The sequence below is a fragment of the Staphylococcus sp. EG-SA-15 genome, assembly GCF_017151895.1.
GTDB lineage: Bacteria > Bacillota > Bacilli > Staphylococcales > Staphylococcaceae > Staphylococcus > Staphylococcus aureus.
This window is the reverse complement of record NZ_JACVZN010000021.1, coordinates 1-49,879: the sequence shown is the minus strand read 5'-3', so window position 1 is coordinate 49,879 and position 49,879 is coordinate 1. Positions and strand designations below refer to the sequence as shown.

Annotated in this window: 44 protein-coding genes; 3 read left to right on the top strand and 41 right to left on the bottom strand. The window is 32.6% G+C overall.

What is annotated here, in order from left to right; genetic code table 11:
- The 13 genes from codY to ylqF all read right to left on the bottom strand — a co-directional run.
- The coding region (gene codY / locus IDG64_RS09725) for a GTP-sensing pleiotropic transcriptional regulator CodY (RefSeq protein WP_206171314.1) at positions 1-657 on the bottom strand (657 nt) is incomplete at its 3' end.
- Positions 658-681: 24 nt separating this feature from the next.
- Positions 682-2,085, bottom strand: coding sequence for an ATP-dependent protease ATPase subunit HslU (gene hslU, locus IDG64_RS09720; protein ID WP_000379054.1), 1,404 nt, complete (start codon positions 2,083-2,085; stop codon positions 682-684).
- 65 nt (positions 2,086-2,150) lie between these two features.
- Entirely contained in the window at positions 2,151-2,696 is a 546-nt protein-coding gene (hslV, locus tag IDG64_RS09715; protein WP_000072681.1) for an ATP-dependent protease subunit HslV, read from the bottom strand.
- A complete protein-coding gene (xerC, locus tag IDG64_RS09710) occupies positions 2,693-3,589 on the bottom strand; it encodes a tyrosine recombinase XerC (RefSeq protein WP_001015602.1) in 897 nt (298 codons plus the stop codon). Before xerC ends, hslV begins: the two co-directional genes overlap by 4 nt.
- Positions 3,590-4,005: 416 nt before the next feature.
- Entirely contained in the window at positions 4,006-5,313 is a 1,308-nt protein-coding gene (gene trmFO / locus IDG64_RS09705) for a methylenetetrahydrofolate--tRNA-(uracil(54)-C(5))-methyltransferase (FADH(2)-oxidizing) TrmFO (protein WP_000195254.1), read from the bottom strand.
- Positions 5,314-5,468: 155 nt separating this feature from the next.
- Positions 5,469-7,544, bottom strand: a complete 2,076-nt coding sequence (gene topA / locus IDG64_RS09700) for a type I DNA topoisomerase (protein WP_001557331.1) — start codon at positions 7,542-7,544, stop codon at positions 5,469-5,471.
- Positions 7,545-7,717: 173 nt separating this feature from the next.
- Positions 7,718-8,590, bottom strand: a complete 873-nt coding sequence (gene dprA / locus IDG64_RS09695; protein ID WP_000593192.1) for a DNA-processing protein DprA — start codon at positions 8,588-8,590, stop codon at positions 7,718-7,720.
- Between the two features lie 172 nt (positions 8,591-8,762).
- Positions 8,763-10,007 (bottom strand): FemA/FemB family glycyltransferase FmhC, encoded by a 1,245-nt coding sequence (gene fmhC, locus IDG64_RS09690; protein WP_000672867.1) that lies wholly within the window; start codon positions 10,005-10,007, stop codon positions 8,763-8,765.
- Positions 10,008-10,034: 27 nt separating this feature from the next.
- The gene (locus IDG64_RS09685; protein WP_001041668.1) at positions 10,035-11,153 is read right to left on the bottom strand and encodes a LysM peptidoglycan-binding domain-containing protein; all 1,119 of its coding nucleotides are present in this window, start codon (positions 11,151-11,153) and stop codon (positions 10,035-10,037) included.
- A 226-nt stretch (positions 11,154-11,379) separates the two neighbouring features.
- Positions 11,380-12,288 carry a succinate--CoA ligase subunit alpha gene (gene sucD / locus IDG64_RS09680; RefSeq protein ID WP_000110253.1) on the bottom strand — a complete coding sequence of 303 codons (909 nt, stop codon included), beginning with the start codon at positions 12,286-12,288 and terminating at the stop codon, positions 11,380-11,382.
- Between the two features lie 21 nt (positions 12,289-12,309).
- Positions 12,310-13,476, bottom strand: a complete 1,167-nt coding sequence (gene sucC / locus IDG64_RS09675) for an ADP-forming succinate--CoA ligase subunit beta (protein ID WP_001020803.1) — start codon at positions 13,474-13,476, stop codon at positions 12,310-12,312.
- Between the two features lie 108 nt (positions 13,477-13,584).
- Positions 13,585-14,352 carry a ribonuclease HII gene (locus tag IDG64_RS09670; RefSeq protein ID WP_000176405.1) on the bottom strand — a complete coding sequence of 256 codons (768 nt, stop codon included), beginning with the start codon at positions 14,350-14,352 and terminating at the stop codon, positions 13,585-13,587.
- Positions 14,336-15,220 carry a ribosome biogenesis GTPase YlqF gene (ylqF, locus tag IDG64_RS09665; protein ID WP_000236712.1) on the bottom strand — a complete coding sequence of 295 codons (885 nt, stop codon included), beginning with the start codon at positions 15,218-15,220 and terminating at the stop codon, positions 14,336-14,338. Before ylqF ends, IDG64_RS09670 begins: the two co-directional genes overlap by 17 nt.
- 400 nt (positions 15,221-15,620) lie before the next feature.
- On the opposite strand from ylqF, the gene yfhO reads away from it, so the two are divergent.
- The gene (gene yfhO / locus IDG64_RS09660; RefSeq protein WP_000915242.1) at positions 15,621-18,227 is read left to right on the top strand and encodes a lipoteichoic acid-specific glycosyltransferase YfhO; all 2,607 of its coding nucleotides are present in this window, start codon (positions 15,621-15,623) and stop codon (positions 18,225-18,227) included.
- Between the two features lie 454 nt (positions 18,228-18,681).
- Here yfhO and rplS read toward each other — a convergent pair whose 3' ends face one another.
- The 17 genes from rplS to IDG64_RS09575 all read right to left on the bottom strand — a co-directional run bounded on the left by rplS (position 18,682) and on the right by IDG64_RS09575 (position 37,159).
- Positions 18,682-19,032 (bottom strand): 50S ribosomal protein L19, encoded by a 351-nt coding sequence (gene rplS / locus IDG64_RS09655; RefSeq protein WP_000181404.1) that lies wholly within the window; start codon positions 19,030-19,032, stop codon positions 18,682-18,684.
- A 102-nt stretch (positions 19,033-19,134) separates the two neighbouring features.
- Entirely contained in the window at positions 19,135-19,872 is a 738-nt protein-coding gene (trmD, locus tag IDG64_RS09650; protein ID WP_000687328.1) for a tRNA (guanosine(37)-N1)-methyltransferase TrmD, read from the bottom strand.
- Positions 19,872-20,375 (bottom strand): ribosome maturation factor RimM, encoded by a 504-nt coding sequence (rimM, locus tag IDG64_RS09645; protein WP_001261987.1) that lies wholly within the window; start codon positions 20,373-20,375, stop codon positions 19,872-19,874. Before rimM ends, trmD begins: the two co-directional genes overlap by 1 nt.
- 187 nt (positions 20,376-20,562) lie before the next feature.
- Positions 20,563-20,838, bottom strand: coding sequence for a 30S ribosomal protein S16 (gene rpsP, locus IDG64_RS09640; RefSeq protein ID WP_000268754.1), 276 nt, complete (start codon positions 20,836-20,838; stop codon positions 20,563-20,565).
- A gap of 434 nt (positions 20,839-21,272) precedes the next feature.
- Positions 21,273-22,640 carry a signal recognition particle protein gene (gene ffh / locus IDG64_RS09635; protein WP_000863479.1) on the bottom strand — a complete coding sequence of 456 codons (1,368 nt, stop codon included), beginning with the start codon at positions 22,638-22,640 and terminating at the stop codon, positions 21,273-21,275.
- Positions 22,641-22,665: 25 nt separating this feature from the next.
- On the bottom strand, positions 22,666-22,998 hold the full coding sequence (locus IDG64_RS09630; protein WP_000531320.1) for a putative DNA-binding protein: 333 nt from the start codon (positions 22,996-22,998) through the stop codon (positions 22,666-22,668).
- Positions 22,985-24,235 (bottom strand): signal recognition particle-docking protein FtsY, encoded by a 1,251-nt coding sequence (ftsY, locus tag IDG64_RS09625; protein ID WP_000007687.1) that lies wholly within the window; start codon positions 24,233-24,235, stop codon positions 22,985-22,987. The genes IDG64_RS09630 and ftsY overlap by 14 nt, the downstream gene beginning before the upstream one ends.
- Positions 24,235-27,801: a chromosome segregation protein SMC gene (gene smc, locus IDG64_RS09620; RefSeq protein WP_000262700.1), complete on the bottom strand. Its 3,567-nt coding sequence runs from the start codon at positions 27,799-27,801 to the stop codon at positions 24,235-24,237. Before smc ends, ftsY begins: the two co-directional genes overlap by 1 nt.
- 146 nt (positions 27,802-27,947) lie before the next feature.
- Positions 27,948-28,679 carry a ribonuclease III gene (gene rnc, locus IDG64_RS09615; RefSeq protein WP_000043237.1) on the bottom strand — a complete coding sequence of 244 codons (732 nt, stop codon included), beginning with the start codon at positions 28,677-28,679 and terminating at the stop codon, positions 27,948-27,950.
- Between the two features lie 115 nt (positions 28,680-28,794).
- On the bottom strand, positions 28,795-29,028 hold the full coding sequence (locus IDG64_RS09610) for an acyl carrier protein (protein ID WP_000426914.1): 234 nt from the start codon (positions 29,026-29,028) through the stop codon (positions 28,795-28,797).
- Positions 29,029-29,461: 433 nt separating this feature from the next.
- On the bottom strand, positions 29,462-30,196 hold the full coding sequence (gene fabG / locus IDG64_RS09605) for a 3-oxoacyl-[acyl-carrier-protein] reductase (RefSeq protein ID WP_000167269.1): 735 nt from the start codon (positions 30,194-30,196) through the stop codon (positions 29,462-29,464).
- On the bottom strand, positions 30,189-31,115 hold the full coding sequence (gene fabD / locus IDG64_RS09600) for an ACP S-malonyltransferase (protein ID WP_000047343.1): 927 nt from the start codon (positions 31,113-31,115) through the stop codon (positions 30,189-30,191). Before fabD ends, fabG begins: the two co-directional genes overlap by 8 nt.
- Positions 31,108-32,094: a phosphate acyltransferase PlsX gene (gene plsX / locus IDG64_RS09595; RefSeq protein WP_206171313.1), complete on the bottom strand. Its 987-nt coding sequence runs from the start codon at positions 32,092-32,094 to the stop codon at positions 31,108-31,110. Before plsX ends, fabD begins: the two co-directional genes overlap by 8 nt.
- 4 nt (positions 32,095-32,098) lie before the next feature.
- The gene (gene fapR / locus IDG64_RS09590) at positions 32,099-32,671 is read right to left on the bottom strand and encodes a transcription factor FapR (protein WP_001548538.1); all 573 of its coding nucleotides are present in this window, start codon (positions 32,669-32,671) and stop codon (positions 32,099-32,101) included.
- 202 nt (positions 32,672-32,873) lie between these two features.
- Positions 32,874-34,934, bottom strand: a complete 2,061-nt coding sequence (gene recG / locus IDG64_RS09585) for an ATP-dependent DNA helicase RecG (RefSeq protein WP_001151497.1) — start codon at positions 34,932-34,934, stop codon at positions 32,874-32,876.
- A 189-nt stretch (positions 34,935-35,123) separates the two neighbouring features.
- Positions 35,124-36,770 (bottom strand): fatty acid kinase catalytic subunit FakA, encoded by a 1,647-nt coding sequence (gene fakA, locus IDG64_RS09580; protein WP_000623903.1) that lies wholly within the window; start codon positions 36,768-36,770, stop codon positions 35,124-35,126.
- A 14-nt stretch (positions 36,771-36,784) separates the two neighbouring features.
- Positions 36,785-37,159, bottom strand: coding sequence for an Asp23/Gls24 family envelope stress response protein (locus tag IDG64_RS09575; protein WP_000171418.1), 375 nt, complete (start codon positions 37,157-37,159; stop codon positions 36,785-36,787).
- Between the two features lie 442 nt (positions 37,160-37,601).
- Here IDG64_RS09575 and rpmB point away from each other — a divergent pair, with 442 nt between their 5' ends.
- Complete coding sequence (gene rpmB, locus IDG64_RS09570) at positions 37,602-37,790, top strand: 50S ribosomal protein L28 (RefSeq protein WP_000517908.1); 189 nt, start codon at positions 37,602-37,604, stop codon at positions 37,788-37,790.
- 380 nt (positions 37,791-38,170) lie between these two features.
- On the opposite strand, the gene IDG64_RS09565 is transcribed toward rpmB, so the two are convergent.
- The 9 genes from IDG64_RS09565 to IDG64_RS09525 all read right to left on the bottom strand — a co-directional run bounded on the left by IDG64_RS09565 (position 38,171) and on the right by IDG64_RS09525 (position 47,125).
- Complete coding sequence (locus tag IDG64_RS09565) at positions 38,171-38,812, bottom strand: thiamine diphosphokinase (RefSeq protein ID WP_000547905.1); 642 nt, start codon at positions 38,810-38,812, stop codon at positions 38,171-38,173.
- Between the two features lie 6 nt (positions 38,813-38,818).
- Entirely contained in the window at positions 38,819-39,463 is a 645-nt protein-coding gene (gene rpe, locus IDG64_RS09560; RefSeq protein WP_000164332.1) for a ribulose-phosphate 3-epimerase, read from the bottom strand.
- Positions 39,464-40,339 (bottom strand): ribosome small subunit-dependent GTPase A, encoded by an 876-nt coding sequence (rsgA, locus tag IDG64_RS09555; RefSeq protein ID WP_000847936.1) that lies wholly within the window; start codon positions 40,337-40,339, stop codon positions 39,464-39,466.
- A 227-nt stretch (positions 40,340-40,566) separates the two neighbouring features.
- Positions 40,567-42,561 carry a serine/threonine protein kinase Stk1 gene (pknB, locus tag IDG64_RS09550; RefSeq protein WP_000579556.1) on the bottom strand — a complete coding sequence of 665 codons (1,995 nt, stop codon included), beginning with the start codon at positions 42,559-42,561 and terminating at the stop codon, positions 40,567-40,569.
- The gene (locus IDG64_RS09545) at positions 42,558-43,301 is read right to left on the bottom strand and encodes a protein-serine/threonine phosphatase Stp1 (protein ID WP_000888493.1); all 744 of its coding nucleotides are present in this window, start codon (positions 43,299-43,301) and stop codon (positions 42,558-42,560) included. The genes pknB and IDG64_RS09545 overlap by 4 nt, the downstream gene beginning before the upstream one ends.
- Before the next feature lie 6 nt (positions 43,302-43,307).
- Positions 43,308-44,402: a dual-specificity RNA methyltransferase RlmN gene (gene rlmN, locus IDG64_RS09540; protein ID WP_000626897.1), complete on the bottom strand. Its 1,095-nt coding sequence runs from the start codon at positions 44,400-44,402 to the stop codon at positions 43,308-43,310.
- A gap of 2 nt (positions 44,403-44,404) precedes the next feature.
- A complete protein-coding gene (gene rsmB / locus IDG64_RS09535; RefSeq protein ID WP_000572241.1) occupies positions 44,405-45,712 on the bottom strand; it encodes a 16S rRNA (cytosine(967)-C(5))-methyltransferase RsmB in 1,308 nt (435 codons plus the stop codon).
- Complete coding sequence (gene fmt, locus IDG64_RS09530; RefSeq protein ID WP_000161291.1) at positions 45,709-46,644, bottom strand: methionyl-tRNA formyltransferase; 936 nt, start codon at positions 46,642-46,644, stop codon at positions 45,709-45,711. Before fmt ends, rsmB begins: the two co-directional genes overlap by 4 nt.
- Positions 46,637-47,125 carry a peptide deformylase gene (locus IDG64_RS09525; protein WP_000985287.1) on the bottom strand — a complete coding sequence of 163 codons (489 nt, stop codon included), beginning with the start codon at positions 47,123-47,125 and terminating at the stop codon, positions 46,637-46,639. Before IDG64_RS09525 ends, fmt begins: the two co-directional genes overlap by 8 nt.
- Before the next feature lie 298 nt (positions 47,126-47,423).
- Between IDG64_RS09525 and IDG64_RS09520 the strand changes: the two genes are divergently transcribed.
- Positions 47,424-47,627 carry a TM2 domain-containing protein gene (locus IDG64_RS09520; RefSeq protein ID WP_001198024.1) on the top strand — a complete coding sequence of 68 codons (204 nt, stop codon included), beginning with the start codon at positions 47,424-47,426 and terminating at the stop codon, positions 47,625-47,627.
- A gap of 162 nt (positions 47,628-47,789) precedes the next feature.
- On the opposite strand, the gene IDG64_RS09515 is transcribed toward IDG64_RS09520, so the two are convergent.
- A complete protein-coding gene (locus tag IDG64_RS09515; protein ID WP_000751704.1) occupies positions 47,790-48,743 on the bottom strand; it encodes a hypothetical protein in 954 nt (317 codons plus the stop codon).
- Between the two features lie 505 nt (positions 48,744-49,248).
- A partial coding sequence (gene priA / locus IDG64_RS09510) for a replication restart helicase PriA (protein ID WP_206171312.1) occupies positions 49,249-49,879 on the bottom strand: 631 nt, incomplete at its 5' end.

The following is a 49,879-nucleotide window of genomic DNA, read 5'->3' as shown; positions in this document are numbered from 1 at the left end:
ATTTACAATTACAGATCTAGTAATACCAACTCTATCTGCAACTTTTGATGCGATTAATAGGCCTTCCGTACCGCCAAGTTCTTCAAAGATATGTTCAATCGCTTCTTTTTCAGAATAAGATAATGAATTAATTGCCATTGTAATAGCAGCTTTATCGCGCGCTTCTTTTTCTACTTCACTATGCTTCTCACGTAAGATTTCCATACCAATAACTGTAGCAGCATATTCACCTAGTACCAAATCATTTTCATTAAAATCATCATGTACTCGACCAAGTACTAATGTACCTAATCTTTCTCCTCCACCTAAAATTGGGAAGATAGTTGTACGACTATCTATGAATAATTCTCTGTTTTCAGGTGGGAATACTGTTAATACATTGTCGATATCAATATTTGATTCTGTTTGTTTAACTTCCATTAATCGTTCTGTATATTCACTTGGAATATGTCTTTCTTCCAACATTTGAATAATTCTTTGACTTTTTAATAATTCATTTAGACTCGACCCTAAAATTTTACCTCGACGCGATACAATAAATACATTTGTTACAGTTACGCTACTAATCGTTTGTGCTACATCTTTAAAATCAACCGCAATACCTTTGTGTTTTTGAAGTAACGTGTTTAACTCTCTCGTTTTAGATAATAAGCTCATGAATTTTTCTCCTTTTGTATATTTTTATAGAATAAATGCACTTAAATCTTTATTTGTTGAAATTGATTTTAATTTATCATCAACATATTGTGGGGTAATATCTACAACTGCATTCGGCATACTTGGTGCTTCGAATGATAAATCTTCTAGCATCTTTTCTAAAATTGTATGAAGTCGACGTGCACCAATGTTGTCTGTATCTTGATTTACTTGATAAGCAATCTCAGCTAAGCGAGTAATTGCTTCATCGGTAAAGTTTACAGTAACTTCTTCTGTTTGAAGCAATGCTTCATATTGTTTAATTAATGACAATTTTGGTTCTGTCAAAATTCTTACAAAATCTTCTACCGATAAACTATCAAGTTCAACTCTAATCGGAAAACGACCTTGCAATTCTGGTATCAAGTCACTCGGCTTAGATACATGGAAAGCTCCAGCACCTATAAACAGCATATGTTCAGTATTCACAGTACCATATTTGGTTTGAATAACGCTACCTTCAAGTATAGGTAAAATATCTCTTTGAACACCTTGTCTTGAGACATCTTGACCACTATTATGATTATTCGTCGCAACTTTGTCGATTTCATCTATAAAGATGATACCCATTTGTTCTGCTAATTCAAGCGCTTCTTGGTTAGCGCTTTCTTGATCAATTAGTTCATCCGCATAACTATCAGCTAAGATTTTCCTTGCCGTCTCAACAGCAACTTCTCGCTCAACTTTCTTTTTAGGCATTAATTGATTCATCATCTCTTGCATTTGCTGATTTTGATTTGTACCTAGCATACCTAAAGCACCAGGATCTTGTTCGACTTTAATTCTTACCTTTTCTTTTTCAAGTTTGCCTTCTTCTAGCTGTCTCTTAATTTCAGAACGTTTTGTTTTAATTTCCTCAGTAGGTGGTTCTTCTTCATCTTCGTTATTTTGTCCGAAATTTGGAATTGCACCTCCGAAAAGTGACTCTAAAGGATTATTCGTTTGAGACGCTTTCTTTTTCATACTTGGAACTAATAACTTAACAAGTTTTTCATTGGCCTTAGCTGTTGCTTCATCTTGTACCAATGATTTTTTCTGCGCCTTGACTAATCTTACTGAAACATCAACAAGATCTCTAACCATACTTTCAACATCTCGTCCTACATAACCTACCTCAGTAAATTTAGTAGCTTCTACTTTTATAAATGGCGCGCCAACAACTTTGGCCATTCTTCTTGCAATTTCAGTTTTACCAACGCCGGTTGGTCCAATCATCAAAATATTTTTAGGTGAAATTTCTTGCTTTGATTCCTCATCTAATAAACTTCTTCTGTATCGATTACGTAGGGCAATTGCCACTTTACGTTTAGCATCATTTTGTCCAACGATATATTCATTTAATTTAGATACGATTTCTTTTGGAGTTAATCTTATTCCAGCTGTATCCATTAATTTCATTCCTCCGTCTTTTAACTAAAATTAATTGGTCGTAATTATTTATCGTGCTCTGATTATTATAGTGTTTCAACAACAATATTATCGTTGGTAAAGACACAAATATCAGCCGCTACTTTCAAGCTCTCATATGCCATTTCTTCAGCAGACAAATGCGATGCATGGCGTTTCAATGCACGTCCTGCGCTTAATGCGTAGTTGCCTCCTGATCCAATAGCGATAAGGTCATCATCTGGGGCAATAACTTCGCCAGTTCCACTGACAACTAAAATAGCATCTTTATCCATTACAATTAGCATAGCTTCTAATTGACGTAATTGTTTATCGCCTCGCCATTCTTGTGCCAATTCAACAGCAGCTCTTTCTAAGTTACCACTAAACTGTTGTAATTTTGTTTCAAATTTTTCAAATAACGTAAACGCATCTGCTACACTACCTGCGAAACCAGCTAACACTTTACCTTCATATAAACGTCGCACTTTTCTTGCCGTTTGTTTCATGATGACTTGTTGACCAAGCGTTACTTGTCCATCTCCAGCCATAGCTGCTTTCCCATTATGTCTTACAGCATAAATTGTTGTTGCATGTAATGTTGTATTACTCATGTTTCATTCTCCTTTTTCGCTCGAGGATGTGCATTTAGATACACTTTTCTTAATTGTTGGTTAGATACGTGTGTATATTTACCAGTTGTTGACAAATTAACATGACCTAATAACGATTGTACTGTTCTTAGGTCTGCACCTTGATTCAATAAATGCGTTGCAAATGTATGTCTGAGCTTGTGGGGATGAATCTCACTTACGCCTGCTGTTCGTTTAACAATATCATTTAAAACATATCGTACACCGCGTTCAGTGATTGCTTCACCCTTCATATTTACAATAAGAAAATCATGATTGCATGACTGAATTGGTTTGAAATGTTCTAAATAATTTTCGATGCTTTGTCTACAATAAGCACCAAACGGTACAAAGCGCTCTTTGCTCCCTTTTCCTAATACGGTAACACCATTCGCGTAAAAATCTATATCTTGTTTTTTAATATTAACTAATTCCGAAACACGGATACCTGTAGCATATAACAATTCAAGAATAACTCGATCCCGTAAACTTTTTGAAGTGTCCTCTTCTACAGTTTTAAATAACGCTTCCATTTCTTCTTCGTAAAAGAATTGCGGAAGATATTTTTCTTTTTTCGGATGTACTAATTGAACAAATGGATTAATAATGTTCTCATCAAGCGTCATCCAATATTCATAGAAAGTTCTTAACGTTGAGATTTTACGAGAAACAGATGTTCTTTTCAAATGATTTGAATATAAATAGCTCAAATAATTTCTAGCATCTCTGTATTCAAAAGTTTTCAACTGTAAATGTTCTTGTTCTAAAAATTGATTAAACTGAATTAAGTCATCTTGATATGATTTCAATGTATGTTCCGAAAAATTCCGTTCAACTTTCAATGTATTTAAAAACGCTTCTTGAATATGATTCAATACATTTACCCTCCATCAATAAGAATTGTAGCATATACAGCAAAGGGCTTACAGTAATTTGATAATCAATTCTAAATCTTTTGAGAATTAAATAATTGTAACTAATCGGAAAACCTGTTAATTAGAATACCTCTTTTTTAAATTAATTACTAAAAGTCTTTATTAATAGCCTTGCCATTTATTATTTCATTGCCTTTTAAATAAAGTTTATTTAAAACATTCTCTTACATGTTACATCAATCAACTTATTGCGTGTTATTTATTTAGATATTTTTTGAATGCGAATTCTAAATTGTCAGAAATACGTAACAATTCCAAAATTAAAAAGACTAGGATAAGTATTTTCCATTTAGAAAGTCATTACTTACTCGTTGATGACTTAAGAATGAATAGCATATCTAGTCTTTCTAACTATTTTATAAAGTTTTTTTGAAATTTTCTAAGTAATCCAAAGCTCTATTAGCTTGTGCTTCATAGCGTTCTTTTTTATCTTTAATTCTAGTTTCTAAAGATGGTAATAACCCGAAGTTAGCATTCATAGGTTGGAAATTCTTATTATTTTTAGCATGAGAAATATAGTAAGCCATACTTCCAATCATCGTTTCTCTAGGAAATACTACCTCACCTTTGCCTAATATTTTATGCGCAAGATTGATACCTGCAACTAAGCCGCTAGCTGCGCTTTCTACATAACCTTCAACACCAGTCATTTGTCCCGCAAACTGTATGTTTGGTTGTGAAATCAATTCATATTTCTCGTTTAATACGTCCGGTGAGTTAATGAAGGTATTTCTATGCATCACACCATATCTAACAATATCAACATTTTCTAAACCTGGAATTAATTTAATAACTTCTTTTTGAGCTCCCCATTTTAAATGCGTTTGGAAGCCGACAATATTGTAGAGTGTGCCAGCAGCATCATCTTGTCTTAATTGAACCACTGCATAAGGACGTTTCCCAGTCTTTGGATCTTCTAATCCTACTGGTTTCATTGGTCCAAATAGTAATGTCTTGCGTCCGCGTTCTGCCATTACTTCAAAAGGCATACAACCCTCGAAATATTTTTCTTTTTCAAATGAATTTACAGGCGCAACTTCAGCTTCTAATACTGCATCATAAAAGCGATTAAATTCATCCTCAGTCATAGGACAGTTTAAATATGCAGCTTCACCTTTATCATAACGGGACTTTAAGTAAACTTTATCCATATCAATAGATTCTTTTTCAATAATTGGAGCAGCCGCATCATAGAAATAAAGTTGATCTTTACCAGTAATGTCCACTATTTCTTGCGCAAGGGTTTCTGTAGTAAGTGGTCCTGTTGCGATAATTGTGTATCCATCTGGAATGGCATTAATTTCTTCATTAATAACTGTGATATTTTCATGATTTTTAAGTGTTTCAGTAATATAACCTGAAAAATCGTGTCTATCAACTGCTAATGCACCACCAGCTGGAACTCGTGCCTTATCAGCCGCTTCAATAATTATAGAATTCAATCTTCTCATTTCTTCTTTTAAAACACCCACACCATTAGTTAAAGCATTTCCTCGTAATGAATTGGAACATACAAGTTCCGCAAATTTATCAGTATGGTGCGCTGGTGTTTGTTTAACAGGTCTCATCTCTATTAGATTAACTTTAATTCCTCTTTCAGCTAATTGATATGCCGCTTCTGAACCGGCAAGACCAGCACCTATTACATTTACAGTTTGAGTCATTTCTATACTCCTTTTATTGTCATTTATGTCTTTTAATTATGTTGTTATGTTTATATTATCCGCACTTATTTAGATTAATCCATTACTATCTTTAAAATAAGATTCACTAATGATTCTATTTAACAACCTTAAAATGTATCTAGGAAATAAAAATATTATTTCTGCGCTGCCTCTTTATAATCGCAATTTGAACATATTACTTGTGTTGTCTTGCCTTTTTTATTTTCAACAAGATATTGGTTACATTTTGGACAATCTCTTCCAATCGGCTTATCCCAAGAGATAAAGTCGCATTCAGGATATTTCGAACATCCATAAAAGACACGATTCTTTTTAGATTTTCTTTCTACGACGTCACCATCATTACATTTTGGACATTTAACACCAATAGACTTAACTATCGCTTTTGTATTACGACAATCCGGGAAGTTTGAGCAAGCCATGAACTTACCATAGCGTCCCATTTTTATAACCATAGGAGAACCACAAACTTCACAGTCTTCACCGGCTGGCTCATCTTTGATTTCAATCTTTTCCATCTCTTCTTCAGCACGTTCAACATCTTGTTTAAAGCTACTAAAGAAACCGTCGATTACTTTTCTCCATGTAATGTCGCCTTCTGCAATCTTATCAAGTAACGTTTCCATATTCACTGTGAATTCCACATCAATAATCTCTGGGAAGTATTCTTTCACTTGTTCATGAACTATTTCTCCCAACTCAGTAGGAACAAAACGCTTACTTTCTAATTTGACATAGTTACGCTTTTGAATCGTATCTATTGTCGGTGCATAAGTTGATGGTCGCCCAATTTTCAATTCTTCTAGTGTTTTTACTAATCTCGCCTCAGTATATCTTGGAGGTGGTTGTGTATAGTGTTGAGCTGGTTCAATTTGAGTTGCTGTGACTTTATCACCTTGCTCTAATTTAGGCAGTTTATTTTCCTTTTCGCTATCACTATCATCTTTAGTTTCTACATAAAGTGTCATAAATCCTTTAAACTTGATTGTTTGACCATTCGCTCTAAATTTAATGTCACCTTGTGTTATGTCTAATGAGACTGTATCAAGTATTGCTGGAGCCATTTGACTAGCAACAAATCGTTCCCAAATTAATTTGTATAATCGGTATTGGTCTTTCGTCAAAAATGACTTCATATCATCTGGCGTACGCATAGTACTTGAAGGTCTAATAGCCTCATGGGCATCTTGGTCACCTTGTTTCCCTGATGCTTTACGTTTAGAAGTGTAAGATTCACCGTATTTATCAGTTATATACTGTTTTGCTTCAGCTTTGGCAGTATCTGAAATACGTGTAGAATCGGTTCTCATATATGTTATTAAACCAATCGTACCTTGTTTTTTCAAATCTATACCTTCATATAATTGTTGTGCGACCATCATTGTTTTTCTTGCTTTAAAGTTTAATTTACGTGCCGCCTCTTGTTGTAATGTAGAAGTTGTAAATGGGTTTGCTGGATTACGCGTTTTTTCTTTTTTAGTCACGTTTGTAATTTCGAATTGATCTCCATCTAGTGCAGCTGTAATTTTCTCAACATCTTTTTTCGTTTTTAATTTAAAAGGTTTATTTTTATAATGAAGGAATTTAGCATTGAATTTTGATTTTTTGTATCTAAATTCTCCTTCAATAGTCCAATATTCTTCTGGTTTAAAGTTTCGAATTTCATTTTCACGGTCAATGACTAAACGAAGTGCAACAGATTGAACTCGACCCGCTGACAAACCTTTTTTTACTTTTTTCCATAGAACTGGCGAGATGTTATAGCCAACCAATCTATCTAATATTCGACGCGCTTGTTGTGCATCGACTAAGTTCATTTCAATTTCTCTAGGATTTTTAAAACTTTCTTTAACAGCGTCTTTAGTTATTTCGTTGAAAACAACGCGATTTTCTTTAGAATCTTCAAGCTCTAAAATTTTTGATAAATGCCAAGCAATTGCTTCACCTTCACGGTCGGGGTCACTTGCGAGAAAGACGTTTTTCGCTTTTTTTGCATGTTTTTTCAATTCTTTTACAACAGGACCTTTTCCGCGTATTGTTATATATTTTGGTTCGTAATTATCTTCAGTGTCGACACCCATTTGACTTCTTGGTAAGTCTCTGACGTGTCCCATTGAAGCTATAACTTTATATTTCTTACCTAAATACTTTTCAATGGTTTTTGCTTTTGCAGGCGATTCAACAATGACTAAATTATCTGCCAATGTCATTTCCCCCTCGCTAATCTAATTACTAAAGATAAATGATAAACGCTTAATTTTGCTTTTGTCAACGTTTTATATCTAAACAAATCATTTTCCCTGTCTATTTTTTATAGATTTTATTAAAAAATAAATTACAAAGGGTAACAAAAGAAATATGAAGCAACTCATTATTTTTAGTTTTAAATATAGTAGTCTTCAAATATATCATTAGCGTTTAATACTACCTTAGCACCTTCTTGGATACGTAATAAATTACCTTTTGTCATAGGATTAAACATAGATCCAGGTAAAACATAAACATTTCTATTTTGCTCTAATGCAAAATCTATCGTGATGTGACTGCCACTTTGTTCCTTAGCCTCAGTAATTAAAACCCCTTTTGACAAACCGCTGATAATTCTATTGCGCTCAGGAAATCTATATTTAGCAATTGGTGTATGTGGTGGATATTCGGATATAACTAAACCTTTTTCTTCTATTTTATTTCTTAATGCTAATGTACTTTTGGGATAATGTGTTTGATGGCCAAAGGCTAAAACTGCAATTGTAGGGAGATTGTATTTTAAAGCTATTTGATGTGCCATTGCATCAGCTCCTTGAGCAAGGCCGGAAACAATTGTTAAATATTTGCTTTTATCATTTGATAATAAAAATTCTAAAGACTGTTGGGTATAACTTGTAGAATCTCTTGCACCTACTACTGCCAAATGATGCATATTATTTATTAATTTGATGTTCCCTTTATAGAAAAGAAGTAATGGAAATTGATATATTTCTTTTAATAGCACTGGGTATTCAGAATCCATATATGTAATGTAACTTACTTTTAATTTCTGCAGTTCTTTAATAATATCGTTATGATCAAGTTTTATAAAAGCATAGTATTTACGTAATAAATGAACATTTTCTTCCCTATTCACCCATTCACATAAATAACTATCTTTTTTTCTTCCCTCCTCTTTAATTACATTAGGATATGCCATTAAAAATTGATGAATTTGTTTAGTCGAAAAGTGTGCCCAGTATAACTTAAGCAAAAATAGTTTAATCAATAAATCAACTCCTTTTTGTAATCATACAAAATCATATTCTATTTTTGTTTTACATTTCTAATACAAAAACATTGTCGATGTAATGTTATTTTAAGGAGTAAAAATACTGACTTAAAAAGTGAAAAGTATGTTGGAAAGAATTTAAAATTTCAATTTCCAACATACTTTATAATTAAACCTTATAAATAAGTTTTGCAAATTTATATAGAATTGGTCTTACTGGTTTGATGAAATCACCAATTAATTCTTCAACATGTGCATTAAAACCCTTTTTAAATTGTTGAACACCAAAATCATCCGCCTCATTACTAAAGACGCCTGTTATTCCATAAAAATTATACCTATTAATATTATGTGATTTTGCATATTTTATCATATGCCATTGTAGATGATATGCACCCATATACTGATTATATTTCGGATTTGATCCACTTGATAGATAATAAACTTCATCATCAGTACATATAAATAAAGCAGCAGCTAAATCCAAAACAGGTCCATCTTCAAATATTAGTTCTTCGGTTTTACTAATTCTATTATTAATACTAGATAATTGCATATTTAACTGATTTAATTTTGATTTATTTTTTTTAGAATTTGGATTTTCATTTAATGCTCTGTTCACAGTCATCATTTCATTTTCGATTTTCAATAATTGTATTTTTAATTTATCTTGATATTCATTAAGATTTATACAAGCTATCTTTAACATTGCCTTATCTTTATATATTTCTTGCATTCGTTTAAAATAATCTTCATTCATGAAATGAAAACCATGTTTTTCTTCAGCCATTTGAAACAATTTATAAAATCGATTTGTTTCTTCAATAGATAAATCTTCAACCTTAACACCAATCTCAATAGTCTTTTTTATATTTCTTCTAGTTTGGTATTCCATTTCTTTTAAAAGTTGATTCTCATCTTTATCTTTTAAATCCAATACAGAAATCCACCTAATTTGACTTTTATTTGAATATCCTGTTGTATAACCTTGATGGAGATACCCAATTTTCCCTAGCATCTTTACTATCACTGAATTATTATAATTCTTTATTATCCTACCATTTGCATCTCTTAAATTCTCTATTAAATATGGATCAACAAGAATAAATACTCCTCTATTTTTATAAATGAATTTAGATAATTCTTTAAAAAAGTAACAAACTAATTTAGCATCGAAATAATCAAGTAAAGGACCTCTATGAGAGTAGAAATATTTGTAGAATTTAAAAATTCGTGCCTCTGTTAATAAACATGCAGCTATAACTTCATTTTTATCATTCTTCACTCCCACAATATGTGCTTCATGATTTATTTTATTTCTATAATTATATAATTCTATAGACTGTGTATAATGTTTGAAGTGCTTTTTGGTGTAGTTGGTAAATTCTTCTTCACTTAAAGTTGAAAATTTCATATTTCAATGTCCTGCCTTCGATTTAAATTATGCTTTTTTAAATGGTCTAATAAAAATCATATCATTTTCATAATTATGAACAACTTTATGTGCAACCTCTGCTTTACGCCATCCACCATTATTCCAGTTTTGATCTAAACTTTGGAACTTCATTAATTTTCCATCATAATCACCATTTAAGACAATAGCTGTATGACCATATCCTCCACCAAATCTTCCGCTAAAAACCACTAAGTCCCCAGGTTCAGCTTTGAAAGTTGGTGTGTTGTGATAAATTTTAGCTTCACTATTAAAATTATTTGCATATGGTATATCTTTAGCTCCATATCCTTTTAATCCATGACCATAAAGATGATTCCAATATACATTAACTAAATCGAAACATTGCCATCCATAACTACCGTCGAAATCCCATCCTCTATTCTCTAATGTTTTCAAATAATTTAATGTACTGCTATTACTATTACTTTTATTATTTGAAGACACTGTTTTTGGTTTTGGTTCTACTAATGGTGTCATTGGCACTTTTAATTTTTGACCAATAAATATTAAATTAGGATTTGCTATATTATTTGTATTTTGAATATTTGAAACTGTAGTTTTGTATTTTAATGCTATAGCACTAAGTGTGTCTCCTTTTTTTACAGTATAGATTTGTGTTTTTGGAGCTTCTCTAAAACTGTAGTAACCAAAGTAATTATTAGTAACTTTATTCATTTTCTCCTGATTAGAATTTTGAGCTTCCAAGTTTGCAATTTTAATTTCTTTAGTAGGTTCATTGTTATTAACAACTAGATTGTTACCTTGGCTTGAGTTTTTCGGAGTATTTGAAATCTTTATATCTTGATTAATTTCATTTCCGTTTGAAATTGCTGATTTGTTGTCTAACTTTAAACTTGTGTCCGATGTTTTAACAGCACCTTCATTTTTTATTTTGTCTTTTGTCGTATTTTTATTAGCATTTAACTCTGATTTCGCGAATACATTTTGCTCATACCCTCTTGTAAAATCTTTAGATTTATCAATTTCATCTGCATATGCTTTGTTCGACATACCCAATGCCAAAAACATACCTATTGAAATTGACAAAATTCCAATACTAACTTTTCTAATTGAATAGCGTACTTTACTTTGTTGTTTATTCATGATGAAACACTCCTTACAATAATATATAAACATTATAACATAGCGTACTATATATTTTAATTAAAATTTACTTTGTTTTATAAAGCTATTGTAGGAGGTAAAATAATTAACTTGCCTTTCCCAAATATGAAAAGTGTACTAAAATTCATTGCATGACAAATAGCCCATTTCCGATACTTTTATAAAGTACGGAATGGGCTATAGCCATTTATATCATCTTTTAACTTTATTTATTAACAGTTAATAATGATTCATAAATACCTGCTTCTTTAGCAGCTTCAATTAATGTTGAACCAATTTCTGAAGGTGTTGCCGCTGTTTTCACACCACAACTATTTAATGTTTTAATTTTCTCTTCAGCAGTACCTTTACCACCTGAAATGATTGCACCAGCATGTCCCATACGTTTTCCAGGAGGTGCTGTTTGTCCACCGATAAAGCCTACAACTGGTTTTGTCATATTCGCTTTAATCCATTCAGCTGCTTCTTCTTCAGCTGTACCGCCGATTTCACCAATCATAACAACTGCTTTCGTTTCGTCATCTTCATTGAATGCTTTTAAAACATCAATAAAGTTTGTTCCGTTGACTGGGTCTCCACCAATACCAACAGCTGTAGTTTGACCAATACCTTCTTCAGTCAATTGGTGCACTGCTTCATATGTTAGTGTACCTGAACGTGATACTACACCAACATGACCTTTTTTGTGAATATAGCCAGGCATAATACCAATTTTACATTCATCTGCTGTAATCACACCTGGACAGTTTGGACCAACTAAACGTGTTTTTCTACCTTGTAAGTAGCGTTTAACTTTAACCATGTCTAATACAGGAATATGTTCAGTGATACAAATAACCATATCTAAGTCTGCATCAGCTGCTTCTAAAATTGAGTCTGCAGCAAATGGTGCTGGAACGTAAATGACTGAAACCGTTGCCCCGGTTTCATTTTTAGCTTCTTCAACAGTGTTGAAAACAGGAACGCCTTCAACAACTTGACCACCTTTACCAGGCGTCACACCTGCTACTATTTTCGTACCATAATCAAGCATTTGTTTTGTATGGAAAAGGGCAGTAGACCCTGTAATACCTTGTACCATTACTTTAGTATTCTTATCTATAAATACACTCATCTTAGTGCTCCCATCCTTTCCTTATGCTTCTTTGACTAGTTTAACAATTTTTTGTGCACCTTCAGCCATTGTTGCTGCTGGTTCAATTGCTAATCCTGAGTCTTTTAAGATTTTTTTACCTAACTCAACATTTGTACCTTCTAAGCGTACAACTAGTGGTAAAGTTAAATCTACTTCTTTTACAGCTTCAACGATACCTTCTGCGATAACATCACATTTCATAATGCCACCGAAAATATTTACAAAAATACCTTTAACATTTTCATCACCTAAAATGATTTTAAATGCTTCAGTTACTTTTTCTCTAGTAGCGCTTCCGCCTGCATCTAAGAAATTGGCTGGGTTTCCACCGAAATGATTAATCGTATCCATTGTTGCCATGGCTAAACCTGCACCATTAACCATACATCCGATGCCACCATCTAATGCAATGTATGATAAATCATGTTTAGACGCTTCAATCTCTTTCGGATCTTCTTCTTCTAAATCACGTAATTCTACAACATCTTTATGTCTGAATAATGCATTATCATCAAAATTAATTTTAGCATCTAATGCCAATACATCACCATCAGCTGTTGTAACTAATGGGTTGATTTCTACGATTGAACAATCTTTTTCAATGAATACATTATAAAGTGCTAATAAGAATTTAGCAGCTTTGTTAACAGATTCTTTAGGAATATTAATATTAAACGCAATTCGTCTTGCTTGGAATGGTGAAAGTCCGATTACTGGATCGATAGTTTCTTTGAAGATCTTTTCAGGAGTCTTCGAAGCAACTTCTTCAATCTCAGTGCCCCCTTCTTCAGACGCCATCAATGTTACTTGGTCAGTCGCACGATCAATAACGAATCCAACGTAATATTCTTTTTGAATAGCACAACCTTCTTCGATATATAAACGCTTAATTTCTTTACCTTCTGGACCAGTTTGATGTGTCACCAAAGTTTTCCCTAATAATTCTTTTGCATATGTTTCTACCTCAGATAAAGATTTAGCAATTTTTACTCCGCCTGCTTTACCTCTACCTCCAGCATGAATTTGTGCTTTTACAACATAAACATCAGAATTTAATTCTTTTGCTTTCTCCACCGCTTCTTCAGCAGTAAATGCTACTCGTCCTTCTGGAACTGCAACGCCCATTGAACGAAATATTTCTTTACCTTGATACTCGTGGATATTCATCTTCCATCCTCCTGTTACTTAGGTTAAGTTCCCTTACAATTATAAAAAATGTAAGCGCTATTGTAAACTTAAATGCTACTTTTTTATCATTTAATTGAATTTTACGATTTACAGTAACGATTTTATAGGTTCAAAGCTTTTTCTATGCTCTTTCATAATGCCAATATCATCGATTGCTAGTAAATGTTGTTTGGTACCATAACCCGCGTTTTTTTCAAAACCGTATTCAGGATAATCTTTAGATAACTGTGTCATATAATCATCACGAAAAACCTTCGCCATGATACTTGCAGCTGCAATGGACACACTTCTTGCATCACCCTTGATTAAAGATACTTGAGGCAGTGCATTATCAAGCGTCATCGCGTCTATCAATAAATGCGTTGGTTGTACTGATAATCCATCAATAGCTCGCTGCATGGCGATTTGAGTAGCTTTATAAATATTAAATTCATCTATTTCTTCAGCTGTCGCGATACCATATGCAAAAGCAGTAACTTCATTTTTTAGTGCTTCATTTAATTCTAGACGTTTCGTAACAGGTACTTTTTTCGAGTCATCAAGGCCCAAATAATTGTGATTTGAATTTAAAATTGTTGCGCATGCAACGACTGGACCTGCTAAAGGTCCTCTTCCAACTTCATCAATACCACAAATAATAGCATTAGGATGCTCTTTTAATATTTCATTTTCAAAGTAAGTCATTTCAACATACTTTTCTTTTAAAGCTTGTTCTTTTTCTAACGCTTTTCTGCGCCTAGTAATTGCCGTTTGAACACCTTTTCGCTCATCTAAAAAGCATTCATGATTTTCTAATTCTTCTATTGTATTAACCGCATTAATCAACTGCGTAACTTCTTTAATTGTTAGCGTCATTTGCTAATTCCTCAGTCATATCTTTAAAAATATCAAAACAATAATTTCCTATTTTAGCATTTCGAATATCATAAATAATCAGTTCAATGACTGCTTCGTAATCAATTTCATTACCACGTCGAATTAAGCCACGTTTTTTCCCTATCGCATCAAACCACGCTAAAATTTCTGCATATTCTGGAACGTCAATTTTATAATGTGCTTTTAAGCGTTCAATGTCATGTTGAATTAAAAAGTTCAATCCATATATAGCTACTTCATCTAAGTGCACAATGCTATCTTTTATCGCACCAGTTAAACTCAACTTCTTACCGACTTCTTCATCTTCAAATTTAGGCCAAAGTATCCCTGGTGTGTCTAATAGTTGTAATGCATTACCAACTTTAATCCATTGTTGTTGTTTGGTCACACCTGGTTTATTACCAGTCTGTGCAATACTACGCTTTGCCAGTTTATTTATTAATGTGGATTTACCAACATTTGGAATTCCAACAATCATCGCTCTTATCGCTCTAGGTTTAAGTCCTTTCGCTTTTTCGCGTTCAAATTTTTCAGCAGTCGCCTTAATTGCTGCAGCTTCCACTTTCTTTAAATTTTTACCGTGCTTAGCATCCACTGATACAGGATAGTATCCTTTATCAATAAAAAATTGTTCCCATTTTGACATCTCATTTAAATTAGACATATCTTTTTTATTTAATATAACAACACGTGGTTTTTGGTTAATAACTTCATCTATCATAGGGTTTCTTGAACTATATGGAATTCTTGCATCTACTAGTTCAAACACTACATCTACTTTTTTTAATTGTTCACTTACTTCTCTTTTGGCTTTCGCCATATGTCCTGGATACCATTGAATAACCATTCAATTCACCTTACTTTCGTCAATTCTTTTCTCATTATTAAAATCTATAACTTGTTAATTATAGAACAAATTCATTAATTCAACTATATTTATTTTAACATTGTCACACTTGTTAACAATGCTTTAGATTTAGGTATAAGTGATTATTTCAAGTTTTCTACAATTAAAAATTTTCATTTAATAAATCTAAGCTGCTTATTAAGTGACATTCATCTTTATCAGTATGACATTTTTATTATTCAATATATTTGTTTAATGATAAACTGAAAATGATCCAAAGTTTAAGTAACTATGATAAGGTATCTGTTCCACAGTCATCTTCGTCTTTACCTATCAAGAACCTCATTAACTTTAGTTTCAGTTAAACTTAATTTTAAATTTGAAAGTTGAGGATAATGTTGTGTTAAAAAAGTGGCTAAATTCAAACGTCAAACAATTCTTTGTTATAACTTTCATTAGTGTAATATTAACGCTTATTTTATTTTCTACTCATATCTATGATTATATTGTGAATGGTACTGTTTTTAGTGGGGCTGGAGATGGATTCCGTCAAATGATGCCATTTCAAATGTATTTGTATGAACATCTAAGTAGTTTTTCTAGTTTATATGATGCATCGTTTGGATTAGGTGGCGATTATATGAAAGGACTATCATATTATTATTCGCTGTCACCTTTAATGTGGCTAAATTTTCTATTCATTAAAATAGGAGAAACGGTTGGTATATTTAATCCGACAACAATACATTTTTGGCCGACAAACCAACTTATTATGGCTATGATACGAGCTATCATAACATTTGTCGTGACCTTCTACTTATTTAAAATATTACACTTTAAACGCTCAACAAATATGATCGCTACGATTTTATACGGCATGTCAACTGTCGTTATATACTTTAATTTTACTTGGTCATTTTATGGAAATTTATTATATTTATTACCATTATCGATTCTTGGTTTGGAAAGATATTTTCAACAACGCAAAATCGGTATTTTCATTGTTGCGATAGCCTTAACACTATTTAGCAATTTTTATTTCAGTTATTATCAAGCTATTATTATAGGTTGCTACTATTTATATCGACTCATTTTCACTTACAAATATGACATTGTCTCTAGAACACAAAAATTAATTTGCGTCATATCTGCTACAGTTTTGAGTGTGTTATCAAGTGTATTTGGTTTATTCACTGGCATTTCTGCGTTTTTGGAAAATGACAGAAAGCAAAATCCCAATGTTGATATACCGTTTTTGACACCACTTGATTATCATTATTTTTTCTTTAGCGATGGATTTTATATTACGATTTCAATTCTTACTATCGTTGCATTATTGTCATTCAAACTGTATCGTTTTTACTTTTATAGACTTTTCGCAATAGTAACATGGATATTATTTATAGGTTCATTATCACAGTATTTCGACAGTGCTTTTAATGGTTTTTCATTTCCAGAAAGGCGTTGGGTGTATATCTTAGCACTATCATCAAGTGCTCTTTGCGGATTGTTTATTCAACATTTATCAACATTAAATATGAAATATTATTTAATCAGAACAATACCAGTAAGCATCATCGCATTACTTTATGTATTACCATCACCGACACACCCACTTGCACTTATAGTAGGTATTATCCTGCTAATGGTGCTTGCCGTTATTTTAAAATTTAGTTTATGGCGTTATAAAAAATTAACCGTTGCAATATTAGTATTAATCGTTATGATTCAACAAATCGCCATTTTAGATAACAACAAAAATATGGCAATCAAACCTTATCAACAATCAATATCAACGTTGAAACAACATGATTATCATAGTAACTATGTAAACCAGCTAATAAAAAAGATAAATCAAAATGCAACAGGCCCATTTAATCGCATTGATTATATGTCAGACTATGCATTAAATTCACCATTTATATATCATTATAATGGCATTTCATTATATTCTAGTATTTTTAATGGAGACATTTTAAAATATTATGACAAGACACTCCAAATTAATATGCCAATCGATAAAAACAGCACTTATAGATTACTTGGCAATCGTCAAAATTTACTATCGCTTTGGAATGTGAATGATCGAATTAGAGTAAATCATGATGACAACTTACCATATGGATTTAAAATTAACTCTGAACACAAAGACAATAAAGTTCGTTGGATTCATTCTAAAAATACCATCCATTATCCAAGTGCACATATTACAAATAAGGTCTTTTCCAATAAAGAATTAAAATCTCCATTAGATAAAGAACAAGCAATGTTGCAAGGGATTGTTTCTAACAATACTAAAGATGTTAATACACATTTTAAAGCCAATAAAAATTTACTATCAGATTCAACAATTAAATTAAATAGTGCAGCCTGGCAATCTCCTACAAAACATTTATTACAAGTTAAACAAAATAATGGTGGTCTAACTGTACAGTTGCCAAAATCAGTTTCTAATCAATTTAAAGATTTGTATTTTGAAATGGATTTAGAATTACTTTCGCCGGATAAAGCTCATGATGTTAAAGTGAATGAATATACACAAGAAAGAAATAAACTCACTTATAAATATCGACGCTTTGTAACACCCGTAACAATACGCATTAAAGCTTCAGATAGGATTAGATTATCATTGCCTAAAGGTAAGTATCGTGTAAATTTAAAAGGGATATACGGCGAAGATTATACCACGCTTAAAGACGCTTCAAATTCATTAGAGGCTGTCAAAGTTAGTAAGACAAAGCAAGGTTATACTATTACTAAAAATAAAAATTCATCTGGGTATATTGTTTTGCCAACAGCATATAATCAAGGTATGAAAGCGACATCAGGTGATCAAAGTCTTAAAGTTGAACAAGTAAATGGTATTATGACCGGCATTAAAGCACCTAAAAATATAACAAAGATTCAATTGAGCTATACCCCACCATACTATTATTTACTTATAACAATTACTATATTCGGCATTATATGTAGTATTATTTTCACGAGATGGGCAAGACAAAAATAATGTTGCTACGCATATATTTAATGGGAGTGGGACAGAAATGATATTTTCGCAAAATTTATTTCGTCGTCCCACCCCAACTTGCACATTATTGTAAGCTGACTTTCCCCAGCTTCTATGTTGGGGCCCCGCCAACTTGCACATTATTGTAAGCTGACTTTTCGTCAGCTTCTGTGTTGGGGCCCCTGACTAGAATTGAAAAAGGCTTGTTACAAGTGCATTTTCGTTCAGTCAACTACTGCCAATATAACTTCGTAGAGCATAGAACATTGATTTATGTCCCAGCCTTTTGTTTATATAACCATTTTGAGCAAACACGTTATGAATAGAAAAGGAATAAACATTTACATTAACTAAACAGCAAAAAAAGCCATCTATATCACTCCATAAAAGTGACCTAGATGGCTTTATTGTTTGAGTCGAATTTGACTCATACATAGCTTTGTTTAAATGCTGATTAACGAATTTCTTGGATTCTAGCAGCTTTACCACGTAAACTACGTAAGTAATATAATTTAGCACGACGTACTTTACCACGACGTTTAACTTCGATTTTTTCAATTTTTGGTGTGTGTAATGGGAATGTACGTTCCACGCCAACACCTGATGAAATTTTACGAACTGTAAACGTTTCAGAAACGCCACCGCCACGACGTTTAATTACAACGCCTTCGAATACTTGGATACGCTCACGAGTACCCTCAATGATACGTACGTGTACACGTAAAGTATCACCAGGACGGAAACTTGGTAAGTCTGTACGTAATTGTGATTTAGTTACTGCTTCGATTAATTTGTGATTTGTCATTATAAATTCTCCTCTTCAACCTATGTTCTTGCCTCGACAAATATATAGCAGCGGATCATAGTGATTTTTGTGTTTCCACACTCAGATTATGTTAGCACAATACTAACCTTTTTTCAATCCTATTTTATATCTTTCTAATATTTGCTTATCTGCATTAGTTAATGGATATTTTTCAATTAAGTCAGGTCTTTTATTATATGTGCGGATCAACTTTTGCTCATGTCTCCATGCATCAATATTGGCATGATTTCCAGACAATAAAACATCTGGAACTGTTAGACCCTTAAATTCACGCGGACGTGTATATTGCGGAAACTCTAATAATCCATCTGAAAATGAATCGTCTTGATGTGACTGTTCATTACCTAAAACACCTGGAATCAGTCTAACAATGGCATCAGTCATGGTCATCGCTGGCAATTCTCCACCTGTTAAAACATAGTCACCCATTGATATTTCATCTGTGACAAGATGTGTTCGGATACGTTCATCGTAACCTTCATAATGTCCACATATGAAAACGATGTGGTCAGCCTTGCTTAATTCAACAGCTTTCTGATGTGAAAATGGCTCGCCTTGTGGACACATTAAAATAACGCGTGTTTGTTCTGTGACATCTAAGTCTTCCATCGCATTAAAAACAGGTTCAGGCTTTAACACCATACCTTGTCCGCCACCATACGGATAATCATCTACTTGGTTGTGCTTGTTAATTGCATAATCTCTAAAATTAACCGTATTGATTTGTAATTTATTGTTTTCTTGGGCACGTTTCATAATTGAATGATTTAAAACACCATCAAACATTTCAGGAAATAAAGTTAAATAATCAATTTTCATTAATCCAACAATCCTTCCATTGGCGTGATGATAATTTTTTTATTTTCAACATCCACTTCTTTTACAACATCAGCAATATAAGGAATCAAATATTCTTTAGATCCTTTAATCACCCACACATCATTCGCACCTGTTTCAAATATATTAATTACACGACCTATTGGTGTTTCTTGATCATCAAAAACTGTACATCCTATAATATCTGAATAATAAAATTCATTTTCCTCAAGTACGATATCTTCATGATCACGTTCTTGATAAATAGAACTCCCTTTTAGATGCTCAATATCATTAATATTATTAATACCTTCAAATGTGAGCATATGAAGCCCTTTATGCACTCTATGTGACTTAACAGTATATTCAAGGTCGTTATTGTTATGCACAACTGTCAGCACTTGACCGGGTTGAAAACGAACGTCTGTAAAGTCTGAATTGGATTTTACTTTAATTTCACCTTTAATACCATGTGTGTTAACAATTTGACCAACTTCAACTCTCATTCTATTACCTCCAACTCTATGCTTTGAACACTTCTATTTTAATTGAAAATAATTCAAAGAAAAAGGGCACCATTATGGTACCCAATACGTTCTATATTACTAACATGTGATATTCCCAACGTATCATTGAGTAATAACTGTCAGTGTAAACGAGTTATTCTTATTGTTAGAACAATTTTACGCTAAATTACTTAGCTTTCTTTTGTTCGTCAAATTTTTTCATAATACCTTCTTTTGATAAGATATTGTGAACTGTATCAGTTGGTTTCGCACCATCATTTAACCATTTTAAAGCTAACGCTTCGTCAACTTTAATTTCTGGAGCATTAGCGCTCGTTGGGTTATAAGTACCGATTTGTTCGATGATACGTCCGTCACGTGGAGAACGAGCATCTGCTACTACGATACGATAGAATGGATTTCTTTTTGAACCTAAACGTGTTAAACGAATTTTAACTGCCATTTATAAAATCTCCTTTAAGTCATGTTTTAATTTTTATTTTCTACAAGAAATAATATTAACAGGTGTATGAATGTTTGTAAAGAGTTTTTTCTTTACCAGGAAAATTATTGAACCTTTTTCTTACAATAATAACTATGTGATTACTAAATTAGACTGTTAATAGGTTATAAAAATTCATAGTAAATTTCACCACCTACGTGTTAAGTTAATTTATCTCGTAAGGACATGAATGGTACCACTTCTAACGCACATGTTCCACCAATATAACTTATTAATATTAGCAACAATAACCTCATGTTCTAGCAAATCCGCAATTTCAGTTTTTAATTATTATTGTGTATCTAAAAATATGCACCCCATAAAGTTATATTCTTTAGTATAACTTTCGGGATGCACATCTCATTGCAACAAAAATCAGCGTGTTATATTAAACATTAAAACGGTAAATTCATACCTTTTAACATATTTTGCATTTGATTGCGTTTACCTTTTTTACCTTTACCGCCACCAGTGAATTGTTTCATCATTTTCTTCATATCGTTAAATTGTTTCATCAAACGATTGACTTCTTGTAATGAACGACCAGACCCTTTAGCAATACGCTTTTTACGTGATACATTCAATGTGTCTGGATTGTTTCTTTCAGCCGGCGTCATTGACTGGATAATCGCTTTAATATGATCAATTTGCTTTTCACTCATATTAAGCTTATCTAGCCCTTTCATTTTATTCATACCTGGAATCATTTTCATAATATCATCCAGTGGTCCTAGATTTTTCACCTGATCAAGTTGTTCTAAAAAATCATCTAAAGTAAACGATGACTCACGCATCTTTTTCTCTAAATCTTTTGCTTTTTCTTGATCCACATCTTGTTGCGCTTTTTCAATTAAACTTAACACATCACCCATACCTAAAATACGTGATGCCATACGTTCAGGATGGAATAGCTCTAAACCATCTAACTTTTCACTCATACCAACAAATTTAATTGGTTTTTGTGTCACCGAACGAATAGATAAAGCTGCACCACCACGTGTATCACCATCTAATTTAGTTAAGGTAACACCTGTGACATCAAGTTGATCGTCAAAAGATTCTGCAACATTGACAGCATCTTGACCCGTCATTGAATCGACAACTAACATAATTTCGTTTGGTTTAGCAATGTCTTTTACTTCTTTTAATTCGTTCATCAATGCTTCATCGATGTGTAATCGACCTGCTGTATCAATGATTACAAAGTCTAAATGTTCTTCTTTAGCATGTTTTAATGCATTAGTTACAATTTGTTGTGGCTTTACTTGATCTCCTTCACTGTATACAGGAATATCAATTTGTTTCCCTACTGTTTGTAATTGATTTATCGCTGCTGGACGATAAATATCTGCTGCAACTAACATAGGTTTTTTGTTGTATTTTTTACGCATCAATAATGCTAATTTACCTGCAGTTGTTGTTTTACCAGCACCTTGTAAACCAACCATCATAACAACAGTAGGTGGTTTATTTGACATATTAATCGACGTATTTTCTCCACCCATCAACTGCGTTAATTCATCTTGAACTATTTTAATAACTTGTTGCCCTGGTGTTAATGATTGCATTACATCGGAACCTAATGCGCGTTCTGATACTGTTTTAATAAATTCTTTTACCACTTTAAAGTTTACGTCAGCCTCAAGTAACGCTAATCTTACTTCACGCATCATTATCTTTATATCAGCTTCAGTAAGTTTACCCTTACCACGCATTTTTTGCATCGTCGCTTGCAGGCGTTCTGATAAGCCTTCAAATGCCATATCGATGTCCTCCCTCAATTTATATCTATTCTAAGTCTTCTAATTGTTGAATATAACGTTGTATTTGTTCTGGATTACTTAAATGTTGTTTCATTTCATCATATATTTCTCGGCGTTGCTCAAATTTCTGGTATAATTCCAATTTCTTTTCATAATCTTCAACTAAATCGCCAGTTCTTCTTATATTATCATAAACTGCTTGTCTACTCACATTAAAAGTATCTGCGATTTCACTTAAAGAATAATCTTCGAGATAAAATAATTCCAAATAATTACGTTGTTTATTCGTCAATAAGGATTGATAAAAATCAAACAAATAATTCATTCGTAACGTTTTAACTAAATCATTTTGACCCATGATTATCGTCCTTTTCTTCTGTTACAATTTGATCATTTTCAACTGTTGTTATTTCTTCATTTTGTTCAATCATATCAGCGAATAAGCCGTAGACATAACTTTCAGGGTTAAATGGTTGTAAGTCATCTAATTGCTCACCTAAACCTACATATTTAACTGGAATGTGCAATTCATTACGAATGGCTAATACGATACCACCTTTGGCTGTACCATCTAATTTCGTTAATACAATACCTGTAACATTTGTTACTTCTTTAAAGTTTCTAGCTTGTGACAACGCATTCTGACCAGTTGTAGCATCTAAACATAGTAATGCTTCATGAGGCGCATCTGGCACTGCTCGATTAATTACACGCTTAACTTTTTCTAATTCTTGCATTAGATTTGTTTTATTTTGTAAACGTCCAGCGGTATCACAGATTAAAATATCAACACCTTTGTTTTTAGCGGCATTAATCGCATCATACATAACAGCAGCTGGATCAGAACCTTCACTTTGGCTAATTACGTCTACACCAACACGTTCGCCCCAAACTTTCAATTGATCAATAGCACCCGCTCTAAAAGTATCGCCCGCAGCTAACATTACTTTTTTACCTTCCATTTTATATCGGTAAGCTAATTTTCCAATTGTTGTTGTTTTACCAACACCATTCACACCGACCATTAAAATGACATTCAAACGACCATCTTCTAAGTTCATAGCTTCTGAATTATCATCTTCTTGATGGTAAATCTCTACGATTTTTTCAACAATGACTTCACGCAAATCTTCAGTATCTTGAATATTACGTCGTTGTGCTTCCATACGTAATTCTTCAGTTAACGTCATCACTGTATTAAAACCGACGTCTGCAGTGATTAACATTTCTTCTAAAGCTTCAAAAAAGTCTTCATCTACTTTACGATATCTCGCTATCAAATTATTTAATTGTTCTTGGAAATTTTGACGAGATTTTTCGAGTCCTGCTTTAAATTTAGCCCCCATTTTTTGAGCTTCAATTTCTTCAAAATCTTCAATTGATATTAAGCCATCGTCATCAAAATCCGCTTCACTCAACTTGCGTGGCTTCTTTTTCACTTCAGCATTTTCTGCTAAATCATTTACGTCCTGCGTTGAACCTTCAGAATGTGTATCTTCTAATTTGTCTTGACCTTGTTCTTCTGTTAAGGATTTAACTTCTTCATTTTCTTTATTTGTTGCAAACTTATCTTTTAAGCGTTTAAAAAAGCTCATTATTGCTCCTCCTTCAACACATCATCTATTGTATTTAAATTCACACTCACAAGTTTAGTAACACCTGATTCTTGCATTGTTACACCGTATAACCTATCTGCAAATTCCATTGTTCCTTTACGGTGTGTAATAACAATGAATTGTGTTTCGTCTGATAACTCATTTAAATATTTTGCGTATCTAATAACATTTGCTTCATCTAGTGCAGCTTCAACCTCATCTAATATAACAAAAGGTGCAGATCTTACTTTTAAAATTGCAAATAGTAAAGCAATAGCAGTTAATGCACGCTCACCACCACTCAGTAACGATAAATGTTGCAACTTTTTACCCGGTGGTTGTACCACAATATCAATACCAGCTGTTAAATAATCGGCTTCAGTTAATTGCAATTCTGCATCGCCTCCACCAAACAATTGTTTGAACACAGCTGTAAAATGTCCTTGAATAGCATGGAAAGTTTCTTTAAATCTTTCAGTAACCTCTTGATCCATTTCACTTATAATTTGCTCTAATGTTTCTTTAGCTTTACGAAGATCTGTACGTTGTTCACTTAAAAATGTATAACGTTCATTTAACTCTTCAAATTGTTCAATTGCATTTAAGTTTACAGGACCTAGTTCATCAATCGACATCTTCATTAACTTAACTTTTTTACGTAATGCGTCAATCGATTCATCACTCGTATATTCAGATTTCGCACGTTCAACAGTCAATTGATATTCATCATTTAAATGATCTATCGCATGATGAATTAATACATCTAGCTTTGATTGTTCAGCTTTAATATCTTGGTAGTGATTTTCGATAGCTAAAATATCTTGGTGACAAACTTGTAGTGTAGCTTCTTGCGCATCGATTTGTTCATTCAACTCAATACGTTGTTGTTTCAATTTATCTAATTCATCAGATAAGCGTGTTCTCGTTTCTTGTTGACCATTAATTTGATCTTTAATATTTTGAAAAGCTTGCTCGCCCATCACTTCATCCGAATTAAAGAATGCTATTTTTTCTTTAACATCATTTAATTGATGTTTGGTTTGTTGACTTTGATTATTTAATCGATCTATTGTCTGTTGTTGTGTTTTAATACGCTCTTTAACCACAGCAAGATCAGATTGTTTCTGATGTAACGTTTGTTGTGTTTTAGTTACGCTTTCCTTACCTTCTTTAGAAAGTTTTGTGTAGCGTTCAATTTCATCTTCTAGTCGTTTTAAAGATGCTTTAATACTTTCTAAATGAGTTTCTTTTTCACTCAAAGTTTGTCGACTTTTGTCACTCGTATAACCATCATTTTTTTCAAATTCGAATTCTTCATGATCATTTTTTATTTGTGTTTCTTGTGTAGTTAATCTATCGAGCTCCATTTCAAAATGATGCACTTGCTCTTTAAGTGTATTATGCTTTTGACTTTTTTCAAAATACAGTTCACTTAATTGATCACTTTTTATCTTCAACTCTTTAAATTGTTGTTCAAATGATTCTGTTTGACGCAAGTAATCTTCTAATTGGTGTCTCATTGTTGTCAACTCGTCTTTTTGAGACAGAATACTTTTTGACTTACGAGCGCCACCACCAGTCATAGAACCACCAGGATTTACAATATCACCTTCCAAAGTAACAATACGAGTTCGATATTTAATCGCACGTGCCAATTCATTTGCATGCTTTAAATGATCAACGATAATCGTATTACCTAATAAATTCCCGATAATATTTTGATATTCTGGTGCTACTTTAACTGCTTCCGAAGCAATACTAATAAATCCGTTTGCCTCTTTAGCAATAGATTTAATATCAGTCGCTACCACTCTACTCTGTATAACATTTAATGGTAAAAACGTCGCACGACCTAAATTACGTTCTTTTAAAAATTGAATAGCCTGGCGTCCATCTTTTTCTGAATCTACAATGACATGTTGTAATGAAGCACCTAATGCTGTTTCAATTGCCTGAGTTAATTTAGATGGCACATCAATAATTTCCGCAACTGCACCATGAATACCCTTTAATTCTTTATTTTTAGCTTTCAAAATATGTTTGACGCCATTGAAAAAATAAGTATATTCTTCCTCTTGCGTTGCCAAACTATCAATACGTGTTTTCATTTTTTCGGTATATCGATATGCTTGATACAATTTCTCTTCGTATTCATTTTGTGCTTTTTTTGTATCAGTGAGGTCTTTTTCTATATTTTTAATTTCTTTATCTACAGCAGAAAGTTCTTTGTTGGTCTGTTGATATTCTTTTTTTGTCGTTTTTATTTGACCCTGAATATCTTTCAATTGCTCAAAAACTTCAACTAATCGAGAATCTAGTCTTGATTTTTTAGCCTCATTCTCTTCTATAGTATGCTTTAAAAAACGAATATCATTGTTAACATCTGATTGCTCTGACATTAATGTATAGTATTCGTTTTTAATTTCTTCCAATTTTTCATCATGTGCTTCGTCTGAAACATATAGTTGTTCTTCAAGTTCACGAATGACAGCATTGAGTTCTTTTTGTTTACTTTTCAGAGACTTATAAGTATCTTGAGCTTCAGAAATCTCATTTGATATATTTTCTAAAAGCTCCATTAAATTTTCTTGTTCTTCTTCATATCGTGCATTTGTTTCAGATTGATTTTTCTTACGTTCTTCTAAAACATTTAATTGTCCCGTATATTTTTCAAAGGCTTCCGTAGCTTTTACTAATTGATAATTAAGCGATTCAACATCATTATCAAGTTGATGACGTTTACCTTTATATTGTTGAATTTGTTGGCTTAAACGTTGCTTGTCAGCTTCTTTATTTGCTTGTTGGCCTTGTAAATCATTTAAACGTTGATCTAATTGTCTATTGTCATTTGTATATTGATCAATATCGTGCACTGTAACTACAATGTCACTATGTTTCATTTGATGTGAAAGTGTCTTATATTCTTTAGCTATAGCTGCCTCCTCTTTTAGAGGTTCTACGCGACCTTCCAAATCATATAAAATGTCTTCTACTCTCGTTAAATTATCTTCTGTTTGGTCAAGTTTATTTAATGATTCAGCCTTACGTTTTTTATATTTAAGTACACCAGCCGATTCTTCAATAATTTGACGTCTATCAATTGGTTTAGCATTTAGTATTTCATCAACTCTACCTTGCGAGATAATGCTATACGCTTCTTTTCCCAATCCAGAATCTAAAAATAAATCGGCAATATCTTTTAATCTTGCACGGTCATTATTTATGTAGTACTCACTTTCACCACTTCGATACAATCTTCTTGTTACAATAACTTCGTTTTCATCAACACTGAGCTTTTTAGAATGATTATCTAATCTTAACTGTACTTCAGCATAATTTTGAGCTTTGCGATGTTCTGCACCTGAGAAGATAATATCTTCCATTTTTGAGCCACGTAATGATTTAGCCGATTGTTCACCCAACACCCATTTAATAGCATCTGTAATATTACTTTTACCGCTTCCATTTGGACCAACAATTGCAGTTACACCTTTATCGAATTGAACATTGGTTTGATCTGCAAAAGACTTAAATCCAATGGCATCTATTGATTTTAAATAAACCATCCTAAACTCCTTATCACAATTTTAAAGAACACATGTATACGATATTTTAGTATTTGTATATTAAATTTCGAAGTTGTTCCATAAAATATTAAAAATTCTTCCTTAAATCCTAAATCGAACACCTATATGTCGTATCATATAAATTTCTATTTAATTTGTTTTAATTGCTTATAGGCACTTTCAGCAGCACGTTGTTCTGATTCTTTTTTCGTTTTCCCTTTACCTTCAGCTATTGCTTCCCCTTGCAGAATAACTTCTGAAGTGAATAGACGATGATGTGCCGGTCCCTCTTCTTTTATTAAATTATAGGTTACATCACCTTTATTTTGCTGGTGCACATATTCTTGGAATTGTGTTTTAAAATCTACCACGCCTAATAACTCATTTTGTTCTACATGTGGGAAAATGACTTTCTCAGCAAATTTCCAAACTATATCTAGTCCTTGATCCAAATACAATGCCCCAATAAATGCTTCGAATGCATCTGATATTAATGATGGTCTTGTACGTCCCCCTGTTTTCTCTTCACCTTTACCAAGTAAAATCATTTCGTTCAATCCAATTTTATTCGCAAATATTACAAGTGAGGGCTCACATACAATAGTGGCACGCATTTTTGTTAAATTCCCTTCTGGCAAGTTGGGATGTTTATCAAATAAATATCGTGAAACCGTCAATTCTAATACCGCATCACCCAAAAACTCTAAACGCTCATTATGGTCTAAACGATTCATATTAAAATCATTAATAAAACTCGAATGCGAAAATGCTTGTTGGTATAAATCAATATTTTGATAAGTAAAGCCTAACTCTGTCATTTTAGTATCAAAGCGCTTTCTAAAACGATTAACTATCTCACTTTTCTTTTGTTTAGACATTATTTTATCTCCTTTATGTGTTGCTCTTGAATCATCTTTAATTTTACGTTAAAACTATTGATAATTAAAGAAAAAAACTGAGTCGACAATACTGACGACCCAGATGTAAGATTTATTATTTTTCAAGACTGTTAATAAATTTAACAGCATCACCAACAGTGTTGATTTTTTCAGCTTCTTCATCAGGAATTTCAGTACCAAACTCGTCTTCTAATTCCATTACTAATTCAGCGATATCAAGTGAGTCAGCGCCTAAATCATCTTTGAAAGATGCATCTTCAGTTACTTTATCAGCGTCTACACCTAAACGGTCAACGATGATATCTTTTACTTTATCGAAATTTTCCACGTCGATTCACCTCCTTTAAAAATGCCTATACATAGACTATTATATTTTCCCATTTTAAATTCTAAAAAACAAGTAGAAATTTTAGAAACACTTATCAATTTATTGATTAGTGTTTCTTATGCATGAGCTTTAGCTCAGGTGTACCTCTATCCCAGTTATCAATTTATTGATTACTGCGTCTTTATCTTGAGCTTTAGCTCAAGCGTTCCTCTAATCTTCTTATCAATTTATTGATTAGTGTTTCTTAGGGAGAAATTCTCGAACCTTATCTAGGTTGCTTAGAATTTCCCCCGCAAAGTTGACTAGGTCAGGCAATTCTCCATTGGATGACCAGTCAACCACTGCGTCAATTAGCTTTAGCTCAGGCGTTCCGCTTATCAGTTATCAATTTATTGATTACTACGTCTTTATCTTGAGCTTTAGCTCAAATATATTACATGTACATTCCACCATTTACATGGATTGTTTGACCTGTAATATATTTTGCTTTGTCTGATGCTAAGAACGCTACTGTATTAGCAATATCTGTGTCTTGACCAAAACGTGCTAACGGAATTTGAGTCAACATTTGTTCTTTAAGCTCATCACTTAAAGCATCTGTCATATCAGAAACAATAAAACCAGGTGCAACTGCATTTACAGTGATACCACGAGATGCTAATTCACGCGCCGCAGATTTAGTTAAACCAATAACACCTGCTTTTGTTGCAACATAGTTTGCTTGTCCCGGATTACCTACTGCTCCAACAACACTTGATAAATTGATGATAGCACCACTACGTTGTCTTAACATTTGTGGTGTTGCTTTTTGGATACAGTTAAATACACCTTTTAAGTTTGTGTCAATAACATCATCCCACTCTTGTTCTTTCATACGCATTAATAAATTATCGCGAGTAATACCTGCATTATTTACTAAAACATCTAAAGAACCAAATTGGCTAACTACTTCTTTAATCATTGCTTTAACTTCATCAGCATCGGCAACATTTGCTTGAATCGCAAAACTGTCAACACCTTTAGCTTTGATTTCTTCGACTACTGCTTCAGCTTTCTCTTTGCTGCCTGCATAGTTTACTGCTACATTATATCCTTCTTCTGCTAATTGTAACGCAATACTACGTCCAATTCCTCTTGATGCACCTGTTACTAAAGCACTCTTAGTCATTTTCATTCCATCCTTTCACATCTTCTAAAGTTTGAATTGATGTTAACTTAACATCTCTATTTATTTTTTTAATTAAGCCAGATAAAACTTTTCCAGGACCAATTTCAATAAAATGATCAACACCTTGGTCTATTAGCCATTCTGTTGAGTTAATGAATTGTACTGGTGAATATAATTGCTTGACCATATTAGATTTAATTACTTCTTTGTCAGTTTCACCTTGCGCATTTACATTTTGAACTACAGGAAACTTAGCATCACGCCATTCAAATTGATTAATATAACTTGAAAAATCTTCTTCAATCACTTTCATTAGCGATGAATGGAATGGACCAGATACTGCTAAAGGCATGACACGTTTTGCACCTAATGATTTACCTTTTTCTACTAGCTCATCAATTAAAGCTTTGTGACCTGAAACAACAATTTGACCTGGGCAATTAATGTTTGCTGGTTCAATTATTTTGTCATCAGATGATAATGACTTACAAATTTCATCGACTTTATCAAAATCTAAGCCCAATACTGCAGCCATGCTTCCTACACCAGTAGGAAATGCTTGCGCCATTAATTGACCACGTTTTCTAACAATTTTAACTGCATCTTCAAATGATAATACGTCAGCTGCAACTAAACTTGAATATTCACCTAAACTATGCCCCATAGTAAAATCAGGATTCAAATTTTTTAGCGCTGCTAATAATGCCGAACTATGCGTCAATAAAGCTGGTTGCGTGTTTTCAGTTTCACCCAATTTACCTTCTTCATCAGTAAACATTGTCTCTAAAATATCAAAGTCTAACGTCTTTGCTGCTGAAGTTAAAATTTCAGTTGCTTGATCATTGTTATTAAACAAATCTTGTGCCATACCAACTTTTTGGGCACCTTGTCCCGGAAAAATAATTGCTGTTTTACTCATTTGATTCACCTACAGTCTCTTTCATTGTTTGTACAATATTTTGTTCTCCTGCGATTTTCGCTTGTCTAATTGCAGAATAAAAAGCTTTAGCATTTGAACTACCGTGTGCTTTAACTACAGTACCTTCCAATCCTAATAATACGGAACCACCGTATTCTGAGTAATCCATCTTTTTAGCGAATTCAGCTAAATCTTTCTTCAATATTGCACCTGCTAATTTATTTTTAGTACTACTCATAATCGTATCTTTTAACATTTTACCGATTGATTTTGCAGTACCTTCTAAATTTTTAAGGACCATGTTCCCAGTATAGCCATCGGTAACTACAACATCTGTATCGCCATCCATTAATGTCTTCGCTTCAATATTCCCAACAAAATTCAATGAATGATCATGATTTAATAACTCATATGATTTTTTCGTTAAACTATTACCTTTAGCTGGCTCGGTTCCTATATTTAATAATGAGATTTTCGGATTATCAATACCTCTAATTTTTTGAGCATAAATATCCCCTAGTTGCGCATACTGTAATAAGTGTTCAGGTTTAGCATCAGCATTTGCACCAACGTCTAAAAAGACAAAATCTTTTCCATCAATCGTTGGCAATGTTACTACTAAAGCCGGTCTAGCTACACCTTTAATACGTCCAACAATGAATAAACCAGCTGACATTAAAGCACCAGTATTACCTGCTGACACACATCCATCTGCTTCACCAGATTTCACAGCTTCAGCCATTTTTACCATTGAGCTATCTTTTTTACGTTTAATCGCTCTAACAGGCTCATCTTCCATTTCAATCTTTTCAGAACAATGTCTAAATTCGATTCGTTCATGGTTCAGATTATACTTTTTTTCGTCACCGAAAAGTATAATTTCTAGATCTTTAAAGTCTTCAACAGCCTTTTGTACGGCTTCTAATACGATATCAGGCGCATTGTCGCCACCCATCATATCAATTGCTAATTTAACCATAATTTTATCCTCGCTTATCATAAAACATTTTAAAATTTCCTTTGAAAACTAATGTATGTTTAACATATGACTTTACTTCGACGTAATAATGTTTTGCAGTTTGATTTACAACTCGTGCTTCTGCTCTTACCGTATCATTTAATTTTACTTTTTCAATAAATTGAATGCTACTCTCATGAGTTAAAACTGTTGGTTGCTTAATTAGCGCAACACATAACGAATTTGCCTGAGCAAACAGCACATGACCACGCGCAATTCCAGTTTTATGAAAAACAGAATCCGATGTAATATCTAAAATTGATTGCGCTTTAACATTTGGATTGACTTGAATCAAATCACCAATAAATTCTTGTTCTTCAATAGAACTTATTTGGTCATAATTCTTTTCAGCAACTAATTTAATACGCTTCCTTAATTCTGGTATGTTTAAATAAGTGCGATCTAAACGAATTGTTTGTATACTCACTTGAAATAAGTCGCTTAGTTCATGGTCTGTGATGAAGGGATTGCTATCAATTTGTTGTCTGATTGCTTCTCTACGTTTATCTTTCTTTAGTTTCAACGTCTCACCCCTCATTTTTTAGTACCTAGTCTTAAACATTCCTCACATATCATAACACTTTCTATTTAACCGACTCAACAAATAACTGTATTATTTAGCTATTATTTAGTCGAAAATTTATAAATTGTTAAAATACCACTTTACATTTAAATAGTTCAAGTGTCATATCACTCAATTAACGAAGTGTTGCACTCAAATTGACAAATCAGCATGGCAATTAGTCAAAACTACGATGTAATAAATTTTCTTCAACAAAATGACGTAAATGTTGATACGTATTTTCAAAGAATACGCCAGATTGAATAAGTTCAGCTGCTTCATCACGAGCAACTTCTAACATACGATAATCTTCAACTAAATTGGCAACTAAGAAATCTGGCAATCCACTTTGTTTAACACCAAAGAAATCGCCAGGACCACGCATTTCTAAGTCTCGTTCACTCAATTCAAATCCATCCGTTGTTTGTGTCATAATTGTCATTCTTTCAATTCCTGTTTCTGTTTTAGGGGATGCAATTAAAACACAGTAACTTTGCTGGTCACTTCTACCCACACGTCCGCGTAACTGATGTAAAGTTGATAATCCAAAGCGATCCGCATCATAAATCATCATAAAAGTTGCATTCGGTACATTAACACCTACTTCAACAACAGTAGTAGAAACTAAAACATCTATCTCATGATTGCTAAACTTTTGCATGACCTCATCTTTTTCATCGGCAGACAACTTACCATGCAATAACCCTACACGGGAAACACCATAATACTGTTGTAAAGACTCGTACAATGCGACAACATTTTGAACATCTTCGAGATGCTCAGAACTTTCTATAAGCGGGCAAATGACATATGCTTGACGACCTTTTTTCAACTCTGAGGTCATTTGCATCAAAACTTTATCGTATTGCTCATGCTTTGCCCAAGTAGTAATGATAGGTTTACGACCTTTTGGTAATTGTTTAATTGAAGACACATCCATCTCACCAAAAACTGATATTGCTAGTGTTCTTGGTATCGGCGTTGCTGTCATAAATAACACATTCGTCATTGCACCTTTTTCTCTTAAAAGCTGGCGTTGATTCACACCAAATCGATGTTGTTCATCTGTAATTACTAAACCAACATTATGGAAAATCACATCATCTTGAATCAAAGCATGGGTTCCAATTAAACAATCAATCGTACCATTTTCAAGTTGTTCTAAAAGTATCTTTCGTTTCTTACCTTTTACTGACCCAGTTAACAATGCAACGTTCATAGAATCTCCAAATAAAGCCATTAAACTTTCAGCATGTTGCTCTGCTAAAATTTCAGTTGGTACCATCAATGCTGATTGATAACCAGCCGTTTTTAATGCATACATACAAATTGCAGCAACTACTGTTTTTCCTGAACCTACATCACCTTGAAGTAATCGATGCATACGTATTGGTGCTTTTAAATCTCTAAAAATTTCATTAACACTGGATTTCTGTGCTTCAGTTAGTTCAAAAGGTAAACGATCAATAAATGATTTAACTTGGTCTATGTCATAATCAATTTCAATTGCTTCGTCAGATGACTTTTCTAATCTATTTAGCCATTGCATACGTAATTCGAATAAAAACAGTTCAGTAAATGCATAGGTTCTACGAGCACGTAATAAATCCTCTTTACTTTTAGGATGATGTAATGTGTTCAAAGTAAAGTCCAAGGTCTCTAATTTATATTTTTCTCTTAGTTCATCAGTTAACCATTCATGAATTGTCACATCATTTAACGCTTGTCTAATTTGGTCTCGTATTTGCTTTTGTTTAATACCTTCCTTAATACGATAGACTGGTTCTAATTGAACATCTGCGTTTTCTTGAGTTTGTGTCCCTTGTGAATTAAAGAAAACCCTATTACCAGTAATTTCCTGTTTAACCCTATTCCACTTACCTTTAACAGTTATAGTTTGATTTAATTCGATTTTCTTTTTTAAATACGGTTGATTGAAAAAAATACATTTGACAGCAATATTATTTACCATTAAATGAACGGTTAATTTTGATTTATTTCTTCCAAAAAATGCAACTACTGGAGCTGTATATACTTGTCCTTCTATCGTAACGTTAGATTGATCTTCTGCTTGATTCAAATCAATCACTGTATTATCTTCATATCTAGTTGGCAAATAAAGAACAAGATCTTCCACTGTATGAATATTTAGTTGTTGCAATACTTCTATTTTCTTAGGACCTATACCTTTTAATTGTAAAAGAGAATATGGACTTTCTATTAAGTTTACTTTAGCCAAAATAAATCACCTATGTTTTATTTGATTTTACGTATCATTTAGTATGTTATTTATTTTATCATGACTAAGTTGAACATGACATTGTTAGCAACTCGAGAATGATACTTTTAACCCGCTATCTCACTAAAATAGCAAAATAAAAAACTACCAACTGATGATTTATCATTGGTAGTTTTTTATTTTAAATTTTTATTCTACTGAAAAGAAATATTGATAAATTGGTTGTCCACCTTCATGAACTTCCACTTCTACATCTGGATATTGCTCTTCAATCCAGTTTATCATGTTATCTGTAACTGCTTGCTCTGCATCTTGACCAATAATCACAGTCAATATTTCACTATCTTCTGCTAACATCTCATTTAACAACTCAGTAACCGTTGTTAATTGATCACTTTGGCTGCTTACAATCTTATCTTCAATCAAGCCCATAAACGCGTCTTTTTTAATCTCAACGCCATCAATTTTCGTATCACGAACAGCGTACGTTAATGAACCAGATTTAACGTTATTTACTGAATCAGCCATTTGCGCTTTATTTTCTTCAAGTGTTGCGTCCACATCATATTGGAATAGTGCGCTTATACCTTGAGGAATAGATTTCGTTGGAATAACAACAGCTTCTGCATCAACAATACTCGCTGCTTGTTCACTTGCCATTAAAATATTTTTATTATTCGGTAAAATAATTGCACGTTTACATTTTGATTGTTCAATGACTTTAACGATATCTTCTGTAGAAGGATTCATCGTTTGTCCACCACTAATGATATGTGTGGCACCCATTGATTTAAATATCTCTGAAATACCTTCACCCATAGAAATAGTAATAATCGCTGTTTCAACCGTTTCCATTTTCGGTTTAGCTGTGTGCTGTTCTTTTCGAATCACTTCACGATGCTGTTCTCTCATATTTTCAACCTTAAGTTTAATTAATTCACCATATTGTTGACCATAATTAAACACTTTACCTGGGTATTCGGTATGCACGTGAACTTTCACAATTTCTTCATCATTAATGACTAATAAAGAATCACCAAATTGACTCATATCTTGCCTGAATTCTTGTTCATCAAAGGCTTTTTTATTCTTTCCAAAACGAACCATCATTTCAGTACAATAGCCATAAATAATATCTTCAGTATTAATTACACCATGGAAATCATGTTCATCATGTACAAATTCATCTTTATCTATCTTTGCAACTTTAGCTTCAACTTTTTCACCTTTAAGCGCTTTTAAGAATCCTTCGTAAACGCATAACAAACCTTTACCGCCACTATCAACAACACCAACTTCTTTAAGTACAGCTAATAAGTTTGGTGTGTTTTCAAGTGATTCATTGGCTTTTACAATAATGTACTCCATTAATTCTATACAATCTTCAGTATTATTTGCTTTTTCTATTGCAGCTTGCGCAGCATCTTTTGCAACTGTAAGTATTGTACCTTCAACTGGTTTCATAACAGCTTTATATGCCGTTTCAACACCAGCTTGAAAACTTTCAGCTAACAATTTTGAATTAATTTCAGATTCACTTTCAATATTTTTACAAAATCCTCTGAATAATTGTGACAAGATGACACCAGAGTTACCTCTTGCACCCATTAGTAAACCTTTCGAGAATGTTTTACCTAATTCGCCGATATTTTTCGACAAATTATTCTCTACTTCTTCGCGACCTGAAGTCATAGTAAGATTCATATTTGTTCCTGTATCACCATCTGGCACTGGATACACATTCAAAGAATCTACCAAATCTGCATTGTTAGATAAATTTTGTGCCCCTTGTATAATCATATCGGCAAATAATTTACCATTAATTTTGCTAATCATTTCAAGTTGTCCTCCTAAGCTTTCTTGCCTGTATTATTCACACGTACACCTTGTACATATATATTGATTGAATTTACTGATACATTAAGTGATTTTTCCAAAGTATATTTCACTGTTGATTGTACATTATTGGCAACTTCAGATATTTTCACACCGTAACTTACAATAATGTACATATCTATATCCACTACGCCATTATTTTCAGTTACTTTAATGCCTTTAGCATAATTTTCATGTCCTAGTATTTCCGCAATACCATCTCTAACTTGTTGTCTAGATGCCATACCTACAATACCATAACATTCAACGGCCTTTCCACCTACAACCGAAGCAATCACTTCGTTTGAAATATCAATTTTACCGTAATCATTTGAAATCTCTAATGTCATATCTTTGTCCCTCCTAAATTTCAAAGTTTATTATTCGTTTTCCCTAATCACTTTTAAAATTTTACCACTTAGTGTAGTCATAAACGCTTTAAGTTTCATTGATTATTTTTATAAAATATCAATGGTACAACTTATCAGAATGACTTACGCTTAAATCACCTATTATATTTTGAGTAAACTGAATTTACACTCATGACGATTATCTATAGGCGTTTTCTTTTAATAGATGTAGTATCATTAAATAAAAATTTTAAATGTTTCATTCACTTATTTCTCTAAAATATCATACTACATAACTTCACAGTCTACAATTATATCACAAAACTCAGTATTTTTGACTTTTATGTGAAAATTATTCATTGTTTTTCAAATGAAACTATGCTATCTTAATTAAGTATATAAGTAGTTATGTGTATTTATATTTATTAAAGGAGGTACTCATATGGGTAAACAATGTTTCGTAACAGGTCGTAAAGCTTCGACTGGTAACAGACGTTCACACGCTTTAAACTCTACTAAACGTAGATGGAACGCTAACCTTCAAAAAGTTAGAATCCTAGTTGACGGTAAACCTAAAAAAGTTTGGGTTTCTGCACGTGCTTTAAAATCTGGTAAAGTAACTAGAGTTTAATAAATATATTGCACATAAAAAATGTGACCTTATGTGGAGGACACATTTACTTAAGAACTAAGAGCTCAACCTCTTAGTTCTTTTTTTGTTACCAAACAATACATAATGGTTCATAGTGAAATTCGAACTATCAATATAATTTGGTTAATACGTTTAATAATGGTTCTCTGTCAAATTGGACTTATGGGTTCAATATCGATTTTGGCACATAAATCAATGTACTAGGACCTACAATTTTCCTTTCAATAATAAATCACGCCATAATCTTCATTAATTACAGCGTGATTCATCTATTATTATGTTATAAATTCTATCTATAAACGTCACTTTGTTAAATAACTCATGCACTTTATTAAAAATCCTCACAAATTTGAATATACTTAATTTAAATCTGTACTTCTAATTTGCAAAATCAACCCATCATGTACAGTTACTTTCGCTTGCAAAGACTCAATTTCATTTGAAATAGTTAAAGTAGAACCTATATTAAGCATTTGTCTAGCTAAATTATATTTAAAACCTGCTAGAGAAAGTTCTACATCATCAGTCATCGGTATAAATGAAATGTACGGATAACTCTTATCTTTTTCAACTGTATGTTGACCTTTAGGCAATAATTCAATTTTATTTTGTTGATCGATAACTTCTATATGAACATCATGTTTATAATATGCTTTTTTCAATAATAACTGAATTGCCCCAAAAAAGTGATCTAATCGTCCGCCTGTTGCACCATAAATTGTAATACTATCAAATCCAAGTGCAACAGCTTTATCAACCGCTAAAGCTAAATCCGTATCAGCTTTTTCAGCTTGAACTGGTTTGATTTGTAACTGTTCTGTTAGAAGTTGGCGTTCTTCTTTACTGACTGAATCAAAGTCTCCCACTGAGAAAAAAGGGATAATTTGATGCTTCAATAAAATCAAAGCACCTCTATCAACGCCGCCCCATTTACCTTCATTACTTTTGGCCCAAATATCTTGCGGCAAGTGTCGATCAGAACATAATAAATTTATATGCATATACACTCAACCTTTCAATGCTTGTGTGACTTTTTTATAATCCTCTTGTTTAAAGAAAAATGAACCTGTTACTAGCATTGTAGCACCATTTTCAACACAAACTTTCGCTGTATCGGTATTTACGCCTCCATCAACTTCAATATCAAAGTTTAATTGACGTTCCATTTTAATAGCATTAAGACCCGCTATTTTTTCTACGCATTGATCAATAAATGATTGACCACCAAACCCTGGGTTAACTGTCATCACTAGTACATAATCAACAATGTCTAAAATAGGTTCAATTTGTGATATTGGTGTACCAGGATTAATTACTACACCAGCTTTTTTATCTAAATGTTTAATCATTTGAATAGCACGATGAATATGAGGCGTTGATTCGACATGAATTGAAATCATATCGGCACCATGTTCTGCAAATGATGCAATATACTTTTCTGGATTTTCAATCATCAAATGTACGTCTATAGGTAATGTTGTGCCTTTTCTTACTGCATCTAATATTGGTAAACCAATAGATATATTAGGCACAAATTGACCATCCATAACATCAAAATGAACTCCGTCGACACCTGCTTCTTCAAGTCGTTTTAATTCATGTTGTAAATCCAAAAAATCAACAGATAATAATGATGGATATAGTTTTGTCATTTAATATCTAACCTTTCTATTTGAAATTTCATTAAATAGTTGTAAATAATGGTCGTATCTAAATTGCGCAATATTCCCTATCTCTAATTGATGCTTAACATTACAATTAGGTTCTTTGATATGATTACAATTCCTAAACTTACATGTTTCACCATATCGATTTAATTCAAGAAAATAATCTTTTATTTCATCTTTATCTATATGATCAAAATCTAAAGCACTGAATCCAGGTGTGTCTGCAATATAACCGTTTTGACGTTCGAATAGTTCGACATGTCTTGTAGTATGCTTTCCTCGATTTAATGATTTTGATATATCATTTGTCTCAAGATTAAGTTCTGGACGATAATGATTTAAGAAAGTGGACTTACCGACACCTGATTGACCACTAAGTACTATAAGTCCAGCTGGCCAAGCTTCTACAATTTTTTTTCGATCATCATCATTTCCAATAAATTCAGTCTCATAGCCAATATTTTCATATATTTTCAACAACTCATTAATTTCGAACTGCTTTTCAATTGGTGTTTTATCTTTTTTAGTCACCAAAACTCTCGCATTTAACTGATACGAATGTGCAATAACTAAAAATCGATCTAATAATTGCGTTGAAAAATTTGGCTCGACAGCACTCATTACAATTACTAGTGTATCTATATTACTTACAGGTGGTCTTTTCAACTCATTTTTCCGCTCAAACACTTGATGAATATAGCCTTCGTTAATGTTTTGTACTTCAAATTCCACTATATCACCAACTACCGGTGAAAATTTTTTCTTTCTAAATAATCCTCGTGGTTTTGTATTGAAACGTTCGCCATTAACGTCTACTTGATATACCCCACTAATTGATTTCACTATTCGACCTGTCTTCAAAATGGCACCTCTCGATTAATTTTACTGCATTTATTATATCAAAGACTGGAAAATTAATATATAAATGATCATTTCAAATGATATAAATATTGTGAGAGTGATACAGAATTGATAGACAATGCTCACCTGTATATGATGACATGAAGCATTTTAAAACTACCGCAATCTCAACATAAAAATACCGAGACTTCCAAATAGAAACCTCGGTACATTTACTTCAATTATATTTATACATCATCATAGCTGACTTCTTTTTCAGCTACAGTTTTACCGTCAACTTTAACAATATAACTTGCTGTTTTTCCTTTTTCAATTCTTAAAGGAATGTCTATACGTTGATCACTAGTAATGTCGAAACTACCTTTTTCAGTTGAACCGTCATTATCTTTATCTTTAATATAAACTTTAACTTTTTGTGACTTATCATTTTTACCAGTGTATGGTACATCTACCGATTCAGTTGTCGTTTTGACATCTGATGAGTCACTTTTTTTACCTTTAGAAACAACAAATGAAATCGTTGACCCCTCATCTACTGATTTTCCTTTAGGAGATTGAGAAATCACATCACCCTCATCAATATCGTCACTATACTCTTCCTTACTTTCAACTTTAAACCCTTTTTCTTCTAAGGCTTTTTTAGCTTTGCTAAAGGATTTATGCTCAAAGTCTTCTACATAAACTTGCTTAATGCCTAAAGATTCATATAGTTTAATATTAGAATCATGAATAGCGATTTCAGTATTTGCGGTTACACTTTGATTTGCAATGTATCCTTTTGGCGCTTGATTATTATATACTTTTTCAATCGTAACATCTTTAAGACCTAACGATTTTAATTTCTGCAAGGCTTCCTCCTTAGGTAAACCAATGACATTTGGCATTTTAACCTTTTCAGGGCCTTTTGATATAACAACATCAACACTGTCACCACGTTCAACACGTTCACCTGTATTAGGAGTTGTCTTAATAATTTCATTTTCAGGATATTTATCACTATAACTTCTAGAAATTTTACCCAATTTCAGGTTGTTTTTATTGAATATTTGCTCTGCTTCTTTTACAGATTTCCCGATTACATCAGGTGTCTCTTCGTATTTATTACCAAATATTGCCATTGCCACAAAAGAAACAAGTGCAATCATTAACAACGAAAAGATTAGTGATAAGAGCACAATCTTTCGTGTTGATTTCTTTTTAGGTTTTGGTTCGTAAACCGTACCTTCTGGCTTTTGGAATTGCTGATGATGAGCAGGCCCATTTACAATAGGTACTTGCGTCGTTTCACGTTTAGGTTGATTCGACTTATGTTCACTAATATGCTTTGCTAGATCTTCTTTTTTCAAAGGTACCGCTATCGTTTTCATTTTATCGAGTTCATAGACATCTTCATTCGCTCGATTTTCATGTAAAACACTACTCAAATCATCTTTCATTTCTTGAATTGTTTTGTAACGATTCGCTTTGTCTTTTTCTGTAGCGCGTAAAATGACATTACTTAAAGATTGCGGAATATCCTTACGTACATCTGTTGTCACATTTGGCACAGAATCCTGAATATGTTTAATCGCAATGCTAACTGCAGTTTCTCCATTAAAGGGTGGTTCACCAACAAGCATTTCATATAACACAATACCTATAGAATAAATATCTGTACATTCATCCGTTGCCTCACCTTTTGCTTGTTCTGGCGAAAAGTACTGCACAGTACCTAACACATGATTAGTCTGAGTTAAAGACGTCTCACTTAAAGCTTTAGCAATTCCAAAATCAAATATTTTCAACGTTTTATTGCTGTCAATTAATATATTTTGTGGCTTAATATCTCTATGTACAATACGCATATCATGCGCATGTTTAATACCATCCAATATTTGATTCGTAAAATTAATCGCCGTGTCAACACTTAATGGCCCATGACTTTCAATATACTCAGACAAAGTCGGACCTTCAATATATTCCATTACTAAGTAGTAACAGTCATCTTCTTCATCAACATCGATCATACTTACTATATTTTGATGTGATAGCTGTGATGAGTTATGTACTTCTCGTTCAAAACGTTTTAATGTTTCTTCTTTTTCTCTAGGTGGTATAAAAATCGCCTTAATTGCAACTTTAATGTTAAGTATCGTATCTTCAGCAAGATAAACGGTACTCATGCCACCGCCGCCAAGCTTATCTACAATTTTATATCGTTCATTTATTATTTTACCTATCATACTTTATCACCTTCAATAGCCGCGAGTATGAAAGTAACGTTATCTTTCGAATGGTTATCTAATGCCAATTGCATTAATTGATCACCATGATCTTCTATTGTACCTTCTTTTACTAACAAACGCTTAATTTCATTGTCTTTAACATAATCAGTTAATCCATCTGAATTTAATAATAAATAATCATAAAAATTTAATCGCTTAATAAACAAATCTGGACTCACACGTTTATCTGTGCCCATCACCTTCGTAATAATATTACGTTGTGGATGTGTAAATGCTTCTTCCGGCGTAATTTGACCCGTTAAAACAAGATGATTAACAAATGAGTGATCACTAGTAATTTGATCAATTTGTCGACTATTAATAACATAGGCTCTAGAATCACCGACATTTGCTATCACAACTGATTTTTCAAAAACAAGTGCACAAACACATGTTGTACCCATACCTTTATATTCTGCATTTTCTTGTGCATAGTGATATAACTGAAAATTTATATCTTTTATATTATTACGCAACCAATTTTCAGCTTGATGTTGTTCTATAAGATTTTCCGCTTCAAAACGGGATTTCAACTCATCTGTAACAAATTTACTTGCAACTTCTCCTGCTTTATGGCCACCCATACCATCACACAGAACTAAAAGTTGTTGATTAGTTTGATTATAAAAAATACCACCCGCATCTTCATTCTTATCTCTATGTTGTCCAGTATCAGTAAAAAATTGTGCCTCTAGCATTTGTCTTTACCTCGTTTCTACTTGTCGTTCCTTTGCTCTTAATTGACCACAAGCTGCGTCAATATCCGAACCTTGTTCACGACGTATTGTGGCATTAATTCCTAGTCTCTTTAATTCTTTTTCAAATTTAAAGATATCATTTTTAGCCGTTTTCACATAATTTCTTTCTGGAACATGGTTGACAGGAATTAAGTTAACATGGCAGTTTAAGCCTTTTATTAAATGTGCTAATTCTCTTGCATGTTCTAGTTGGTCATTCACACCACCAAACAGACCATATTCAAAAGTAACACGACGATTTGTTTTTTCTTGATAATATTGAATTGCTTCGATTAACTTCTCAACATTATATGCACGGTTAATTGGCATCAAGCGTGATCGCACTTCATCTTTTGCGGCGTGTAAGCTTACAGCAAAATTAATTTGAATATCTTCATCCGCAAAGTCATATATTCTAGGAATGATACCTGATGTTGATACTGTAATGTGACGTGCACCAATATTTAAACTATTATCATCATTGACGATTCTTAAAAAGTCCATCATTTCATCATAATTTTCAAATGGTTCACCGATACCCATTATGACAATTTGAGATACGCGCTCTTCTGTAGCATCAAGGGCTTTTTGAACTGTTAAAACTTGTGAAACAATTTCGCCAGCTTCAAGGTTTCTTTTTAAGCCGCCAAGTGTAGAAGCACAAAACGTACATCCGATACGACAACCTACTTGTGTCGTTACACATACTGAATTTCCATAATCATGTCTCATTAAAACAGTTTCAATTGTATAGCCATCTTGTAATTCAAATAAGAATTTAATTGTACCGTCTTTACTTTCTTGTTTTACTACAGTTGTTAAAGTTGTAACAGTAAAGTTATCTTTTAAAAGCTGTCGTAAGTCTTTCGATAAGTTCGTCATTTCATCAATCGAATCTACTCTTTTTTGATATAACCATTCAAAAATCTGTTTCGCTCGAAATTTTTGTTGCCCTTGTTCAACGAGCCAGTTTTGCATTTCGTCAAATCGCAATGAATATATTGATTGCTTGTCAAAATTTGGAAGAAATTTATTCTTCTTTTTCTTTTCAGCAGTTATCATTCCTAATTGTCCTTTCTTTTTATCTTAGTGATAAAGAATCCATCTGAATTAAAGTCTTGCGGCATGATTTGTAACGTTTTGACCAACTCTCCAGTTATCGGATGTTGAAACGGTTCAAATTCGAAGTTTTTATTATTTTTCAAAAACGTATAAATCACGTTTTCATTTTCTAGTTGCTCTATTGTACATGTGGAATAGATGATTTCGCCACCTATTTTTACATTGTTTTTTACATTTTCCAATATTTCAAGCTGTAAATCAACTAGTGACTCAATATGTTGTTTGCTTTGAGTATACTTAATCTCCGGCTTATGTCTCATTACACCTAATCCGCTACATGGTGCATCAACAAGTATCTTATCGTATGTTTTATCATAAGGTTTTGTCGCATCATGTTGAAAGGCTTTAATATTTGTTAATCGTAATTTTTTTATATTAAAATTAATTAAGTCTATTTTGTGATCATGTATATCTGAAGCGTCAACTTGCCCTTCTGGCATTAAAACTTCAGCAATGTGACAAGCTTTACCGCCAGGTGCACTACATGCATCTAATACGTGATCATGTCGGTCTACATTCATAATGTGTGCAACAAACATTGAGCTTTTATCTTGAATTGAAACGAATCCATCTTTAAATGAACGAGAATGAATAATTGGTTGTCCTCCTATATGGAGACAATAAGGTAAGTCATGATCTTTTTCAACGTCATAACCTTCGTCTTGCAACTTTTCAATAATATCATCTAATGATGCTCGCGTCAGGTTGGCACGCACAGTTGTTGATGTCGTTTCTAAAAATGACTGTAAAATTGTTTCAGTTTTTTCGAGACCATAATGTGTTGCCCAATGATCTATAATCCACTTCGGCATACTATACTCGATTGCCATTCTTTTTTTAGGATCTGCAATTTCATTAAAATCAGGTAAGTCACTACGCATCATTGTACGTAAAATACCATTTACGACATTACCATTATGATAACCACCACGTTCTTTTGCTATTTCAACTGCTTCATTAATGATGGCGTGATTTGGAACTTTATCTAAATAAACATATTGATAAATACTCATCCATAATAATTGCCTAACCCATGCCTTAATTTTTGTTTTCACAAAAGGCTTTAAATAAAAATCTAACGTATATTTTCTTTTAACGGTTCCGTAGACAATTTCTGTAAATAAAGCCTTATCCATTGCATTTAATTCATTTTCTGACAACACTTCATTGATACGCAAGTTACTATACGCACCTTCATTTAATATATCTTGAATCGTGTCAAAAGCAAGACTTCTCACGTTTTCTATCATATAAGTTTCTTCCCTACTAGTGTGTTTTGCGCACCACTTAAATAATTGGCAGCTAACATTCTCTTTTTCCCAGCTAATTGCATATCTTTAATTGCAACAGCTTCATTATCATTTGTAGCAACAATAATGGCTTTTTTAGTCGTTTCTATAATGGTTCCAGGCTCGTTTATCTTATTAGTCTCAACGAGTTCAGCATCGTATATTTTCAAGTTAGTGTCATCCATAGTTGTATAAGCAACTGGCCATGGGGATAATCCACGAATTTGATTAAACACTTGTCTTCCTGGTTTATTCCAGCTAATTCGCTCATCTTCGCGTCGAATATTGGAAGCAAATGTTGCTTGCGTATCATCTTGAGGTACGCTTTCATTTGTGCCCTCTATAATAGATGGTAAAGTTTCTTTTAATAAATCTGCCCCTAATACACTTAATTTATCATGCATCGTACCGACATTATCATTTTCTTCTATTTTAATTGCTTGTTGCGAAATAATATTACCTGCATCTAATTTTTTAACCATATACATAATTGTTATGCCGGTTTCTTGTTCACCATCGATAATTGCCTGATGAATTGGTGCACCACCTCTATACTTCGGTAACAATGATGCATGTACATTAATTGCCCCAAGTTTTGGTAATGCCAACAATGATTCAGGTAATAATTGTCCAAAAGCAGCAGTTACAATTAAATCTACATCTAATTGAAGCAATTGTTCTAATTCTTCTGATCCACTTAATTTTTCAGGCTGATATACAGGTAAATCATATTTCATTGCAACTTTTTTAACTGGTGGTGGTGTCATAACACGTTTACGTCCAACAGGTCGATCTGGTTGCGTTACGACTGCAATGACATCATGTTCTGCAATAAGCATTTCTAAAACAGTTGTTGAAAAGTCTGGTGTACCCATAAATATTATTTTAGTCATTTATAAAATATGCCTCCACTTCTTTATCTGTTAAAATACGGTCCGCACGTTCTGTAAAAGGGATACCGTTCATTTGATCTATAATATGCAAAATCATTCTTGCTACATCTTCATGTGCAGTTAGTTCAACTTTGTTCCCATTGACGTCATAACTTTCGACAACTATCATTTTACTTCTTGTCACTTCGCCGTAAACATCTGGCAATGTAATTGAACCTTCTAAGTCTGTTATCGTTTCATTTGATTGACTAATAATTTTCGGATTAACAAGTTGTAATAATCCTTCCATTTCCATATCAATGATTGCCACTTGCAATGACTGATTAATTTGAGGTGCACATAAGCCAGCTGCTTCTTGTGCATACATTGTATCTTCTAAATCTTGTAATAATCTTTTTAACGAATCATCAAATTTTATAACTGCTTGCGCTTTTTTCGTTAAAATAGGATGCGATGCTGGTACTAACTTTTTAATCGCCATAGCTCTTACTCCTCAATAAAATTCATCAAACCATTATAACGTAAATATATTAAAAATGCGACCTTACATCATAGAATGTATATTTTTCAATTTAAAGATTGTCATGTGATTCATTACGTATATTTCACACGTAAAATAATACAATGCAACTGAAGTGTAATCCTAAATTTATTGTAAGGATTGAATAACTGAAATTTAGATGATTGGGAATGCTTAAACTAGAATGTTTGAACTAAAAGTGGGTATAATAAAAAGAGAAGCTAATGTCATTATAAGCAATTCAACTGGAGGGAAAGAAATGCAAGTAAACAAAGTTATTTATATTTTATTAGCATTGTTCTTAGGTAGTTTTGGTATTCATAAATTTTATGCCGGCAAGAATATGCAAGGTATTCTACACTTAATATTCTGTTGGACAGGTATCCCACACATTTTAGCAATTATTAGTGCAGTGATTACTGTTTTCAAACCTGCTGATGAACAAGGTAATGTCACTTTATAAATTGATAAAAATAAATCCCGATGACAATCATTTATTATTTGCGAATCATAGAGTTATAGTTATTACGAACTCTATATGATAAGCAGTAATGCTGATTGTTTATCGGGATTATTATTGCGATTATTTAATGTAGTACACTATTTATTTTTCACACAGTAAATACTATTTTAAAGAATCATCTGACGCTGTTTCATAGTTTGATTCATACTCTTTAATATATTTACTTAAAACAACAAAATGTGCGTTACCAAAATCACTAGATGCATTTAAGAAATCCATATGTACTAAATTTAAAACTTTTGGATCTGGATTAGACTTGTCTTCATAATTTTTTGGTGAAAAAGTGAAATAGGCCAATGCCGGCAACACTTCATCTTTAGTATCCTTTGATCCATGTGTCATAAATGAAACGCTTGTTAAAGGTACTCCGAAAGATTTGATTTGAGCTACGCTATATGGAACTGGTTTTGGATGATCAAGTTTAGTTAGCTGACTTAATTTTTTTAACTTAGAATAATCGTCATATTTAATTGCATCATCTTTATGTATTACGTAAGATCCTGGTTCGACTGATGCATAAACTAACTTTCCATCTTTATATTTTGTCATAATTTCTGCGTAAAAAACAGGTGTGTTTGAATTGCCAATTTTCTTTCCATCTGGATCTACATACCAATAATCAACTTGTTTTACATCATCGTGTGTTTCAATCACTTTCCTTTTTATACCTTTCTTACCTTTAAAGAATGCATCAACATCTTTTATTGAAGATCCTTTTGAATCTTTAGTAAATCTATAATCTGCAAGTTCCACTTTACCCATTAATTCTTTGTAATCTTTCCATCCTTGAATCCCTTTACTATTCGTAAACGACTTTTCTGTCATTAATGGATCCAACTTATCAAGAGATGGCGCATCTTTAATTCCTTTCATTTTCTTCTCTATTTCTTCATATTTCTCTAAATCTGGATCTTTCTCTTCTTCCGATTCTTTTTTTACAGTTTCTTGTTTTGATTCTTCTGATTTCTTTGATGATAATTTATGATTCCCACCAAAAGAACAACCTGCTACGACTAAAAGCATAATTAAAAGTAAACATCCCAGTGTCTTTTTCATAAACTTTCTCCTCTTAAGTTATTTTGTTTGAATCAAATAAACATACATAAATTTAAAAAACTTATTTATATTGATATTTTACATTAACCATCAATATTTTTAAATACTTTAATTGATAATTTAAGAAAATTGTTTTGTCTAATAATTTAAGTAGTTAAAACATAGATAGATATAAAATAGTTTATAGCCATTAATTTATAAGTGTAAAATTTGCACTATTTCAATTTGCCATTTAAAAATAGTTTGTTTAATCATTAGTACTTTTATTCATCAGTAAGTATGGCGCTTGCATTAAAATCAGAATTCGTAAATGAAAATACTAATAAATTCCTTATCAAACCAAAATCACGTAAGTTATAAAGCCATATAAAAAGACAGAATATAAACTGCTAATTTAAATAGTTAACAGTTGTATATTCTGCCCTTTTTCTGTACTTAAAGTAAATATTCAAACACTGGTTCAAATACTCGTACATACTGAACTTGTTTCTAATAATTAGTAATGTTACATCATCATCTGTGGATCAATATCAATCTTCAATGCTAATTTTTCTTTTATAAATTTTTCATGGTAATAGTCATCTAAAAACTGAATGGCTTGTAATAATCCAGGTTCACTTTTATATTTCACTAAAATTTGGAATCTAAATTCATTGTTGATTCTCGCAAGTGCTGCCGGAGATGGACCTAGTACAAGCGCTTTTTCTGTTAAATGCTGTAATAAAATTTTATGAACATGCTGCGATGCTTCCATAACCTTCTTCATTTCTTTATGTGAGATTGTGAAATTAATCAAATAATAATACGGTGGATACTTTCCTAATTTACGATATTCCATTTCCTGACGATAAAATGTTAAATAATCATTTTTTTGAACATCCAATATTGAATAATGATCCGGATTATACGTTTGAATGATGACTTGACCTGCCTTTTCATGACGACCAGCTCTACCAGCCACTTGCGTTAATAGTTGATAAGTACGTTCGCTCGCCCGAAAATCAGGTAAATTTAACATTGTATCTGCATTCAGCACACCAACTAAAGTAATATTTGGATAATCTAATCCTTTCGCAATCATCTGAGTACCTAGTAAAATATCACCGTTACCTTTTTCGAATTCAGTCAATAACTTT

Excerpts from the sequence above, each read along its gene's own strand:
- hslU (WP_000379054.1), bottom strand. The coding sequence starts at position 2,085 with ATGGATACAGCTGGAATAAGATTAACTCCAAAAGAAATCGTATCTAAA.
- hslV (WP_000072681.1), bottom strand. The coding sequence starts at position 2,696 with ATGAGTAATACAACATTACATGCAACAACAATTTATGCTGTAAGACAT.
- trmFO (WP_000195254.1), bottom strand. The coding sequence starts at position 5,313 with ATGACTCAAACTGTAAATGTAATAGGTGCTGGTCTTGCCGGTTCAGAA.
- topA (WP_001557331.1), bottom strand. The coding sequence starts at position 7,544 with ATGACATTGGCAGATAATTTAGTCATTGTTGAATCGCCTGCAAAAGCA.
- fmhC (WP_000672867.1), bottom strand. The coding sequence starts at position 10,007 with ATGAAATTTTCAACTTTAAGTGAAGAAGAATTTACCAACTACACCAAA.
- IDG64_RS09685 (WP_001041668.1), bottom strand. The coding sequence starts at position 11,153 with ATGAATAAACAACAAAGTAAAGTACGCTATTCAATTAGAAAAGTTAGT.
- sucD (WP_000110253.1), bottom strand. The coding sequence starts at position 12,288 with ATGAGTGTATTTATAGATAAGAATACTAAAGTAATGGTACAAGGTATT.
- sucC (WP_001020803.1), bottom strand. The coding sequence starts at position 13,476 with ATGAATATCCACGAGTATCAAGGTAAAGAAATATTTCGTTCAATGGGC.
- IDG64_RS09670 (WP_000176405.1), bottom strand. The coding sequence starts at position 14,352 with ATGACGCTAACAATTAAAGAAGTTACGCAGTTGATTAATGCGGTTAAT.
- ylqF (WP_000236712.1), bottom strand. The coding sequence starts at position 15,220 with ATGGTTATTCAATGGTATCCAGGACATATGGCGAAAGCCAAAAGAGAA.
- rplS (WP_000181404.1), bottom strand. The coding sequence starts at position 19,032 with ATGACAAATCACAAATTAATCGAAGCAGTAACTAAATCACAATTACGT.
- trmD (WP_000687328.1), bottom strand. The coding sequence starts at position 19,872 with ATGAAAATTGATTATTTAACTTTATTTCCTGAAATGTTTGATGGTGTT.
- rimM (WP_001261987.1), bottom strand. The coding sequence starts at position 20,375 with ATGAGAGTTGAAGTTGGTCAAATTGTTAACACACATGGTATTAAAGGT.
- rpsP (WP_000268754.1), bottom strand. The coding sequence starts at position 20,838 with ATGGCAGTTAAAATTCGTTTAACACGTTTAGGTTCAAAAAGAAATCCA.
- ffh (WP_000863479.1), bottom strand. The coding sequence starts at position 22,640 with ATGGCATTTGAAGGCTTATCAGAACGCCTGCAAGCGACGATGCAAAAA.
- IDG64_RS09630 (WP_000531320.1), bottom strand. The coding sequence starts at position 22,998 with ATGGGTCAAAATGATTTAGTTAAAACGTTACGAATGAATTATTTGTTT.
- ftsY (WP_000007687.1), bottom strand. The coding sequence starts at position 24,235 with ATGAGCTTTTTTAAACGCTTAAAAGATAAGTTTGCAACAAATAAAGAA.
- smc (WP_000262700.1), bottom strand. The coding sequence starts at position 27,801 with ATGGTTTATTTAAAATCAATAGATGCCATTGGATTTAAGTCTTTTGCA.
- rnc (WP_000043237.1), bottom strand. The coding sequence starts at position 28,679 with ATGTCTAAACAAAAGAAAAGTGAGATAGTTAATCGTTTTAGAAAGCGC.
- fabG (WP_000167269.1), bottom strand. The coding sequence starts at position 30,196 with ATGACTAAGAGTGCTTTAGTAACAGGTGCATCAAGAGGAATTGGACGT.
- fabD (WP_000047343.1), bottom strand. The coding sequence starts at position 31,115 with ATGAGTAAAACAGCAATTATTTTTCCGGGACAAGGTGCCCAAAAAGTT.
- plsX (WP_206171313.1), bottom strand. The coding sequence starts at position 32,094 with ATGGTTAAATTAGCAATTGATATGATGGGTGGCGACAATGCGCCTGAT.
- fapR (WP_001548538.1), bottom strand. The coding sequence starts at position 32,671 with ATGAGGGGTGAGACGTTGAAACTAAAGAAAGATAAACGTAGAGAAGCA.
- fakA (WP_000623903.1), bottom strand. The coding sequence starts at position 36,770 with ATGATTAGCAAAATTAATGGTAAATTATTTGCCGATATGATTATACAA.
- IDG64_RS09575 (WP_000171418.1), bottom strand. The coding sequence starts at position 37,159 with ATGACATTAGAGATTTCAAATGATTACGGTAAAATTGATATTTCAAAC.
- rpmB (WP_000517908.1), top strand. The coding sequence starts at position 37,602 with ATGGGTAAACAATGTTTCGTAACAGGTCGTAAAGCTTCGACTGGTAAC.
- IDG64_RS09565 (WP_000547905.1), bottom strand. The coding sequence starts at position 38,812 with ATGCATATAAATTTATTATGTTCTGATCGACACTTGCCGCAAGATATT.
- rpe (WP_000164332.1), bottom strand. The coding sequence starts at position 39,463 with ATGACAAAACTATATCCATCATTATTATCTGTTGATTTTTTGGATTTA.
- pknB (WP_000579556.1), bottom strand. The coding sequence starts at position 42,561 with ATGATAGGTAAAATAATAAATGAACGATATAAAATTGTAGATAAGCTT.
- IDG64_RS09545 (WP_000888493.1), bottom strand. The coding sequence starts at position 43,301 with ATGCTAGAGGCACAATTTTTTACTGATACTGGACAACATAGAGATAAG.
- rlmN (WP_000626897.1), bottom strand. The coding sequence starts at position 44,402 with ATGATAACTGCTGAAAAGAAAAAGAAGAATAAATTTCTTCCAAATTTT.
- rsmB (WP_000572241.1), bottom strand. The coding sequence starts at position 45,712 with ATGATAGAAAACGTGAGAAGTCTTGCTTTTGACACGATTCAAGATATA.
- fmt (WP_000161291.1), bottom strand. The coding sequence starts at position 46,644 with ATGACTAAAATAATATTTATGGGTACACCAGACTTTTCAACAACTGTT.
- IDG64_RS09525 (WP_000985287.1), bottom strand. The coding sequence starts at position 47,125 with ATGGCGATTAAAAAGTTAGTACCAGCATCGCATCCTATTTTAACGAAA.
- IDG64_RS09520 (WP_001198024.1), top strand. The coding sequence starts at position 47,424 with ATGCAAGTAAACAAAGTTATTTATATTTTATTAGCATTGTTCTTAGGT.
- IDG64_RS09515 (WP_000751704.1), bottom strand. The coding sequence starts at position 48,743 with ATGAAAAAGACACTGGGATGTTTACTTTTAATTATGCTTTTAGTCGTA.